Origin of the sequence: Streptomyces venezuelae (genome assembly GCF_008642375.1) — a bacterium.
In the GTDB taxonomy this organism is placed as follows: domain Bacteria; phylum Actinomycetota; class Actinomycetes; order Streptomycetales; family Streptomycetaceae; genus Streptomyces; species Streptomyces venezuelae_G.
Genome location: NZ_CP029194.1, coordinates 1 through 56,693, shown reverse-complemented (window position 1 = coordinate 56,693; position 56,693 = coordinate 1). Strand labels below are relative to the sequence as shown.

The 56,693-nt window shown below is 70.0% G+C and carries 51 protein-coding genes and 4 pseudogenes (1 of these 55 running past the window's edge); 22 read left to right on the top strand and 33 right to left on the bottom strand.

Going from position 1 to position 56,693, the window contains the following annotated elements:
- Nucleotides 1–142, top strand: a pseudogene (locus DEJ46_RS00285) (hypothetical protein) (its annotated part extends 50 nt beyond the left edge of the window); the annotation flags it as partial.
- 27 nt (nucleotides 143–169) lie between these two features.
- Here the strand turns inward: DEJ46_RS00285 and DEJ46_RS40415 are convergent.
- A complete protein-coding gene (locus DEJ46_RS40415) occupies nucleotides 170–298 on the bottom strand; it encodes a hypothetical protein (RefSeq protein ID WP_263411741.1) in 129 nt (42 codons plus the stop codon).
- Between the two features lie 154 nt (nucleotides 299–452).
- Here DEJ46_RS40415 and DEJ46_RS00280 point away from each other — a divergent pair, with 154 nt between their 5' ends.
- Complete coding sequence (locus DEJ46_RS00280) at nucleotides 453–1,022, top strand: DUF6434 domain-containing protein (protein WP_150263331.1); 570 nt, start codon at nucleotides 453–455, stop codon at nucleotides 1,020–1,022.
- 218 nt (nucleotides 1,023–1,240) lie between these two features.
- On the opposite strand, the gene DEJ46_RS00275 is transcribed toward DEJ46_RS00280, so the two are convergent.
- On the bottom strand, nucleotides 1,241–1,918 hold the full coding sequence (locus DEJ46_RS00275) for an N-acyl homoserine lactonase family protein (RefSeq protein ID WP_150263329.1): 678 nt from the start codon (nucleotides 1,916–1,918) through the stop codon (nucleotides 1,241–1,243).
- Between the two features lie 876 nt (nucleotides 1,919–2,794).
- Here DEJ46_RS00275 and DEJ46_RS00265 point away from each other — a divergent pair.
- Nucleotides 2,795–5,161 (top strand): isoamylase, encoded by a 2,367-nt coding sequence (locus DEJ46_RS00265; protein WP_223834424.1) that lies wholly within the window; start codon nucleotides 2,795–2,797, stop codon nucleotides 5,159–5,161.
- A 252-nt stretch (nucleotides 5,162–5,413) separates the two neighbouring features.
- Here DEJ46_RS00265 and DEJ46_RS00260 read toward each other — a convergent pair whose 3' ends face one another.
- From DEJ46_RS00260 to DEJ46_RS00230, 7 genes are all read right to left on the bottom strand, one after another.
- Nucleotides 5,414–8,086: a SpoIIE family protein phosphatase/ATP-binding protein gene (locus tag DEJ46_RS00260; protein WP_150263327.1), complete on the bottom strand. Its 2,673-nt coding sequence runs from the start codon at nucleotides 8,084–8,086 to the stop codon at nucleotides 5,414–5,416.
- A gap of 594 nt (nucleotides 8,087–8,680) precedes the next feature.
- A complete protein-coding gene (locus tag DEJ46_RS00255) occupies nucleotides 8,681–10,093 on the bottom strand; it encodes a sensor histidine kinase (RefSeq protein ID WP_150263325.1) in 1,413 nt (470 codons plus the stop codon).
- 203 nt (nucleotides 10,094–10,296) lie between these two features.
- Nucleotides 10,297–10,875 (bottom strand): protein-disulfide reductase DsbD family protein, encoded by a 579-nt coding sequence (locus tag DEJ46_RS00250; RefSeq protein ID WP_190622348.1) that lies wholly within the window; start codon nucleotides 10,873–10,875, stop codon nucleotides 10,297–10,299.
- A gap of 165 nt (nucleotides 10,876–11,040) precedes the next feature.
- A complete protein-coding gene (locus tag DEJ46_RS00245) occupies nucleotides 11,041–11,823 on the bottom strand; it encodes a cytochrome c biogenesis CcdA family protein (RefSeq protein WP_150263321.1) in 783 nt (260 codons plus the stop codon).
- A complete protein-coding gene (locus DEJ46_RS00240; protein WP_150273957.1) occupies nucleotides 11,820–12,419 on the bottom strand; it encodes a TlpA family protein disulfide reductase in 600 nt (199 codons plus the stop codon). Before DEJ46_RS00240 ends, DEJ46_RS00245 begins: the two co-directional genes overlap by 4 nt.
- A complete protein-coding gene (locus DEJ46_RS00235; RefSeq protein ID WP_150263319.1) occupies nucleotides 12,419–13,246 on the bottom strand; it encodes a thioredoxin family protein in 828 nt (275 codons plus the stop codon). The genes DEJ46_RS00240 and DEJ46_RS00235 overlap by 1 nt, the downstream gene beginning before the upstream one ends.
- Before the next feature lie 259 nt (nucleotides 13,247–13,505).
- Nucleotides 13,506–13,670: a hypothetical protein gene (locus DEJ46_RS00230; RefSeq protein ID WP_223834423.1), complete on the bottom strand. Its 165-nt coding sequence runs from the start codon at nucleotides 13,668–13,670 to the stop codon at nucleotides 13,506–13,508.
- A 49-nt stretch (nucleotides 13,671–13,719) separates the two neighbouring features.
- Between DEJ46_RS00230 and DEJ46_RS00225 the strand changes: the two genes are divergently transcribed.
- Entirely contained in the window at nucleotides 13,720–14,046 is a 327-nt protein-coding gene (locus DEJ46_RS00225; protein ID WP_223834422.1) for a hypothetical protein, read from the top strand.
- A 326-nt stretch (nucleotides 14,047–14,372) separates the two neighbouring features.
- Nucleotides 14,373–15,215 carry a CAP domain-containing protein gene (locus tag DEJ46_RS00220; RefSeq protein ID WP_150263318.1) on the top strand — a complete coding sequence of 281 codons (843 nt, stop codon included), beginning with the start codon at nucleotides 14,373–14,375 and terminating at the stop codon, nucleotides 15,213–15,215.
- 7 nt (nucleotides 15,216–15,222) lie between these two features.
- Here DEJ46_RS00220 and DEJ46_RS00215 read toward each other — a convergent pair whose 3' ends face one another.
- The 3 genes from DEJ46_RS00215 to DEJ46_RS00200 all read right to left on the bottom strand — a co-directional run bounded on the left by DEJ46_RS00215 (nucleotide 15,223) and on the right by DEJ46_RS00200 (nucleotide 19,148).
- Entirely contained in the window at nucleotides 15,223–15,930 is a 708-nt protein-coding gene (locus tag DEJ46_RS00215; protein ID WP_150263316.1) for a response regulator transcription factor, read from the bottom strand.
- 1,100 nt (nucleotides 15,931–17,030) lie between these two features.
- A complete protein-coding gene (locus tag DEJ46_RS00205; protein ID WP_150263314.1) occupies nucleotides 17,031–17,624 on the bottom strand; it encodes a hypothetical protein in 594 nt (197 codons plus the stop codon).
- A gap of 12 nt (nucleotides 17,625–17,636) precedes the next feature.
- Nucleotides 17,637–19,148: a papain-like cysteine protease family protein gene (locus tag DEJ46_RS00200; protein ID WP_190622346.1), complete on the bottom strand. Its 1,512-nt coding sequence runs from the start codon at nucleotides 19,146–19,148 to the stop codon at nucleotides 17,637–17,639.
- Between the two features lie 1,275 nt (nucleotides 19,149–20,423).
- Between DEJ46_RS00200 and DEJ46_RS00190 the strand changes: the two genes are divergently transcribed.
- On the top strand, nucleotides 20,424–20,702 hold the full coding sequence (locus DEJ46_RS00190) for a hypothetical protein (RefSeq protein WP_190622344.1): 279 nt from the start codon (nucleotides 20,424–20,426) through the stop codon (nucleotides 20,700–20,702).
- A 74-nt stretch (nucleotides 20,703–20,776) separates the two neighbouring features.
- A complete protein-coding gene (locus tag DEJ46_RS00185; protein WP_150263308.1) occupies nucleotides 20,777–20,986 on the top strand; it encodes a hypothetical protein in 210 nt (69 codons plus the stop codon).
- A gap of 149 nt (nucleotides 20,987–21,135) precedes the next feature.
- Here the strand turns inward: DEJ46_RS00185 and DEJ46_RS39480 are convergent, their stop codons facing one another.
- The 3 genes from DEJ46_RS39480 to DEJ46_RS00175 form a co-directional block, all read right to left on the bottom strand.
- Nucleotides 21,136–21,480 (bottom strand): transposase, encoded by a 345-nt coding sequence (locus DEJ46_RS39480; protein ID WP_223835417.1) that lies wholly within the window; start codon nucleotides 21,478–21,480, stop codon nucleotides 21,136–21,138.
- Nucleotides 21,441–22,478: a transposase family protein gene (locus DEJ46_RS00180; RefSeq protein ID WP_223834421.1), complete on the bottom strand. Its 1,038-nt coding sequence runs from the start codon at nucleotides 22,476–22,478 to the stop codon at nucleotides 21,441–21,443. The genes DEJ46_RS39480 and DEJ46_RS00180 overlap by 40 nt, the downstream gene beginning before the upstream one ends.
- Before the next feature lie 804 nt (nucleotides 22,479–23,282).
- Entirely contained in the window at nucleotides 23,283–23,714 is a 432-nt protein-coding gene (locus DEJ46_RS00175; RefSeq protein ID WP_150263306.1) for a hypothetical protein, read from the bottom strand.
- A gap of 1,325 nt (nucleotides 23,715–25,039) precedes the next feature.
- Between DEJ46_RS00175 and DEJ46_RS40410 the strand changes: the two genes are divergently transcribed.
- Complete coding sequence (locus tag DEJ46_RS40410; RefSeq protein WP_263411792.1) at nucleotides 25,040–25,174, top strand: hypothetical protein; 135 nt, start codon at nucleotides 25,040–25,042, stop codon at nucleotides 25,172–25,174.
- A gap of 416 nt (nucleotides 25,175–25,590) precedes the next feature.
- Nucleotides 25,591–28,599: a Tn3 family transposase gene (locus DEJ46_RS00160; RefSeq protein WP_223834420.1), complete on the top strand. Its 3,009-nt coding sequence runs from the start codon at nucleotides 25,591–25,593 to the stop codon at nucleotides 28,597–28,599.
- A 164-nt stretch (nucleotides 28,600–28,763) separates the two neighbouring features.
- On the opposite strand, the gene DEJ46_RS00155 is transcribed toward DEJ46_RS00160, so the two are convergent.
- Genes DEJ46_RS00155 through DEJ46_RS00145 form a run of 3 tightly spaced genes read right to left on the bottom strand, consistent with a single transcriptional unit; the run spans nucleotide 28,764 to nucleotide 31,068 of the window.
- Nucleotides 28,764–29,774, bottom strand: a complete 1,011-nt coding sequence (locus DEJ46_RS00155) for a transporter (RefSeq protein ID WP_150263300.1) — start codon at nucleotides 29,772–29,774, stop codon at nucleotides 28,764–28,766.
- Nucleotides 29,771–30,667 (bottom strand): ABC transporter ATP-binding protein, encoded by an 897-nt coding sequence (locus tag DEJ46_RS00150; RefSeq protein WP_150263298.1) that lies wholly within the window; start codon nucleotides 30,665–30,667, stop codon nucleotides 29,771–29,773. The genes DEJ46_RS00155 and DEJ46_RS00150 overlap by 4 nt, the downstream gene beginning before the upstream one ends.
- Nucleotides 30,664–31,068 (bottom strand): GntR family transcriptional regulator, encoded by a 405-nt coding sequence (locus DEJ46_RS00145; protein WP_103513092.1) that lies wholly within the window; start codon nucleotides 31,066–31,068, stop codon nucleotides 30,664–30,666. The genes DEJ46_RS00150 and DEJ46_RS00145 overlap by 4 nt, the downstream gene beginning before the upstream one ends.
- A gap of 251 nt (nucleotides 31,069–31,319) precedes the next feature.
- Between DEJ46_RS00145 and DEJ46_RS00140 the strand changes: the two genes are divergently transcribed.
- Nucleotides 31,320–31,922, top strand: a complete 603-nt coding sequence (locus DEJ46_RS00140) for a recombinase family protein (protein ID WP_150263296.1) — start codon at nucleotides 31,320–31,322, stop codon at nucleotides 31,920–31,922.
- Between the two features lie 229 nt (nucleotides 31,923–32,151).
- Here DEJ46_RS00140 and DEJ46_RS00135 read toward each other — a convergent pair whose 3' ends face one another.
- From DEJ46_RS00135 to DEJ46_RS00125, 3 genes are all read right to left on the bottom strand, one after another.
- Complete coding sequence (locus DEJ46_RS00135) at nucleotides 32,152–32,829, bottom strand: 2OG-Fe(II) oxygenase (protein WP_223834419.1); 678 nt, start codon at nucleotides 32,827–32,829, stop codon at nucleotides 32,152–32,154.
- Nucleotides 32,826–33,125: a tail fiber domain-containing protein gene (locus DEJ46_RS00130; protein WP_223834418.1), complete on the bottom strand. Its 300-nt coding sequence runs from the start codon at nucleotides 33,123–33,125 to the stop codon at nucleotides 32,826–32,828. Before DEJ46_RS00130 ends, DEJ46_RS00135 begins: the two co-directional genes overlap by 4 nt.
- Before the next feature lie 86 nt (nucleotides 33,126–33,211).
- A complete protein-coding gene (locus tag DEJ46_RS00125) occupies nucleotides 33,212–33,718 on the bottom strand; it encodes a hypothetical protein (RefSeq protein WP_223834417.1) in 507 nt (168 codons plus the stop codon).
- 955 nt (nucleotides 33,719–34,673) lie between these two features.
- On the opposite strand from DEJ46_RS00125, the gene DEJ46_RS00120 reads away from it, so the two are divergent.
- Nucleotides 34,674–35,018, top strand: coding sequence for a hypothetical protein (locus tag DEJ46_RS00120; RefSeq protein WP_150263292.1), 345 nt, complete (start codon nucleotides 34,674–34,676; stop codon nucleotides 35,016–35,018).
- Nucleotides 35,019–36,098: 1,080 nt separating this feature from the next.
- Here DEJ46_RS00120 and DEJ46_RS00115 read toward each other — a convergent pair.
- Nucleotides 36,099–36,479, bottom strand: coding sequence for a hypothetical protein (locus DEJ46_RS00115; RefSeq protein WP_150263291.1), 381 nt, complete (start codon nucleotides 36,477–36,479; stop codon nucleotides 36,099–36,101).
- Nucleotides 36,480–36,899: 420 nt separating this feature from the next.
- Entirely contained in the window at nucleotides 36,900–38,027 is a 1,128-nt protein-coding gene (locus DEJ46_RS00110; protein WP_150263289.1) for an NADH:flavin oxidoreductase, read from the bottom strand.
- Between the two features lie 120 nt (nucleotides 38,028–38,147).
- Here DEJ46_RS00110 and DEJ46_RS00105 point away from each other — a divergent pair, with 120 nt between their 5' ends.
- The 3 genes from DEJ46_RS00105 to zwf all read left to right on the top strand — a co-directional run bounded on the left by DEJ46_RS00105 (nucleotide 38,148) and on the right by zwf (nucleotide 40,424).
- Nucleotides 38,148–38,582, top strand: a complete 435-nt coding sequence (locus tag DEJ46_RS00105) for a MarR family winged helix-turn-helix transcriptional regulator (protein WP_150263288.1) — start codon at nucleotides 38,148–38,150, stop codon at nucleotides 38,580–38,582.
- A 266-nt stretch (nucleotides 38,583–38,848) separates the two neighbouring features.
- On the top strand, nucleotides 38,849–38,974 hold the full coding sequence (locus DEJ46_RS40405) for a hypothetical protein (RefSeq protein ID WP_263411740.1): 126 nt from the start codon (nucleotides 38,849–38,851) through the stop codon (nucleotides 38,972–38,974).
- A gap of 1 nt (nucleotide 38,975) precedes the next feature.
- Nucleotides 38,976–40,424, top strand: coding sequence for a glucose-6-phosphate dehydrogenase (gene zwf, locus DEJ46_RS00095; RefSeq protein WP_223834416.1), 1,449 nt, complete (start codon nucleotides 38,976–38,978; stop codon nucleotides 40,422–40,424).
- A 47-nt stretch (nucleotides 40,425–40,471) separates the two neighbouring features.
- Here the strand turns inward: zwf and DEJ46_RS00090 are convergent, their stop codons facing one another.
- A complete protein-coding gene (locus DEJ46_RS00090) occupies nucleotides 40,472–41,482 on the bottom strand; it encodes a tellurite resistance/C4-dicarboxylate transporter family protein (RefSeq protein ID WP_150263287.1) in 1,011 nt (336 codons plus the stop codon).
- A gap of 122 nt (nucleotides 41,483–41,604) precedes the next feature.
- Nucleotides 41,605–41,910: a histidine phosphatase family protein gene (locus DEJ46_RS00085; protein ID WP_411757701.1), complete on the bottom strand. Its 306-nt coding sequence runs from the start codon at nucleotides 41,908–41,910 to the stop codon at nucleotides 41,605–41,607.
- A 91-nt stretch (nucleotides 41,911–42,001) separates the two neighbouring features.
- On the opposite strand from DEJ46_RS00085, the pseudogene DEJ46_RS40660 reads away from it, so the two are divergent.
- Nucleotides 42,002–42,490 (top strand): annotated as a pseudogene (locus DEJ46_RS40660) (AbfB domain-containing protein); the annotation flags it as partial.
- A gap of 40 nt (nucleotides 42,491–42,530) precedes the next feature.
- Nucleotides 42,531–42,794: an AbfB domain-containing protein gene (locus tag DEJ46_RS00075; protein WP_150263286.1), complete on the top strand. Its 264-nt coding sequence runs from the start codon at nucleotides 42,531–42,533 to the stop codon at nucleotides 42,792–42,794.
- Between the two features lie 56 nt (nucleotides 42,795–42,850).
- Here the strand turns inward: DEJ46_RS00075 and DEJ46_RS00070 are convergent, their stop codons facing one another.
- From DEJ46_RS00070 to mgrA, 3 genes and pseudogenes are all read right to left on the bottom strand, one after another.
- Nucleotides 42,851–44,002: a S1 family peptidase gene (locus DEJ46_RS00070; protein ID WP_150263284.1), complete on the bottom strand. Its 1,152-nt coding sequence runs from the start codon at nucleotides 44,000–44,002 to the stop codon at nucleotides 42,851–42,853.
- 228 nt (nucleotides 44,003–44,230) lie between these two features.
- Nucleotides 44,231–44,656, bottom strand: a pseudogene (locus tag DEJ46_RS00065) (LamG domain-containing protein); the annotation flags it as partial.
- Nucleotides 44,657–44,975: 319 nt separating this feature from the next.
- Nucleotides 44,976–45,968: an L-glyceraldehyde 3-phosphate reductase gene (gene mgrA / locus DEJ46_RS00060; RefSeq protein ID WP_150263282.1), complete on the bottom strand. Its 993-nt coding sequence runs from the start codon at nucleotides 45,966–45,968 to the stop codon at nucleotides 44,976–44,978.
- Between the two features lie 138 nt (nucleotides 45,969–46,106).
- On the opposite strand from mgrA, the gene DEJ46_RS00055 reads away from it, so the two are divergent.
- Nucleotides 46,107–46,991, top strand: coding sequence for a LysR family transcriptional regulator (locus tag DEJ46_RS00055; protein WP_150263280.1), 885 nt, complete (start codon nucleotides 46,107–46,109; stop codon nucleotides 46,989–46,991).
- A gap of 138 nt (nucleotides 46,992–47,129) precedes the next feature.
- A complete protein-coding gene (locus DEJ46_RS00050; RefSeq protein ID WP_150263278.1) occupies nucleotides 47,130–47,972 on the top strand; it encodes a hypothetical protein in 843 nt (280 codons plus the stop codon).
- Nucleotides 47,973–48,255: 283 nt separating this feature from the next.
- On the opposite strand, the pseudogene DEJ46_RS00045 reads toward DEJ46_RS00050, so the two are convergent.
- Both DEJ46_RS00045 and DEJ46_RS00040 read right to left on the bottom strand, forming a co-directional pair.
- Nucleotides 48,256–48,708 (bottom strand): annotated as a pseudogene (locus tag DEJ46_RS00045) (IS5 family transposase); the annotation flags it as partial.
- Nucleotides 48,709–49,013: 305 nt separating this feature from the next.
- Nucleotides 49,014–49,619: a dihydrofolate reductase family protein gene (locus DEJ46_RS00040; RefSeq protein WP_150263276.1), complete on the bottom strand. Its 606-nt coding sequence runs from the start codon at nucleotides 49,617–49,619 to the stop codon at nucleotides 49,014–49,016.
- A gap of 690 nt (nucleotides 49,620–50,309) precedes the next feature.
- Between DEJ46_RS00040 and DEJ46_RS00035 the strand changes: the two genes are divergently transcribed.
- The 4 genes from DEJ46_RS00035 (at nucleotide 50,310) to DEJ46_RS00020 (ending at nucleotide 53,922) form a co-directional block, all read left to right on the top strand.
- Nucleotides 50,310–50,867, top strand: coding sequence for a hypothetical protein (locus tag DEJ46_RS00035; RefSeq protein WP_223834415.1), 558 nt, complete (start codon nucleotides 50,310–50,312; stop codon nucleotides 50,865–50,867).
- Between the two features lie 820 nt (nucleotides 50,868–51,687).
- Nucleotides 51,688–52,371: a hypothetical protein gene (locus tag DEJ46_RS00030; RefSeq protein ID WP_223834414.1), complete on the top strand. Its 684-nt coding sequence runs from the start codon at nucleotides 51,688–51,690 to the stop codon at nucleotides 52,369–52,371.
- Between the two features lie 556 nt (nucleotides 52,372–52,927).
- Entirely contained in the window at nucleotides 52,928–53,269 is a 342-nt protein-coding gene (locus tag DEJ46_RS00025; protein ID WP_150263272.1) for a hypothetical protein, read from the top strand.
- A 275-nt stretch (nucleotides 53,270–53,544) separates the two neighbouring features.
- Entirely contained in the window at nucleotides 53,545–53,922 is a 378-nt protein-coding gene (locus DEJ46_RS00020; RefSeq protein WP_150263270.1) for a Fic family protein, read from the top strand.
- A 471-nt stretch (nucleotides 53,923–54,393) separates the two neighbouring features.
- Here the strand turns inward: DEJ46_RS00020 and DEJ46_RS00015 are convergent, their stop codons facing one another.
- From DEJ46_RS00015 to DEJ46_RS00005, 3 genes are all read right to left on the bottom strand, one after another.
- Nucleotides 54,394–54,849 (bottom strand): MarR family transcriptional regulator, encoded by a 456-nt coding sequence (locus DEJ46_RS00015; RefSeq protein WP_150263268.1) that lies wholly within the window; start codon nucleotides 54,847–54,849, stop codon nucleotides 54,394–54,396.
- Complete coding sequence (locus DEJ46_RS00010) at nucleotides 54,846–55,340, bottom strand: MarR family winged helix-turn-helix transcriptional regulator (protein WP_150263266.1); 495 nt, start codon at nucleotides 55,338–55,340, stop codon at nucleotides 54,846–54,848. The genes DEJ46_RS00015 and DEJ46_RS00010 overlap by 4 nt, the downstream gene beginning before the upstream one ends.
- 123 nt (nucleotides 55,341–55,463) lie before the next feature.
- Nucleotides 55,464–56,516 (bottom strand): serine hydrolase domain-containing protein, encoded by a 1,053-nt coding sequence (locus tag DEJ46_RS00005; protein ID WP_223835416.1) that lies wholly within the window; start codon nucleotides 56,514–56,516, stop codon nucleotides 55,464–55,466.
- Between the last annotated feature and the right edge of the window lie 177 nt (nucleotides 56,517–56,693).

Sequence of the window (56,693 nt, the reverse complement as noted above, 5' to 3'; positions counted from 1 at the left end):
CGTCGGCAAGCTCCGCGAGCGCCCGCAGGGACGCCGCTGCAAGGACGGCGAACAGTGGCCCGCCCTTCAGTGGCCGACCTGGCGTCCCGACATCCGAGCCGCTGTCATCTCCAAGGACCGCGTGTCGGCGTACACGTCAATCTGTACAAGGCGGTACAAGTGAACGTGCTTAGCCCGTCGGGTCGTACTCGTCGACGCCCAGGAACGCTCCAGTGGCGGCGAGGAAGTCCAGCACCTCCTGATCGAGAGACCAGCCGAAGATGTTGGGCTTCTCCTCGGCGTGCAAGTGGCTGTGCACGCTGGGTTCGTCGGCTTCTCTGAAGCGATGCGGCTTCCGCGCACGTTCGTCTCGTCGGGCTGGATGTCCTGGGTCTCGGCACAACCTGTCAGCCCGCAGGTCAGCAGCCTTGTCTCTGCAGTACCTGATAAGACGGGCCACCTATCATGGGGACATGAGTTCGAACGCGGGTGCTGAGAAGCGACCGGAGCTGAGTACGGCGTTGAGCGGGGACGAGCTGGCTCGCTGGTACTGGACGCTGGCCGAGCTGACCGTACTCGCCCGGGAGATCGGGGTGTCGCGGAGCGGTGGGAAGGTGGCGCTGACGGAGCGGCTGCGGGCCGCCTTGGACGGCGTCGCCCCGGCGGCCGCGCCGTCCCGGACGCGCAGCGCCGGCCACCAGCTTGCCGCGCCGGTGAACGGCTCCACCGTGATTCCCGAGGGTCAGCGGTGCAGTCAGGTGCTGCGCGAGTACTTCCGCCGGGAGATCGGCCCGGGCTTCCACTTCGATGCGTACATGCGAGCGTTTGTTGCCGAAAGCGCAGGGCGCACCCTGGCCGACGCCATCGCCCACTGGCACGCCACCCGCCGGACCGCTGCCCAGCTTCAAGAGATCGGCGCGCAGTTCGAGCTCAACCGCTTCCTGCGTGACTGGCATGCCGAGCATCCAGCTGGCAGTCGTACCGAAGCGCTCGCCGCTTGGAGGGCTCACCGCGACCGACCTCGTAGCCCGGCCGCGAGGTGACCGGTCCGCAGCGATGACCGGGTGCCGTAACGACGTCCGGGGCATGTCGCGCCGGCCCCTCGCCGCTTGGCTGACAGCCGATCCCTTTGCCGCACCCAGCAGTCCTGGCTGCGCTGGGGCGCTGCTCTTCTCGTCCAGCGGGCACCATGAGGCCGCGGGTGGCCCCCTCCGATGTCATTCATGCGTTTCCCTCGCTTCGCCAGTGAGGGTGGCTGGCATCAACCGCTGTGCTGGGGTGGTTCCCAGACGGAGGAGTCGTGTGCGAAGAGGACTCGGCGGGGGTCGAATTCGGTGAGTCGTTCCAGCCATGGCTGGTAGGTGGGAAGCGGCGGTTGGAGGCCGTGGAGGATGGCCTGGCGGGCCAGGTGGTCCGAGGCGAAATGGGATGCGAAGTCGTGGGCCTGGCCGGCGAGGACCACGGTGCCGTCGTTCTGTCGGATCACGAGCGACTGGTGCCCGGCGGTATGCCCGGGGGTGGGGATGATCCAGATTCCCGGCCAGACCTCGGCTTCTCCGGTGATCTCCTTGTAGGTGGCGCCGGGGAAGTCGACGAGTTCGTCGATGGTGTAGCCGCCTCGGCGGGCGGTGGCCAGCTCCGCGGACTGCACGAGGACGGGCTTGCCGGCGAGCAGGGGATTCCCGCCGCAGTGGTCGAAATGGAGGTGGCAGTTCACGATGAGGGAGATGTCCGTGAGGGTGACTCCTGCGGCCGAGAGGGCTGCCTCGAGTGGCCTGCGGTGGGGGCGGTAGCGGGCTTCCGTCTCTGGGTCGGCAGTGCCGACACCGGTGTCGAAGAGGATCAGTCCCTCGTCGCGGCGCACGAGATAGGCGAGGACGGGTTCAACTCGCGGCTGCGAGCCACCGGCTTCCGATGCCGGCCGGACGAAGGAGCCCAGGTCGAGTCGGCGTACTGCAGTCTGCTTGCTCGTCGGGTCATGCTGGCAGGCCGCCGTTGGGTCCTCCTGGGGCTTTTGCCGACAGCGGACTCAGACCCATCCGCCGGCGAGTGATCACCTTCCGCCGCCCACGGGATCCGGATCACCCGTCCGGTGAACGGGGTCGGGTTCACTGATCTTGTGGGGGGACCAGTGTCCGGAAGTGGTTCTGGGTGATCGCGTCGGTGGAGTGGAAGCGGGTTCCTCGGGTGCCTCTGGTGGCGAGTACGCGGTAGGTGTTCAGGGCGTATCAGAGGTATCGGTGTGGTGGGAGGTCGCGTAGTTGGGAGTCGTGGCTCTCTTCGGGGTGTGCGATCCACCGGTCCTCTCGGGCGTACGAGGACTTCGCCGATGATGACGGCGTTGTAGGCGTATTCCATGTGCCTTGGGCTTGTGCAGATGCAGCCGACCTGCTCGTGGCCTCCTGGCTCCTGGTGACCGCGCAGAGTGTGCTCGGACGACGGGTTCACCCCATGACGGGCCGGGAGATCCACTACACCGCATGCCGACCTGTCGGCGGCGAGGCGGCCATCGCGAGTGTTGACGAGGTGGCGGCCTGGCCTGGGCCGCGCACGGCGAGATCCCGCAGTACGTGCCGTACGGCCTCTTCGAGCCGGTACCGGTTCACCGTGCCGCTGATCGAACCTCATCCGCAGAGAACGGATACCCGCTTCCAGCCGTTGGCCGACCTCCTGGGCCCAGTCGCCGGGGCTTGTGTTCAGAGTCTTTACGAGCGCAGGTGCCTGCACTACGTTGCCGCAAGATTCAGCAACGCTTTTCAGTCATCGGTGTCGGGACGGCGCCGGGGCTTGCCTTCGTCTGCCTCCAGGAGTCGCCGTGCCCTCGTTCCCCCCTGCCCGCACCCCGAGCGGGCGCCGTTTCGGACTGCGTGTCGCGGCCGTCGGTGTCGCGGCCCTCGCCGCTCTCGTCGCGTCCGTGGCGCCCGCTCCGCTCGCCACGCCTGCCGCGGCCGCGGCAGGCGACCCTCTCGGCGCTCGCTACGACGCGACGGCGACCAACGTCGATTTCCGGATCTACTCCTCCCGCGCGACACGCATCGAGCTGTACCTCTACGGCGCGGCGACCGGAGCCCAGGAGGCCGCCGCGCTCACCCTCACCAAGGACTCCGCGACCGGAGTCTGGTCCGCGACCGTGCCTGTCACCACGATCCGACAGCCGTACGGCATCACCGGCCCGGTCTACTACGGCTACCGGGCCTGGGGTCCCAACTGGCCCTACGATCCTGCGTGGACGAAGGGCTCGTCCGCGGGCTTCATGACAGACGTGGACACGGCCGGCAACCGCTTCAACCCGAACAAGCTGCTGACCGACCCCTACGCCCTGGAGCTCAGCCACGACCCGCTCACCCCGAACGGCCCGTCGAAGACCGTCTACGGCACCGGCTCGTCCTATCGCACGGTGGACAACGGGACCCGGGCACCCAAGGGCATCGTGCTGGCGGCCGACGCGACGAGCACCGGAAGCAAGCCGACCCGGGCCTTGAAGGACGACGTCGTCTACGAGGTGCACGTCCGTGGCCTGACAAAGAACGACCCCTCCGTGCCGGCTGCCTACCGGGGCACGTACAAGGGTGCCGGGCTGAAGGCCGCCGACCTCGCGGCGCTCGGGGTCACGGCGGTGGAGTTCCTCCCCTTGCAGGAGACGCAGAACGACACCAACGACACCGATGCCACCGGGACCGCGGGCGACAACTACTGGGGCTACGAGACGCTGAACTTCTTCGCCCCGGACCGCCGCTACGCCGCGGACAAGGGCGCCGGAGGCCCGACCCGCGAATTCAAGGAGATGGTGCGGGCCTACCACGACGCGGGGATCAAGGTCTTCGCGGACGTGGTCTACAACCACGCCGCCGAGGGCGGACCGTGGAACGCCGGCGACAAGAACACCTACAGCCTGTTCAACATGCGCGGCCTGGACAACCCCACCTACTACTCGCTGACCGGCGACATGCAGGCGTCCTGGGACAACACCGGCGTGAACGGCAACCTCAACACCTACAACCCCGTCACTCGGAACCTGATCACCGACTCGCTCGCCCACTGGAGGAACACGCTCGGCGTCGACGGCTTCCGCTTCGACCTCGCACCCGTGCTCGGCAACACCTGCCAGCACGGCTGCTTCCAGTACAGCCGCACCGACCCCAACACCGCACTCAACCGCATCACCGCCCTCATGCCGCCCCGTCCGGCCGCGGGCGGCGCCGGGACCGACTGGATAGCAGAACCCTGGGCCCTGGGCAACGGCACCTATCAGGTCGGCAACTTCCCCGTCGGCTGGTCCGAATGGAACGACAAGTTCCGTGACACCGTACGCCGCGACCAGAACGCCATGGGCAACGAGAATGTCACCCCCAGCGACCTCGCCACCCGCCTCGCCGGCTCCTCGGACCTCTACCAGCCGAACGGCCGCGCCCCCTGGAACTCCGTCAACTTCGTCGTCGCGCACGACGGTTTCACGCTCGCCGACCTCTACCGCTGCAATACGAAGAGCAACAACCAGTCCTGGCCGTACGGACCGTCCGACGGTGGATCCGACGGCAACCTGTCCTGGGACCAGGCAGGCAACGCGGCCGACCAGCGCAAGGCCGCCCGCAACGGCCTCGCCCTGCTGATGCTGTCGGCCGGCACACCGATGATGACCGGCGGCGACGAGTACCTGCGCACGGTCAACTGCAACAACAACCCCTACAACCTGGACTCCTCCGCCAACTGGCTCACCACCTCATGGACCACGGACCAGAGCGCCTTCCGCACCTACTCCCAGCGCCTGATCGCCTTCCGCAAGGCACATCCCGCGCTGCGCCCGGCGGGCTTCTACAGCGCCGCCGACGGCAACGGCAACGGCATGGGCCAGCTCGACTGGTTCACTCCGGCCGGCAGCGCACCCGATGGCACCTACTGGGGCAACGCGAACAACCACGCTCTCGCCTGGCGCTACGACGGGACTGAACTCGGCGACCCGAACAGCGCGATCTACGTCGGCTACAACGGCTGGTCCGAAGACGTCGACTTCACCCTCCCCTCGCCCGGCGCGGGGAAGAACTGGTACCGCGTCACCGACACCGCCACCTGGGCCGAAGGCGCGAACCAGATCGCCCAGCCGGGCAGCGAGGCGCTGATCGGCGGTGCGGGAACCGTATACCGCCTCCACGGCCGCGCCACCCTCGTTCTCATCGCCAGGTAACCGCCTGACAGGACTCGTCGCCCGGCCCGGGGTCAAGGGCCGGTGACCGGGACTGCGGATCGTTCATCGCGGAGGTGGCCGGAGTCGGGCGGTGTCGTCAACGCAGGCAAGGAGTGGACGGACGACGGCGTGACTGGTCCGGAAGCGCTGGCCAAGGATGGGGTGATGATCAAGATCGACGGCCGACGTGGGTGCCCGTACAGGCGGACGTGGGGAGCCGGGGCGGCCAACGGCCGTAGGCGCCTCCGATCATCACCGGTCCTTGTCCGACGTGCCGGCGAGAAGTGGCTGTTCGGTCCAGATGACCTTGCCGTCCGCGGTGTAGCGGGTGCCCCAGCGGTCGGCGAACTGGGCCACCAGGAACAGGCCCCGTCCACCCTCGTCGGTGGTCGCCGCGCGCCGCAGGTGCGGAGCGGTGCTGCTGCCGTCCGAGACCTCGCAGATCAGGGCGCGATCGCGGATCAGACGTACGCGGACGGGCTCGGCGGCGTAGCGGATGGCGTTGGTGACAAGCTCGCTGAGGATCAGCTCGGTGGTGAACGACTCCTCCTCCAGACCCCATTCGGCCATCGTGCGGGCGACGGCGGCTCGAACCTGGCCGACGGCCGACGGATCGGACGCGACGTCCCAGGCGGCAGTACGGGCGCTGCCGAGCGCACGCGTGCGGGCGACCACCAGCGCGATGTCGTCCGAGGGCTGCTCGGGCAGCAACGCGTCCAGAACCGCGCTGCAGGTCTGCTCGGGCGTGCGGCCGGGGTGAGCCAGGGTACGCCGCAGCAGCTCCAGCCCTTCGTCGATGTCGCGGGTGCGGTCCTCCACGAGACCGTCGGTGTAGAGAACGAGGCCGCTGCCCTCGGGGAGCTCAATCTCGGTGGTCTCGAACGGGAGTCCGGAGAGCCCGAGGGGCGGGCCGCCCGGTACGGCGGCGAACTCCGCGCTGCCGTCGGGGCGCACGATGACGGGCTCGAAGTGGCCGGCTCGGGCCATCGTGCACACCTGGGTGCCCGGGTCGTAGAGCGCGTACAGGCAGGTGGCGCCCGTGACCGGAGCGCCGTCGCCGCTCTCGTCCTGGTCGATCCGCGTGACCAGTTCGTCGAGGCGCCACAGGAGTTCGTCGGGCGCCAGGTCCAGGGAGGAGAAGTTGTGGACCGCGGTGCGCAGCCGGCCCATGGTGGCGGCGGCGTGCAGCCCGTGGCCGACCACGTCCCCCACGACGAGGGCGACGCGGGCGCCGGGGAGCGGGATGACGTCGAACCAGTCCCCGCCGACACCGCTGCTTCCCGCATGCGCGGGCAGGTAGCGGTGGGCCACGTCCAGCGCGTTCTGCTCCGGCAGGGCCCGGGGGAGCAGGCTGCGCTGCAGGGCGACCGCCAGGGTGTGCTCGCGGGTGAAGCGGCGGGCGTTGTCGATGGTGACGGCCGCACGGGCGCCCAGTTGCTCGGCGAGTGTCACGTCGTCGTGCTCGAACGGCTCGGGCTTGCGCGACCGCCAGAACGTGACGACACCCAGGATGACTCCGCGGGCGCGCAGCGGAGCCGCGATCATCGAATGGATGCCGGCCTCGACGAGTCCTCGGGCCCGTTCGGGGTCTTGAGCCTGCCAGCCGGAGAAGGCGGTCATGTCCGCCTCCAGGACCGTCTCTCCCGAGCCGTAGCCGAGGCTCTGCGGGGTGGACGGGACGAAATGGATCAGTTTGCCGGGCGGGTAGAGCGGTGTGTCGTCGCGGATACCCCGGAACGCGACACGGCGCATCGCCGAACCACCCCCCGACGGCTCCTCGCCCCGCAGGACGGGGTCGGCCAGGTCGACGGTGACGAAGTCCGCGAACCGGGGGACGACGAAGTCCGCCAGCTCCTGGGAGGTCCGCTCGACATCGAGGCTGGTGCCGATCTCCAATCCGGCGTCGAGCAACAGATTCAGGCGTTCCTGCGCCACATCGGCCCTGCCGGTGACGGTCTGCAGCTCGGTGGTGTCCCGCAGCGTCGCGACACAGCCGGACGGCCCGCCTCCGGGGTCGGTCGGCCGCTGGTTGACGGCCAGCAGCCGGTCCCCGGTCAGGTGCACCTCGTCGGTGGCCGAACGCCCGGAAGCCAACAGCCGGGCTATGTCCGGGGCGAGGCCCAGCTCACGGACGAGCAGGCCCTCCGCGTCCGGGCCCAGACCGAGCAGCCTGCGTGCCTCGTCGTTGGCCAGCACCAGCCGACCGTCGCCGTCGAGGATCAGAACGCCCTCGCGCACGGCGTGCAGCACCGCGTCGTGGTGCTCGTACATACGGGTCATCTCGGCGGGACCCAGGCCGTGGGTCTGGCGGCGCAGTCGCCTGCCGACCAGAGCGGTACCGAAGGTGGCGACCGCCAGCGCGGCCGCCGCGGCACCGAGCAGCAGGGGCAGCTGATGTTCGACGACTCCGCTCACGGCTTCGAGCGTGACCCCCGCGGACACCAGAGCGATGACGTCGCCCTCGGCGTCGGTCACGGGGACCACCGCGCGGGTGGACGGGCCGAGGGTGCCGGTCACGGTCTCCCTGACGATCCCGCCTGCCGCAGCAGGGCCGATCGTGCCGATGTACTGCCTTCCGATCTGTGCCGGATCGGGGTGGGTGATGCGGATCCCGTCCGTGGTCATCGCCACGAGAAAGTCGACGCCGGACGCCTTTCGCGCTTCTTCGGCGCGTGGCTGGAGCACTGCGGTCGGGTCGGGACCGGCCAGGGCCTCCTCGATTCCCGGCGCGTTGGCGAAGGTCTCGGCCACGGCGAGGGACCGGTTGCGCGCTTCCCGCTCGCTGTCCGCCCGGGACTGCAGTACGAGAGCAACCACGGCGGCCACGACGAGGAGCACCACGATCGCCGCCTGTAGGGAGAAGACCTGGCGGGCGACGGTGCGGACGCTCAACGCGGAGCGCAGGCGGCCGAGGAATCCGGCCATAGTCCATGTCTAGCACCGGCCCGAACGGCGGGCGAGCGGGCGGCCCGGGCACGGAACGTACCGACCCAGGGGCACGCACTGCTGATCGGCCCGCACCGTCCGCCAGGCCCACGCCTTGACGGAGCGGACGAGCAGCGAGCTGTCGGCTGCGTACGGTCCGGCCTGATGCAGGAGCCGACGGCCGTCGGACCGGCCGCCGGCCCGGGATCGAGTGGCATCGGTGGGCGTGGCTCGGCGGGGCGAGTATCCGCCCCCGACTACCAGGGGTGACCAGCGGCGAACCGGTGAAGACCGGCAGCGGCCCGGACGCCACCCACTCCGGCTGCATCCACGCCATCACTGACATCTCCACGTGGACGGATCCCAGGCTGAGGGGGGTCCATGGTCCACCCGCCCGGCACCCGGTCAGGCCGGGCCCGCCCGGTGCACGGCCGATACCCTCGGCGGCCGCCGAACCGACCAGGCTGCGTCTGTCCCTGCCCGGGGGACAGCCGGTGAGGCCTCCTGACGGGGTTGGTCCGGGACTGGTCCGGATCCTGGATTGCGCCGGCCAGGGCGACAGGGATCGGGCAGGAGTCGGAGGTCGTGGAAGTGTCAGTCGCCCGCCGCACCCGGCGCCGTCCGAGCCGCGGCCGCCCTTCGACCCCTGCGGCGCGAGCGCGGACGCCCCGGCGCCGTGCCCGTCGACAATTGGAACGTGACCACCACGCGGGCACCGCCCAGGGGGCCGCGCGTGATGCGGACGGCGCCCCGGGCGGCGAGGGCCGCGCGACGGGCGATGTCGAGCCCGAGGCCGGTGGAGCCCGTACTCCCGCCGCGGGCGAGGGCACCGTCCGGGTCGGCGATGCCGGGGCCGGCGTCGTGAACGGTCAGTTCCACGGTGTGGGCGGTGCGGCACACGGTGACCTCCAGGGCGGTGCCCCGGGAAGTGTACCGGAAGACGTTGCCCACGAGCGCGTCCACGACGGCCGTGATGTCCGCTTCGGGGAGGCAGACGGGGGTCGTCTCGTCTGTGATCTGCAGAGTGCAGGGACGGTCCTGCTGACCCGCGAGCACGGCCCAGAAGGCCGCGCGCCGACGGACGACGTCGGCGACCTCGCAATGGTCCCCGCCCTCCCGCGGCCCGTCGGGCGATTCCTCGCCCCGCAGCGCCCGGCCCATCGGGCGGACGGCGAGCGGCGTGCGAGCCTCGGCGATGATCGCGTTGAGCTCCCGCTCCAGTTCGGCGACGGCCGTCTGGATGCGTCCGGTGTCGGCGCTCGGCGCGATCCGTTCGACCGCCAGGTGCAGGGCGGTCAGGGGGGTGCGGAGCCGGTGGGACAGGTCCGCGACCAGTTCCCGTTCGACGGCGAGCAGGTCCGTCATGCGATCGGCCATGGTGTTGAAGGCTGTGCCCGCTTCCTTCAGTTCCGGCGGTCCCTTCGGCTGCACGCGGGTGTCGAGGCTGCCCGTGCCGAGCCGGCGTGATGCCTCGGCAAGCCGCTTCGCCGCCGTGACGACGGCGGAGCCGAGGCGGTCGGCGACCAGGACGGAGCCGCCGAGCAGGACGACCGCCAGACCCGCCATGACGCTCCACGACAGGACGACCCCACGGGTCAGGTCGTCGTCGGGCACGAAGTTCTCCACCACCGCGACCCGGTCCTGAGGCAGGATCACCGGCTGCAGGTAGATCCAGCCGCCGGGCACGTCCCGGGAGATGGACTCGCGTTCCTCCTCGGCCCGGCCCAGCAGATCCGGCGGAGCGTGCCCCGCGCCGCCGACCGTGCTGTGGTCCGGCAGATGGATGACCATGTGCTCGGCCGCGCGCAGCCCCGCCCCCGCCTCGCGCAGCTCGGCCGCGTCCGTGGTGAGGGCCAGGATCGGCGCCATCGCCGCCGCGCTCTGCTCGGCCGCCGTGATGCTCTGCTCGCGGGCGAGCGACATCACGAGCAGACCCAGCGGGATCAGGAACGACAGCGCCACCATGGAGGTGACGGCCAGGGCCACCCCCGCCAGGGAGCGCCTCACCGCGGGGCCCCGGGCTCGGCGCGGCGTCTTCGGGGCCCTCGGTTCACGGGTACAGCTCCAACGGGTAGCCGTGTGCCCAGCGCCACGGTCGGGGGATTCGGTTCCGGGGTCCGGGCGACGGGCCGCCGGAGGGTCTCCCGGTACGACGTCCTCCGGGAGTGGCGTATGCCGTCACCGGCCCCGTGATCCGGGACGACGGGCCGTCAGGAGGTGCCGAACGCCAGGCCGTGTTCGCCGGTGCGCAGGGACACCGCCCGGTCGGCCACGGGGATCGTACACCCCTCGGTCGAACTGCAGCTCGCATAGCCGATCAGCACCTTCGCCTCGCCCGGAGCGGTCGCCCGGATCGGCAGCGTCACCGTGACGGAGCCGTCGGGGTAGACCGGTACGGCGGCGCGCACGCCCGGCAGCGTGATGCTCTTGACCGGCTTGTCCACGGTCATGTCACCGGCGGTGGCGAGCGATCCGACGAGACGGACCTCGGTCGGTCGCCCCACCCCTTCGACGCCCTCGGCGGGGAGCGCGGTGCTGTAGAGGTGGAAGCCGGCTTCGTCGGGCGTGAACGTGGCGACCAGGGTTCCCGCGTCGGACTTCCAGTCGGCCACGCTCAGCCGGACGGTGACGCCGTTCTCGTTGAACTCCGTCACGGCGGCGGCGTGCGACGGCGCGGACTCCTGGCCGCAGCCGGTCAGCGAGGCGGTGGCCAGCAGTGCGGCCGCGGCCCAGGCGAGGCGCGTGCGCGCGGCGCGGAGGAGGCGGGGGGCCGGTTGGGGGGAGGCCATGGGGTGTCTCATGTCGTCTTTCCGTGTCTTTCACATGATTCGGGGGGTGGGCCGCACACCGAGGGCGCGACCGGCCCTCATGGGTACGGGGGAGTGGAGCCGTCCGGTTCGCAGGGGGAGTCGGATCCTCCCTGGCGCATGGCGGTGGCACTCGGGTACCGGCGCTCACAGGGCCGCGGTCGTGCCCTGCAGCCTCACCTGCAACGCGTACACCAGGTCGGTCCACAGGCCGGTGACCAGCAGGAGGCCGACGAGGACCAGAAGTGCGCCGCCGGCCCGCATGACGGTCCTGTGGTGGTTCCTGACCCATCGGAAGGCGCGCAGGGCCCGCTGGAAGGCGAGTGCGGTGAGGAGGAAGGGCGCGCCCAGCCCCACGCAGTAGCAGACCATGAGGAGGGCGCCGCGTCCGGCGCTGGCCTCGTTCCAGGCCAGGGCCTGCACGGCGGCCAGGGTCGGCCCGATGCAAGGGGTCCAGCCCACGCCGAAGACGACGCCCAGCAGGGGCGCGCCGGCCAGGCCGAAGGAGGGCCGACGGCTGCTGCGCAGCTCGCGCTGGGTGAAGCCGGGCAGCCAGCCCGCGAACGCGAGGCCCATGACGACGGTCAACAGGCCCAGGACCAGCGTGATGGCGTCCTGGTAGGCGAGCAGGTTGCGCCCGACGAAGCCGAACAGGGCGCCCCCGGACACCAGGACGCCGCTGAAACCCAGGACGAACAGCGCCGCTCCGGCGACCATCCGCCCGCGCCGCCCGCCGTCCGCCTCGGCGAGGTCGGACACCGACAGGCTGGTGACGTAGCTCAGGTAGCCCGGCACGAGCGGCAGGACGCACGGGGAAAGGAAGGACACCAGGCCCGCGGCCGCGGCCACCGGCACGGCGAGGAGCAGGGTGCCCGACACCGCGCCTGCGGCCGGCCCGGCGGCGAGCGCCGCCCACGTGGGGCCCGTCACTCGGTCTCCCCGGCGACCCGGTCCACGAGGGGCTCCAGCCGCGCGCGGGTGACCGGACCGGCGACGGCGACGGCGATCCGGCCCTGCCGGTCGATGACCAGGGTGGAAGGGATGGCCTGCGGGTTGAGCAGCGCGGGCGGGAAGGCCAGCAGCAGCCTTCCGTCGGGATCGTGGATGCTCGGGTACCGCAGACCGTAGGTCCTCTCGAACTCCCGGGCCGGCCCGGTGGAACGGTCGCGGACGTTGACGCCCAGGAGCTCCACGCCGCGCGGCGCCGCCGCACCGCGCAGCGCCTCCAGGCCGGCGGCCTCGGCGCGACAGGGGGCGCACCAGGAGCCCCACACGTTCAGGACGACGACCTTGCCGCGGTACGAGCGCAGCGCCAGGTCCCGGCCCGTGAGGTCCCGGCCGGAGGTGTCGGGCGCGGAAGGGCGTTCGGCGACCGGCAGCACCGCCGCGGTCCCGACGGTGCGCGCTCCCGGCGCGCCGCCGTCCGCTCCCGCCGCGGCGCCTCCGCCGCAGCCGGTGGCCACGAGGGCGAGGAGGAACAGGACGACCGTCGCCGACGAGCCACGTCTGTGGCCACGGGCCGTCATCACGCCCACTTCCGCAGGAACGCGCCGAGGCCCGTCTCGGTCAGCTCGGGGTTGCCGGTCGAGTGTGTCTCGGTCACCACCTCGCCGTTGCCGTCAAGCACGACCAGGACAGGCATCTTGTACGCGCCCTCGCCGGAGCAGTAGTCGCGCAGGAGGCCGAAGGCCGAGGAGTCCTGGCTGCCGATGTCGACTTTCACCACGTGGTACGAGGCGTCCAGGAGCGCCCCCACGCCGCTCGTGGCGAACACCCGGTCGGCGGCCTTGCAGTTGCCGCACCAGTTGGCGCCGAAGTCGATCAGCACCTTCTTGCCGTCGGCCTTGGCGGCGGCGACCGCGCCCTTGACGGCTCCACGGGCGTCCGCACCTGTCGGGTAGCCGCTGGTGAAGCCCGAGGAGCCCGAGACGGGAGCGCTCTTCTTCACGGCGGGCCTGGTCGGGGCGGGAGCGGCAGTCGTCCTGGCGGGGCGAGGGGCGGCTTCGGTCGTCGCCGCGGGGCGAGGGGTTGCCTTGGTGGTCGCCGCGAGTCGCTCGGCCACGGGCGAGGAGTCGGACGGGCTCGGCCGGGTCGTCGGGGGGACCGACGTCGCGGCGGCGGTGGGGGAGACGGGTGCCGTCGCCGCCTCCATGGGCGCCGGGGCGCCGGTTCCCTGGTCGGCAGGAGCGTCCGGGGCCGCCGCCACGGACACGCTCTGCGCCGCGTCGTTCTTCGAGCCGCCCACTCCGCAGGCCGTGGCGACGGCGGCGGAGGCGACCGTGAGGGAGACGGCCGAGAAGCGGACGAGGCCCTGAATGCCGACGGTGCGTTGTTTGCGCCGGTGTGCGGCCATGACGGATCAACCCCTTGTGTCGGTGAGCTCTCCGGGGCCTTGAGGCGGCCGATGCCGGAGCGGGCGCAGGACGCGGCCCGGCGTCCTGCCCGCCGGGGCCGGAGCGATCGTCCTGACCGACCGTGAGCCTAGGTGCCGAGAACGCGTCCTGGACCGTCCTGATGCCACCCATCAGGCACGCTTAAGGAACTGCTCAGGTTCGCGACCGCAAGCCCTTCACCAGGGGTTCTCCGGCCGTCCGCGGCGCCTGCCCGAGGACTCACAACCGGGTCTCGCGCACGCTGGCCCGCGCCGTCGGCACGACCGTCGCCGTGATCTGCGAACGGTGTTCGTCGCTGGTGAAGACGACCACCAGCGTGCCGGGATCGCTCTGACCGGTGCTCGTGCGGAAACCCGGATCGGGAACGGCCGAGACGAAGCACACGCTGTCGCGGCCGTACTGGACGGTGACCTTGCCCCCCTCGGAGGGAACCGTGTGCAGCCCGGGGCCGCCGCTGCACTTCGAGGCCGACGGCCGGGGCCTGGACGTGACGGGCGCCCGCGTGGCCGAGGGCGACGGCGAGGGCGTACGGGTGGTCGGCGGCGGTGACGAGGGGGACGCGGTCGTGGGGGCGGGCGCCTTCGGCGTGGTCGCGACGGACGAGGCCGGCACCCCGACGAGGACGGACGGGGAGGGGTACACCGCCTGGACCGACCGCGCGGCGGGCGGGGTCGGTCGGGTCAGGCCGATGACGAAGTACACCGTGAGCATCACCGCGGTGACGCTCGCCGCGGTGCACGACAGCCATATGAGGAGATAGCGCAGGAGGCGTGGCACCGCATCAGTGTGGCCGACGCCCACCGCACCACCCATCCCACCCTCGCTCACGGAGAGGCGCACGTGTCCCGTACGGGCAGACGCGACCGGCGGCCCGACCCGGCGACCGCCCCGAGCCGGTCCCGAACCTGAGCTCTGGCTTAGGTCCTCCTGAGCGCATCCCTCAGACGGCGTTTTCGCAGCTTCGGCACGCATACGCTCCCCTCTCGGCGCCGGCGGACCCTCTCCGCCGCACGAAACCCGCCCGACCCGACGCGGAACTGGGCCGGCCCCGCCACCGCACCCGTACACCCCCTGGAGGAAGCCGAGATGAGTCCCCGAGCCGCCCACGGACGTCGCACACACCGCGCCCCACGTCGCCCGCGCGTCACAGCGGCCGCGGCGGGCCTCAGTGTCCTGGCCGTCGCCGCCGCCTGCCTTGCAGGCACCGAACTCGCCGGCTCCACGCACGAAAAGGCCGAATCCGTCGCCATGGGCGGCGACTCGCCTGACCCGACGCCGACCACCAGGCCGCCGACCACCGCATCGTCGACCACCAGGCCGCCGACCACCGCATCGCCGACCGCACCGACGTCCCCGTCGGCCGCCCCGCACACCCCGACGACCCTCTCCACCACGCCGATGCCCCCCTCGGCCACCCCACCGCCCTCGGCCACCGTCAGGGCGGCTGGACCTTCCGCGTCCCAGGGCGCGCGGAAGCCCAGGCCCGCGACCCCGGCCCCCGCGAAGCAGCCGGCCGCCGAGCCCGACAGCGGTACGCGCCCGGCAGGCGGCGGCGAGGCCGAGGAGGTCGTACGCCTCGTGAACGTCGAACGCGCCGCGGCGGGCTGCAAGGCCCTGACGGTCGACGCCGACCTCACCGAGGCGGCCCAGGAGTACACCGACGACATGGCGGCCATCGGCAACTTCTCCCACACGGGAACCGACGGCTCCCAGCCGCAGGACCGCATCGAGGCGGCCGGATACACCTGGTCACGGTCCGGCGAGAACATAGCCAAGGGACAGGCCGACGCGGCCGCCGTCATGGACGCCTGGATGCACAGCCCCGGCCACCGGGCCAACATCCTCAACTGCGGATTCACCGAGATCGGCGTCGGCGTCAGCACCGACGGAGGCCCCTGGTGGACCCAGGACTTCGGCACTCCCTCCTGAGTCCTTCTCAGTGCGGCGCCACCAGCTTGATGCCCACCCCGCGCACGGTGCGCAGATAGCGCGGTGCCGAGGCCCGCTCGCCGAGCTTGCGGCGCAGCGCCGACACGTGCACGTCGATGGTCTGGTCCTCGATGTAGGCCTCCTGCCAGACCTCGGCGAGCAGCCGGTGCCGGGACACCACCGTGCCGGCGTGCCGGGCGAGAAAGGCCAGCAGGTCGAACTCCCGGCGCGTGAGCACCAGTTCACGCCCCGCCAGATAGGCCGAACGCGCCGGCGGATCCACGGTCAGCTCACCGACCGTCACCAGACTCGAGGGATCGGGGGGTGGGGCCTGTCCGGCGGCCGGGGCGGGGACCGCGGTGCGCCGCAGTACCGCCGAGAGCCGGGCCAGGAGCTGCGCCCCGGAGAACGGCTTGACGAGGTAGTCGTCGGCGCCCGCGTTCAGGAGCTTGACGATCTCGCTCTCGTCGTCGCGGGCGGTCGCGACCACCACGGGCACGTTCGATATCCCGCGGATCATGCGGAGCGCGTCGCCGCCGTCGAGATCGGGCAGGCCGAGGTCCAGCACCACCGCGTCCAGCGAGCCCTGCGCGACCTCGCGCAGCGCGCCGAACCCATCGCCCGTGCTGCGCACCGCATGGCCGTGCTCCGCCAGGATCTCCATCAGCGAGGCACGGATGCTGGGGTCGTCTTCGACCACGAGTACGCAGGGCATGGCCGACACCCTACAACCGGCCGTCCGCCATCCGGACAGCCCTCACCAGGGACGGATTCCGGGCGGGGCCTTCCCGATCACGGGTGATCCCGTCGACCGCTGCCCCGCGCGCCCCTGCCGGAGAAGGCGCCCCCGGGCCACCTGCTGCCGTTCATCTGCGTCCTTCTGGTCCTGGGCTTGCGCGAGCTGCACGTTGGCGAGCACGACCGCCTTGACGGACGCCCAGGCGGAAACGGCCAGGCCGATGACTGCGATGAGCGCTGCAGGAACTGCGGTGTGTCTTGCCCCGTCCGATCGCTGATCCCGCCGACCTACGGCGGCGATGAACCGCCGAGTGCGTCCATGGGCTGGGGCAGTGACGTCAGGTGCTGGCTCCAGCCGAGCCGATGGCTCCTGAGAGCGACCTGTTCGCCGGCACCCTGGTGCTTGCCGTCGACCTGCTCGATTCCTTCCTCCAGGGCCTGACCGAGCCCAGCTGGTTCACTGCGACGATCCACCAGCCGAGGGACCGGCTGATCTGGGCACCCGATGTGATCGGCGCACAGGACCGTTCACAACCCGCCTCACCTGGCAGCCGCCCGGCGGCGGCCTTGGAGGTGGCGCAGGCTTTCGCCTTCGGCCGCCCAGGTCGTGGTGCAGACGGGCACGGTTCCGCGGCCTGCCGTGGCGCGGCCTCCGCCCACGGAGCTGCCGCGCAGGTCGCCCCCGTGGCCCCAGTAGGCTCCGCCGCAGCTGAGTGGGATCGAGGCGGTGCCGTAGCCGTAGCGGCTGCCCGCCGGGCGTGGGCCAGTAGGTGTCGTCCAGGTGCAGCGGGCGCAGGATCGTGTGCCACACCTTTTGTGCGTGCTGACGGACCGCGTCGTACGTCGTCGCCTCTGTGTACGCGGGCAGTCGCTCCGCGAGGGTGCGCGCCGGCTCGACGACGTCGCGCCCCTTTGGGGTGTCGTTTTCGAACCGCATCGGCAGCTCGACCAGTCGCCCGAGGTTGCGGGATGGATGGGCGGCATGGCCTGGGCGTCGTGCTCCTGACTCGGCTCCTCTGAGAAACCGAAGGCCCGCACCGTCATGGTGCGGGCCTTCGGCTGAGTGACACACCCCGGTCAGGCGCCGGTCTCGCCGGCCGGGGTGATGGCGGTCAGGGCCTGGGCGGGTTCCCGGAGGGTGGCCAGCACTGTGGCTGCCGGGTAGGGCTGGCCCGAAGTGAGGTCCTTGGGGACGGGGGCCATCGGGATCAGGAGGTCGGCCTCCTCGCCGTGCAGCCAGATGGTGGTGAGATTGAGCGCGGGGACGGTCAGGAGCCGGACCCGCATGTCCTGGGCGGCGACTTCGGGGAGGTCGGCGGCGGTGCGCAGCGCGGTGACTGTGCCGGTGACGTACGGGCCGCGGTTGAAGAGGGCGAAGCGGTGTTCACCGGTGTCGGTGAGGACCGTCGTGGCCGAGGAGATGACCTGTTGCTGGTCGCTCAGCAGGTAGCGCCAGCCGGTGAGGCGGGCGGCGGCCAGCGGGTCGTCCCCGAGGACGTCCGGCAGGTCCAGGACGTAGACCTCGTGCGGGTCGGTCGGGGTCAGGTCGGTGGGGTCCGCGGCCCCGCCCAGGGCGGACAGGTTCGCCCCCGCATGGGGACCGACCGCGCGCAGCTTGCCGCTGATGGCTTCGGTCGCCTCAGCGGGCGGCTCGGGGTGCTGGAGAGGCATGTCGACCCCCAATTACTTGGTGAAGTAGGTGTGCGTCCACGAGCCGGAGCCGAGGTACGCGGTGGTGAACACGTCGTAGTCGACGTCCGAGACGCCGGAGACCGGATCGTCCACCTCGATGAGGTCGCCCGGGGCGAAGCCGGTGATGGCGACGAAGTGGGCGCCGCCCGCCTGCCAGGCGGTGCGGGCGCACACCGGCTGGCCCGCCCGGATCTCACCCTGCAGCCGTTCGCGGGTCACGGTTCCGCCGGTCATGCTGTCGAAGTGCCCCACCCGGCTCAACGGCGAGTCGAGCACGTTGGGCACGTTGCACGGGCCGGACGCGCCCGAGCCGCAGCAGTCGTCGCGCGTGAGCTCGCCGTTGACCACGGCGCACTGCGTCCAGGTGCTGCGGGCGTCGTAGTACCGGGCAATGCTCACGGACGTGGCCGCCCAGCACCAGTTGGTCTCGGTCTGCCTCTCCATCACGAAGTTGAGGCGGACCGTGGGCTCGGGCAGCGCCTCGTTCCAGAACGTGGTCCACACGTGGTTGTCGAATCCGATCACGAACACGTCCAGCTGCCCGGCGAACCGGGACACCGCGTCGGCCCGTTGCCGCTCGCGATCGAATACCGCACCGCCAGGCAGGGGGAAGAAGTCGGCGTTCCACCCGGTGTGCTCGTTCCAGAAGGTCGTCCAGACGCGGTTGTCGAATCCGATCACGAACACGTCCAGCTGACCGGCGAACCGGGACACCGCGGCAAGCTCCTGCTTCTCGTGGTCGAACACCGCGCCGCCGGGCAGGGGGAAGAAGTCGGCGTTCCAGCCGGTGTGCTCGTTCCAGAAGGTCGTCCAGACGCGGTTGTCGAATCCGATCACGAACACGTCCAGCTGCCCCGGGAACCGGGACACCGCGGCAAGCTTCTGCTTCTCGTGGGAGAACACGGCGCCGCCGGGCAGGGGGAAGAAGTCGGCGTTCCAGCCGGTGTGCTCGTTCCAGAAGGTCGTCCAGACGCGGTTGTCGAATCCGATCACGAACACATCCAGCTGACCGGCGAACCGGGAGACAGCGATCGCCTGCTGCTTCTGATGGTCGAACACAGCGCCACCCGGCAGGGGGAAGAAATCCGTGTTCCAGCCGGTGTGCTCGTTCCAGAAGGTCGTCCAGACGCGGTTGTCGAATCCGATCACGAACACGTCCAGCTGCCCCGGGAACCGCGACTCCACGGCAAGCCTCTGCTTCTCGTGGTCGAACACCGCGCCGCCGGGCAGGGGGAAGAAGTCGCCGTTCCAGCCGGTGTGCTCGTTCCAGAAGGTCGTCCAGACGCGGTTGTCGAATCCGATCACGAACACGTCCAGCTGACCCGGGAACCGGGACACCGCGGCAAGCCTCTGCTTCTCGTGGTCGAACACCGCGCCACCCGGCAGGGGGAAGAAATCCGTGTTCCAGCCGGTGTGCTCGTTCCAGAAGGTCGTCCAGACGCGGTTGTCGAATCCGATCACGAACACGTCCAGCTGACCCGGGAACCGGGACACAACGGTCACGTCCTGTTTGTCGCGATCGAACACGGCTCCGCCAGGAAGCGGGAAGAAATCAGCGTTCCAAGCCATGGCATCCTCCGGGTATCCGTCGGTGCTCCTAGAAGCGGTTTGGTCCTTGGTGAGCGCTCCACACATCACCGATCGCGCCCGAGACGTGCGGAGGCATGGTCCCTCCATCCAGCAATGGTTGAGAGTTGGATGATCAATCGTCTCTCGGCTCAGCAGGTTTGAGCAGAGACTGGGGGGATAAATCCAGCCTGCCCCCGACCAAGGTTTTCCGCATCCTTGCACTGGCGAGGTACTGCGGGGGTGCTCGGCGTCCCGGGCCGGAGACCTAGGGAGACCGGTGGAGTGGCCGGTCAGTCCACTGTCCCCAACCCCGGGCCGGCCCAGCGTGGCGGCAATGGTGCAAGCCGGATGCCTCCCGCTCAACGAGCCTCATTTGAAGGGACGTTGCTAGGGCAGAGCCGTTTCAGTCCAGGATGTCGAGCGGGGAAACGCCGCGGGCGGCCCTGCGTACACGCGGACAGGCCGATAGCCAGCGCATGGCGTGCCTCCTCACCCCCTGCTGGGCCTGGTGTGACGGCTGCTCATCCGGCAGCCCCTACCGACACTGTCGGGACCGCCACCGGAGCGCAGAACGTCAGCTGCAACCAGAGCACCTCGCCACCGCGTCCCGCTCCGCCGCGACGCGAACGCCGCGGCCGCCATCGCCCGCACAAACGACGATGTCGCCGCCGAACTGTGCCGAACTCCGCTGATCTCCTCCGAAAGTTGCCGACACCTGGTGACCCACTCGTTCCATTCCGACGCTACCGAGCAGATCCTTGCCGAGCGCACCACCCGCGACCAGGCGGCCGCCGTCGACGCGGTCCGCCGCTTCCTCGAGGAAGACCCCGGCCGGGCCAGGACGCCCGGACCGGCTGGGCCATCCGGTGAAGCAGATCCGGGCCCACATCTGAACCTCGGCAGCTCAGGTTGCCTGTTGCAGCCCCCTCGGCGTCACGACGGATCGCCGCGTACAGACCGACCTTGAGCTTCGGCAACACCCGGGCGCCCTCGTCATGCAGAGCGCAACCATGGTTCCGAAGCAAGCCCCGAGGTTCTCGAATCTCCGCGACATCACTCTCTCCGGGAACCGGGCGTTCCTGCCGCTGAGCAACAGACGTCCCTGAAACTCAGGCTCTGGTCCACTTTCCGTGGAGGCTCACGGAAAGTGATGTCGGTGGTGTGTGGTGGGATGGCCGGACTCTGCCGTCGATCTGCTGGGAGACCGTCGTGACGTCTTCGTACTCGTCCCTGACTCGTGCCTTGGCCGAGGCTTTGGTCGATGTCCTGTGGCTCATCGACGGCAGTGAAGACAAGCAGATGGATCAGGACGACGCGGTCAAGGTCATGGAGGGCGTCGCCCACGTGGTCAGCACGCTGTCGAGTGATCAGCAGCAGGAGCTGATCGCCCTGCTCGGGGAGATGGCAGCTGCCGAGACCAACCCCGCTCGCCGTGAGTTCCTGGAGGAGTTTCCGGAGGGCTTCGGGCTCACCGACCATCTGTCCTGAGGGGGCTTAGCTTGCTGCGCAAGCCCGGCACCAAACCGTGCCGCGGCGGGTGATCCTCCCCCACCCTCATCACCATGAACTCGACGATGTTGGATAGCGGCATGGTGAGACGGAAGAACGAGAAGAAGAAGCCGCCCGCCTGGGGCATTCCGAAGGGGATCTTCCTGTTTGCGACGCCGGAGGGTTGGCGCACCAGCGTCTTCACCGAAAGCGGGAATCTCTGCGGGCGGCTGGACGTGCCGATCAACACCGACCCGCAGGCGCGCGGGCTGCGGCGGCGGTGATGGTGACGGGACTCGCGCGCGACTTCCACGACACCGACGTGGAGGTGAGCTGGGAACCGCCCCAAGAGCCCTGGTCATGGACTGCGCAGGTCACCCTCGCCGCCGAAAACGAACCACTTTCGCCGGACGCTGAAGGCTGAACGACAAGCTCAGTAGTAGAGCAGGACGCGCTTGCGGAGGAGTTCGAAGCCGGCGCGGCCAAACATCTGGCGCTTGAGCATCTTGATCCGGTTGACATGGCCTTCGACGACTCCGGAGTTCCACGGCTGCGAGAGTCCGGCAGTGACGGCGCCGAGGTCGCGCTCCAGGTGCCGGGCGAAGCGCTGGAGGCTGGGCAGGTCGGCGGCGGTTGCCGCTTCGGTCCATGCTGGCAGTTGGTGGCCTTGCAGCTGGGTCAGCATGTGGGCGAAGGAGCGTGCATGCTCGGCGAGTGCGTCCAGTTCGGGACAGTTGGTCAGCACGGCCTTGAGCTGGAGCCGGTCGCTCTCGGCCAGGGCATCGGGGTGGGTGAGGACCCAGCGGGTGACGGCGCGGGCGGACGGCGGCCGGGGGCCGACCGGCTGGGGCTTGCCGCGCAGGTTCCGGCTGACGTAGGCGCGGACGTCGCCGTAGCCGTCTGGGTAGCCTGTGCCTTGATCTCCTCCCAGAGTTTCCAGGCGTTGGTGGAGCCTTCCTGCCATCGCTGGTCGAGGTAGGGCTTGTAGGCGTCGAGCTTGGTGGGGCGGCTTTGCCACTGGCCGGTAAACAGTTGCTCCGGCTCGGTGGCGCGGGAGAAGCGGAGGACGGTGTTGAGGCCCATGCCGAGCTGCCGGGCGATGGACCGCTTGCTGTGACCGGCGGCCAGTAGGGCATGGACGGTGGCGTGCTTGGCGCGCGTGCGTTCGGCGAACCGGTGGCCCGTTGGCCACGGCGAGGACGCGGGCGACTCCGGCGCCTGGGTTGACTCCTCCGGTGACTCAGGTGCAGGCCGCAGGCAGGCACGGTGCCGGTAGACGCACTTCTCGGCGGCTTCGCCGAGGTTGTGCCACAGGTGCCAGCGGTCCGCGACCTGGATCAGCCTCAGCAGGGTGTTCCGGCTGACTCGGACCCCGAAGGCGTCCGACATTCGGGCGCCGGCCCGTCCCGCGAGTGCGAGACCGACCGAGACGAGCGTCGATCGCAGCCGTTCCGTCCGGCGAGCGGATCGACAGGTGAGGCCGGGCACCTGCTCGGCAAACGTCTTGCGCGGGCAGGAGCCCTCCGCGCAGAGGAACCGGCGCACTCGCAGCGATACGACGACGGGCTTGCCCGACGTGGGTAGATCGCTGGGAAAGTGCAGGTAAGAGCCGTGTATTCGACTCGACCAGCACCCGCAGCCCGGACAGGCCGCCCGCTTGGCCGTGGACCGGGCCTTCACTCTTACGACAGCGTCAGCCGCCTCGACCGACTCCACCGACATGTTCTCCACCGACCCGAACAGCAGCTCTTCCAGCTGCGGCCGCACGTTGTTCACGGCGCAGAACTGTCGATGCCAGCGCCCTCGGGCAGGTCGATTTTCGGGCGATGTCACCCGCCCTCGAACGACGCCCAACCGTCACTCTGCGTACGCGACCACAAGAAGTGGACCAGAGCCGAAACTCACTCACAAAGCCACGGGGTCTACTGCGGCGTGGTGGTCTCGTTGATGGTGTCGTCGCAGGTGACTTCGGGCAGGTGCGCGTTGGCGCCGGCATCAGCCAGCAGCACCGTGGACGGATCCGGATCCGTCCACGCGAGGGACGCCCGGACAGTGCGGCGCCACGGCCGCGACCCACTCGGGCCCGGCGCGGCCATTAGCCCAACGAGGCAGGAGGCCGCCGCGTTTACGGCATGCTCACCTCGAACCGCGTCCTCGATCGAGACGCGTCTACGTGGAAACCAATCCCTGATCAGTGACGGAGCCCTCGTGGCTCCCATCACCGAGTACAGCACCAGCGCCCGGCCGGACCGTGTGGGGCACTGTCTCCACGCTGCTCCTATCTGTCGATCGTCCCATTGCTCCTCGGCACCGTGCTGGGTGCGCACGTGTTGTAGTAGGCAGCCGTGGCTTCGCGCCCGCTCCATGCCGCGTGCCCGTGGGTGAACTGGGCGGTCGCGCGCAGCACCTTGACCACCAGCAGCCCCGGCCACCCTGTCGCTGTCCCTGTCCAGGGTGCCTTGTTCCCCGAGTGACCGCCTTCGCCGGCAGCACTCTCGATCCCTCATCCTGTCGGATCAGGATGTGCTCTTGGGGGGTGAGCTTTCAGGGCGTCCGGCTCGCCTCACTCACCTGCGGCGGTCACGGGCAGCCCGGACCGTTCGGGTTGACGTTGCAGCTCACCTGCCAACTGCTCCAGGAGCCGTTGGTGTGGCGCACCCGGAACCAGTAGTTGTCGTCGCTGCCGATGGCCGCGATGGTGAAGTTGTAGGGGTTGTCCTGCAGATAGGAGATGTCGATCCCGCTCTTCACCCACCCGCCCATGGATACCCAGCCGTTCCAGGAGCCGTCGGTGTAGGTCCAGTTCGTCCACACCGCGTGATCGGCGCCGACGACGAACTCTTCCTTCGTCCCGTCGGGGAACTTGGTGGTCGAGATGCCGTACTCGCAGAAGAACTTCTGGCTCTTGTTCGTGCAGTAGGTCGCCGCCTGCGCCGGCGCCGCCGCGACACCAACCCCGGCGAAGGCGGCCAGGGCCGCGACTGCCGCGAGGGCACTCTTGAATCTGCGCATGTCCATGTTCCTTTGCATAGTGGCGTGGTCGTGCCGTGGAAGAGGGTGAGCCAACGCGTCGACATCCCCGGCATGTCAATATCCTCGACCTCTCCTCTAACGCCACGCTGGCGATTCGCTTACGTCCGCGCGGGACGAGATCTCGGAGCCCTGGTGGTGGGCATGCGCCGGGAGGTGGAGGTCGCGCGCCAGATGGGCCGCGAGCAGTACGTCCCCCCGGCCCCCTTCACTTACCGGCGTCTGGACGCGGTTGTGGTCGGCATGCCGACAGCGCACACAAGCTGCCTCAGCACGGCCAGGCCCGGTCAGGGCGCGGCTTGTCGTGCTGGTCGGGGAGCGGCGGGTACGGATGGCCGAGGAGATGGGCGGCACCAACCCGCCGGTGACGCCCATGATTGCCAGAGACTGGTGGAGCAGGCGGGGCCTGGCGTCGAGAAGCAGGCCGACCAGGTGGCGGAGGGGGCGTGCGAGCTCGCGGACGCCACGGCCGGTACAGGCTGGCGGCATGTCACGAAGAGTGCGGCCCACGCGCGCAAGGAACGACCCTTCCATTTGGATCGCCCCCGACCGCGACCCGGGTGCGGCCCAGGCACACAGGGAACGACCCGAGAACCTCGGAGTGGCACCGTGGGTCAGCCCGGTGCGGCCCCGCGCGCCGGGAGCGGTCCACGGTGATCGGCTGCGGAGCCAGCGGGTGTGGTGGCACGCTGAGTTGGGAGGAATGGTGGGGTTGGAGCGGGGTGACAGGCGACAGATTCAGGCGGCGGCTCTGGGCAGCGCGGACTCGGAAGAGCCGCTGATGCTCCCGCTGGCCCCCGGTGCGGACGGGCAGTCGCATCACTGTGGCCGCAGTGCCCGGGGTGTGGCCAGTGCCGGTCATCCGTATGTGAAGTCTGCCGCCCGGTCCTGGCTGCGCGCCCGCGGGCAGGAGGCCGACTTCGACTTCGCCCGGATGGTGCGGCGATCGGATCGGTGGTCGACAGCCGGTTCAAGGAGCATGGGCTGCGCGTGCACCTGGACCAGACGGTGGCACCCCTGTGGGAGGACGACGGCTTGGAGCCGGTACTCGGGGTGTCCGTCCGGTGGACCGGGGCACATCGATCCGGCGTTGGTACGTCCACCGGGTTCGTCTGGACAACGAAGGCACCGCCCGCCCCGCTGACCACCACGTCGGAGAGGAATCCCCATGCGTGTCGTTGAAGTCACCGCCTACGGCGGCCCGGGGTCCTGCGGCTTTCCGAGCGTCCCGAGCCGGGTCCGCTGGCCGGTCTCGTGCGGGTGCGGGTGGCAGCGACCACCATCAACCAAGCCGACCTGAAGATCCGTTGCGGGGCCCGGCCGCCAGACTCGGCGCGCCGGCCCCGCCCTTCGTGCTCGGCTTCGACTTCGCCTGCACCCTGATCGACGACGCGCCCGACCTGGCCGCGGGCACCCTCGTCATGCCTCAGCCGGGACCATGATCGGCCGGACAAGTCCTCATCGGGCAGGTGGCCGGCGTGCTGCGCACGTTCGGCGTCGGCCCGGTCGACCTTGCGCTCAGGGTCCGCATCCAGGTCATCGCGTGCAGGGGCTGGAGACGGTGGCGGGAATCGACCCTTCCTGGGCGGTCGCGGCCATGGCCTCCGTCCGCACTGAGGCTAAGGGGTTGTTGTCGGTGTCACCGGCGGAGGTCGGCTCGTTCCTCGGGCCGCTGATGGTCGACGAGCTCTGCGGCATCCATCGTGCTTCAGGCGGTTCAGCTCAGACGGCGCGAGTCGGCCCCGTAGTCCTAGCTCGGACACCAGGGAGCAAGTAACCCACCGGTAGCTTTCACTGGGTCAGGTCTCCCGTTTCTCGTCGTCGTGCGCCTCGTTGGGCGGAACGAGCGAATCCCAGGGTGGGGCGACGAAATGGGGCGGGTGTGCGGCAGGAGTGGTCGCCGGAAGATGTTGTGGCGTGCTGGACGCTGGTGGACGGCGACTGGGACCTGGTGGCGAACAAGACGGGTCCAACCCGGCTCGGCTTTTGCCTGATGCTCAAGTTCTTCGAGATGGAGGGCCGGTTCCCGGAGTTCATCGAGGAGTTCCCGCAGTTCGCTGTCGAGTACGTCGCCGGTCTGGTGAAGGTCCCTGCGGCTGAGCTTGCCACGTACGACCTGGCGGGGGCGAAGCGGCACCGTAAGCAGATCCGGAAAGCCCTGCAGTTCCGTCCTGCAACGCTGGACGACGAGGAGCGGCTGACCGAGTGGCTGGCGGGGGAGGTGTGCCCGGTAGAGCTGGTGGAGGACCGGCAGCGGGAGGCCCTGCTGGTCGAGTGCCGGGCGAGGAAGATCGAGCCGCCGGGCCGGACCCGGATCGAGAAGGTACTGGTCGCCGCCCGTAACCGGTGGGAGAAGGTGTTCTGCGCCCGGACCATCGAGCGCCTGGGCGACGTCGGCGTGGGCCGGCTGCTTGCATTGGTCGCGGAGGACAACGAGGACGGTGCCGGTCTGCTGGCCTTACTCAAGCGTGATCCCGGCGCGGTCGGCCTGGACTCGCTGCTGACGGAGATCACCAAGCTGAACGACGTACGCAAACTCGGGCTTACCGAGGGACTCTTCGCGGACTGCTCGGAGAAGCTGCTGGCCGCGTGGCGGTCGAGGGCGATCAAGATGTACCCCTCGGACTTCCGGGACACCGCCGAGGACGCCCGGATCACACTGCTCGCGGCCCTGTGCTCTTCTCGTCAGGCGGAGATCACTGACGCTCTGGTGGAGCTGCTGGTTGCCCTGGTCCACAAGATCAACGCGCGTGCCGAGCGGCGGGTGGAGAGGCAGCTCACTGCGGAGCTGAAGAAGGTCCGCGGCAAGGAAGGCATCCTCTTCAAACTCGCTGACGCGGCGATCGGCAAGCCCGACGAGGTGGTACGCGAGGCCCTGTACCCGGTGGTCGGGGAGAAGATGCTGCGCGACCTGGTCGCGGAGGCGAAGGCGAACGAGAAGGTCTTCAAGGCCAAGGTCCGCACCACCCTGCGGTCCTCCTACAGCTCGTACTACCGGCAGATGCTGCCGCCGCTGCTGAGGACGCTGGGCTTCAAGTGCAACAACACCGCCTACCGGCCGGTGATGGACGCGATGGCGCTGCTGGAGAAGTACGCGGAGGTCGACGGCAAGACCCGCTTCTACGACGCCGGCGACACGGTGCCGATGGACGGCGTCGTCCGCAAGGACTGGCGCGAGGCCGTCGTGGACGACAAGGGCCGCATCGAGCGCATCCCGTACGAGCTGTGCGTCCTGGTGGCGCTGCGGGACGCGATCCGGCGCCGGGAGATCTATGTCGCGGGGGCCTTGCGCTGGCGAAACCCGGAGGACGACCTGCCGGGCGACTTCGAGGCCGCCCGCACCGTGCACTACGCGGCTGTCCGCCAGCCCCAGGACCCGCAGGCGTTCATCACGAGCCTGAAGCAGCGGATGACCGCGGGCCTGGACAGGTTGTCGGCGGCGCTTGCGGACGGTTCGGCAGGCGGGGTGAAGGTGACCACGCGGCACGGCGACCCGTGGATCACCGTGCCGAAGCTGGAGAAGCTGGACGAGCCGACCGGTCTGCAGGCGCTCAAGGACGAGGTCGTACGCCGATGGGGCGTCCTCGACCTCCTGGACGTGCTGAAGAACGCCGACTTCCTTACCGGCTTCACCGACGAGTTCACCTCCGTCGCCGCGTACGAGCGCATCGACCGGGCCACCCTCCAGCGTCGCCTGCTGCTTGCGCTGTTCGCCCTGGGCACCAACATGGGCATCCGCTCGATCGTTGCGACCGGCGAGCATGGCGAGAGCGAAGCCGCTCTGCGCCATGTCCGGCGGCACTTCATCACCGTCGACAACCTTCGTGCCGCCGTCACCCGGCTGGTCAACGCCACTTTCGCCGCCCGCGACACCGCGTGGTGGGGGCAGGGAAACGCGTGCGCCTCGGACTCGAAAAAGTTCGGCTCCTGGTCCAGCAACTTCATGACCGAGTACCACGCACGCTATGGCGGCAACGGCGTGATGATCTACTGGCACGTGGAGGGGAAGAACGTCTGCATCTACTCGCAGTTGAAGTCCTGTTCCTCGTCCGAGGTCGCGGCGATGATCGAGGGACTGCTGCGGCACTGCACGGACGCCGAGATCGAGTCGAACTACGTCGACACCCATGGCGCGAGCGTGGTCGGGTTCGCCTTCACCGAGTTGCTCAACTTCCGGCTGCTGCCCCGGCTGAAGAACATCGGCAGTATCCGCCTGTACCGCCCGGACGACGACCCGCCCGGCTGGCCGGCCCTCGGCGCCTCCCTGACCCGGGCGATCAAGTGGGACCTGATCGAGCAGCAGTACGACCAGATGGTCAAGTACGCCACTGCACTCCGACTGGGGACGGCGGAGGCGGAGCAGGTGCTGCGGCGCTTCACCCGCGGCGGGCCCAAGCACCCCACGTACGCCGCGCTCGAAGAACTCGGCCGCGCGGTTCGTACGGTCTTCGCCTGCGACTACCTCGCCGCTCCCGGCCTGCGCCGGGAGATCCACGGCGGGCTCCAGGTCGTGGAAAACTGGAACTCGGCGAACACCGTGCTCCACTACGGCAAGGACGGCGCGCTCACCGGCCCGGACAAGGAGCACGCCGAGACCTCGATGCTCGCCCTGCACCTGCTCCAGTCCGCGCTCGTGCACGTCAACACGCTGCTGCTTCAGCAGGTCCTCGCCGAACCGGCCTGGGCGAAGAAGCTCTCGGACGAGGACCGGCGCGGGCTCACCGCGCTGTTCTGGTCCAACATCAACCCGTACGGCACCTTCCGCCTGGAGATGGACAAGCGGCTCGACCTCGCGCCACTTCTCTCAGTGCCCCGTCCCCGCACCCCGGCGGACGCCTCCGACCGGGCTCTGGCGGAGCCGAGGTGAACCCCGTGCCGACAGGCTGGTGCCTGTACCGGCCTTGCGGGCCAACAGGACAGTCGATCTCGGCGAGATTGATTTGAATGGCGAGAGGACCATGCCGACGCCGTGAGGGGCAGCCGGGTCCCGGCTGGCCCTCACGGTTACTCCCGTAGTGGGACTGGTGTCCGTCAGGTCACCCGGCGGCGGATCCACCAGGCACAGAAACCGGTCAGGGCCAGGGCGAGGCCGAGGTAGAGCCCGGTCTCGGCCCATTGAAGGGCCCAGAAGTTGCCAGCGGGCTGGTAAGTCACCTGCTGCTGATAGCCCAGGGCACCGAGGTCGGCGACGCAGCCGTCGACCTGCTGCAGGGCGGGCGGGCCCGACTCGGTGCGCAGGCAGTCGGCGAAGGACGACGGCACGGAGGCCGGCTGACCGGCGGCGTTCAGCGTCTGCTGGGAGGTGACCCAGGCCCCGGGCACTGCTTCGAGGTGCGCGACGATCTGCCTGGCACCGTCCTGGATGCTGATGGGGGCACCGTCGGGCTCGATCGGCACGGTCGTCCGATCCGCGGCGGCCAGGTGGGACCGGATCCACATCGGCACCACGATCTGGACGGCGGCGTAGAGGGCGAACGTGGTGGCCATCGCAGGCAGGATGCGGCGGATGACCAGGCCGAGGGCGACGCCCAGGACGAAGGCGAAGGCGGCATGGGCCATGGGGACGACACCCCGTGCGGCGAAGGCCACGGGGTCGAGCCGCGGAAAGTACGTGTCCGTCGCGCCACCGCCGTTGATGGACCGGTCGATGGGGCTGCTCCACCAGCTCACCGCGAGGCTGGTCAGTCCGGCCGCGGCCATGGACGCCGCCGCGCCGAGCCCCAGCTTGGTCGCCAGCCAGCGCGTGCGGGTGACGCCCTGGTTCCACGCCAGGTAGTGGGTGCCGGTCTCCAGTTCGCGGGAGATCAGCGGCGCGCCCCAGAACATACCGATGACCGCCGGCACGGCGAGCACGACCAGCAGTCCGGTGTAGTAGAGGGTCTGGTCCGCGCTGGAGACCTGGTCCACCAGGCTGCTGCCGGCCGTGCGGTAGAGGTCGGCCAACTGCGGGCCGGTGACCGCGAGGGTGGCGGCGAGGACAGCGACCGCGGCGAACAGCACGGCGGCCTGGGTACGGAACTGGCGCCAGGTCAGCCAGATCATCGGAGTACCTCCAGTGCGGGCCGGGTGTCGCGTACCGCATCGGCGGGCCGGGTCATGTAGGCCAGGACGATGTCTTCCAGACCGAGCGGGCTGACAGTCCAGGACGGATCGTGGACCGCGGTGTCGGTGCGCACCAGCAGAGTGGTCTGCCGGTCGGTGTGGCTGGCGGTGATGACGTGCTGGCCGGCTGGGAGCGTGTCCGGGTCCCGGCGTGGTCCGGTGAGCCGGTGGTGGCAGGCGACCAGGTCGTCGATGTCGCCGGCCACCTGCACCTGGGAGTCGACCAGGACGATGACGTAGTCGCAGGTCCGCTCCACGTCGGAGACCAGGTGGGAGGAGAGCACAACGCTCAGCTCGTGCTCGGCGACGGCCTCCATCAGGTCCTGCATGAACTCCCTTCGGGCGAGCGGGTCCAGGGCCGCGACCGGCTCGTCCAGGATCAGCAGCTCCGGGCGCTTGGCGATGCCCAGGGTGAGAGCAAGCTGCGCGCGCTGGCCGCCGGACAGCTTGCCGGCCTTCTGCTTGGGGTCCAGACCGAGGCGACGGATCCGGTCGCGCGCCACGGCGTCGTCCCAGTTCGGGTTAAGGCGCTTGCCGAGGTCGAGGTGGTCGGCGACGCTCAGCGCCGCATAGACCGGGGTGTCCTGGGCAACGAAGCCGACCTTGGCCAGCTGTTCCACACCCGCGGCAGGACGACCACCGCACACCTCGATGGTCCCGGCCGTCGGGGTCAGCATGCCGGAGGCCAGGTTCAATAAGGTCGACTTGCCGGCGCCGTTGGGGCCGACCAGGCCCACCACCCGGCCAGCCGGGACGTCCAGGTTGCAGTTCTGCAGCGCCCAGCGCTGCTTGTACCTCTTGCCCAGGCCCTGGGCTCGAAAGACGGCGCTCACGCTACGTCCTCTCCGGCGGCGTTGCGAAACGTGTTCATGAACAGCGCCTCGATGCTCTCGTCGTCGAGCCCGGCAAGCCGGGCCTTGGTCAGCCAGCGCTGTAGGTCCTTCTGCAGAGGCCCATGTGCGGCGAGCGAGGCGTCGGCCAGCGTGCGGGTCACGAACGTGCCCACGCCGGGGCGGGCGGCCACCAAGCCGTTGTGCTCCAGCTCCCGGTACGCCTTGAGCACCGTGTTCGGGTTGACCGCCATCTGCTTCGCCACGTCCTTGACTGTCGGCAGCCGGTCCCCCTCGTTCAGCAGACCCAGGCGCAGTGCATGCCGAACTTGCTGGACCAGCTGCTGGTAAGGGGGCAAACCGGACCGGCTGTTCAGGTGGAACTCAATCACCGGTTCCTCCATTTATCTAGTTACCTAGCACTATAGCCCTCTGAATCGACCATTCGGCAAGGGGTGCGCTGCGGGCGCCAGCCGCCCGGCGCTGAAGGGAGCCAGCCGCGCGATCCTGGCGCTTGCCAGATTTCGCTCGGGTGTCGAGAAACGACCGTCTGTCGACACTCACGCCCGTGATCACGAACCCGCAGGTGGGCACTGTCGACAACTCGCGTCGGGAATCAACGTCGGTGAACGGTCCGGCCGATAGATTCCGACACATGCTCATCGGCTACGCGCGTGTCTCCAGCGCCGACCAGAACCCTGATCATCAGATCGACGCCCTTCTGCGGGCCGGCGTCGACCGCGACCACATCCACGTCGACACCGCGAGCGGTGCGAAGGCATCCCGCCCGAAGCTCGACCTCGTCCTGCAGGTGCTGCGCGAGGGCGACACGCTGAAGGTCACCCGGCTCGACCGACTCTCCCGTTCCGTACTGCACTTGGTGACACTTGGAGCCGACCTGCGCGCGCGTGGCATCGGGCTGCACATCATCGAGCAGGGCATCGACACCTCCACGATGGAGGGTCGGGCAATGTTCGGGATGCTGTCCGTGCTCGCGGAGCTCCAGCGTGAACTGATCGTGGCGAACACCAACGACGGGCTCGCCTCCGCGCGGGCCCGCGGCCGGGTCGGCGGGCGCCGCCCCAAGCTGACTCCGGACCAGGCCGAACTGGCCCAGCAGCTCTACGACGCTCGCGAGAAGACCGTCCAGCAGATTGCCGACATGTTCAACGTCCCCCGCTCCACGGTCTACGGACACCTTGACCGCGAGAAGACCGTGCCCCGCCAGCCGAAGAAGACCGCCGTCGCAAAGCCCTGAAGCTACCGGCGGGTTACTTGCTCCCCGGTGTCCGAGCTAGGACTACGGGGCCGAGTCGACACGATCGGCAGCTCTCCGCCCTTCCCGCTTCGACTGTGAGGCGGTTCCTCGGACGGACAGGACCGGCCGTGGAGGAGCCCGCCCACGGATCGACCGCCGCATCGTCGTCCCCGCCCGAGCCGTGGAGTCGACTGGGCCCTGTCCGGCGGATCAGGCTCTGGCCCGCTTCTCACCGGCACTCCTCGCCGCCGCGGTGCGCGGGGTCGGGTGCGCACAGCCAGCCGTTGATGGCGAAGCGGCTGTCCCCGTGCTGCCTTCCGGGGCACACGACCGGTCGCACCTCGTGCCAGGCTGTGGGCAGGAAGAACACGATGCTGTCGTGCTCGGGCTCCCAGTCCCGCCAGGTACGTTCTTCCCACGCTCCGGTCGTCTCGGTGTGCAGCGGCAGGGCGGCGTCGAAGACCCGCAGCTCGCCGCCCCCGAAGGGCCGGGGCGTGCGGTGCAGGTAGTACACGAACGTGAGCAGACGGCGGGGGGCGTACGCGGCGCTGGTGTCCTGGTGCGGCCCGTAGAAGTCACCGTCGTTGTGCACGTTGAGGCCGTAACTGGGCTCGGTGTAGCGGCAGTCGACCCCCAGCGTGTGTTCGAGGGCCTCCCGGACGTCGTCGATGGCCGCCAGCAGCTCAGGTGCCTGGAAGTCGGGGCACGACCGGGACTTGCGCAGGTCAGGGGCCAGCTCTCGGTCCCGGACCAGAGAAGGCTTCAGCCGGTCGCCCGTGGAGGCGATGGCACGCTCGAGCAGGAGGCTGGCTGTCCGCTCGCCCAGGAACCCGGTGATGCGGCAGACCGTTGCCGGAATCCGCCAGACCGCCTCCGTGGAATCCGGCGACAGACCGTGCACCGTCATCGCCCCGCCTCGGACGGGGCCGTGGCCGCGCCCTCGCGCAACCGGGCCACTTCGGCCCCGAGCTCCTCCACCTGGCGTTGGAGCGCCTGGATACAGACCAGGGCCACGCCGAGGCCGTCGACGACGGGGATCCTGGTGTCGTCCCGGTTGAAGCCGAAAGCCGCGTGCCAGTCCTGGGCCATCGGCCCGAGGTGACGGACGTCCTCGGGCTCCCACACGTAGCGCCAGGTGCTGACCGGCAGCGCGGCCACGGTCGCCAGGACGGCGAAGCCGTTGACCGCGCTGACCGGGGCCACGGCGATGCCGTCCCGCGGAACTGCCGCGCCAGGGTCCGGAGAAGTGTCGCGGACTGCCCGAGCCCTCCGGTGGAGGATCCCCATCGTCACCGGCTCCAGTCGACCGGGACCACGTCCTGCTTGAGCCCACGGTCACTGCAGAGCGAGCACGGAGCGCCCGGTACCCCGGGCCCCTGGTCGGTACCGACGGTGATGGCCCCGTGGGCCCCGACGGGAGCGTGTACGCCGTCGCCGACGAGCGCGGCTTCGTAACCGCCGAGCAGCTCCTGAAGGGTTCCGGGACCCAGGTTCTCCGGGGCGGTGATCGAGGCCACACCGTCGTAGTCGGTGAAGGCGGCCCCCAGCGTCCGGCCGCCGACGGTGGCGAACACGATCTTCGCTCCACGGATGGGCTCCCCGGTGATGGCGTCGGAGGCCATCGCGTGAATGTTCTCCAGTTGCATCTGGGTGACGTTCAAGGTGGCCTGGCTGGTCGTGAGCCTGACCGGCTTCAGGCTGGGGCATTCCGCGCCGCTGCACGGCGCGGGTGACGAGGGGGTCGCGGTCGCGGCGACACCGCTCGCCGCCCCCAGCGACGCCAGAGCGGCTGCCATCACCGCGACGCTCCTACGACCAACAGAACCCATGTCCACTCCCTGGGAGCCGCCCGGGCGCGCTCCGCACCGGCGCGGAAGGCCGGGACGGTCCTGGCGCATGCGGCACTCGACCGGTGCCGCCCCCCGTGGGACGACACGAACGACCGTAGCCATACCCGTCCGGCATACGCGTCCGATGAACACGAGTACGCACCATCTGATGAATCACGGACGGCACTGTGACGAACGCGGACGATTCATACCGGCCAGCGGAGTGGCCACCCTGAGTACCCGGGCTCTGATCCGCCGGACACTGCACAGGGTCGCGTCGGCGGCCTGTTCCAGGGGCCAGGGCGCTTGCGACGCCACCGCCAGGCCGAAACCGGCAGACTGCCCCGCCGACTGGTCCTGAGGCTCTGGCCTCCGCGGCACGCTGACCTCGTCCGTCACCGTCCCCCTCTGTCGCCCCAGTACCCCCAGCGGATCGAAGCTCCCAGGAGCGACCCTCCCGCCCCCGGAGCCCAGCCAGCGGCACGCTACAGCGGCGGGGGTGAATCGTCCCAGGACGTACATCAGATCCGGCACCCCCTCCGGACGTCTCGCTGGCCCGGGCGAGCATCGTTGCCGCCATGCGTTGCGGGAGGACCTCGGCCTCAAGCCCCTTCAAGCGATGCTCTACGGATGACCTGTGAGGTCGCGTTCCCGTTCTCCGACGCGCTGGCGTTCCCGCGGGCCGGTATCGGGGCCGTCGGTCACCGCCGGGGACCTCGTCGCGGCCGAGGGCGCTCGGGCGGATGGATCTCGCCTGACGAGGTCCGCGAGCGGCGTATGCGGTGCACCCGGCCGGTCAGGTCATCTCTCTTGTGACGAGATGGAGTAGGGGACATGCGGGTGGATGTCCCCTTGTGCCGCAACTGTCCTCAGCCCCCGTGCCGTCGTCCTCTGCAGTTGCACGACGACTGCGGAGGCACTCATGACTGGGTTTCAGGCGCTCGAAAACACTCCGGCCGCACTGTTGGATCTCGACCCGTACCGCTTCCCTGCCGCGCACATCGACGACTGGCACGAGGAGACGTCCACGGCCCGCGGCACCATGGCGTTCGGCGACTACCCGCTGCGGGCGGCTGAGCCCACGAGCCGCCTGTCCATTCGTCTGGAGCCGGCCGACCGCCGCCGGCTGGAGCTGCACGCCGCTCTCACCACGGCGGGTATCGCGCCCCTGCCGGGCGACCTCGACGCCATCGAGGCCCTCTGCACGCTGGACGACACCACCCACATCGCGCTGCGGCGGTGGCTCAGTGGGATTGGCAACGTCTGACAGATCACAAGAATCGGCCGGTCGAATCCGCCACGCTCCGCCTCCCTGCCCATGCCGCTGTTGATCCGGGATAGTCGGCCACTTCGTCGGCTGATCCCGGGAACGAGGTAGCAGATGAATCCCTCTTTGTGGTCGGCTCGGTGGCTGGCTTCCGCTGATGACGACCCCACCGCGTGTCTGCGTGAATGGAGACTGAGCGAACGGGGTGTGGTGCTCCTGCCGGCAGGGCGGCTCTGGGACGCCCTGGCGGTCCCGGAGGCGCTGGGACACAGCTTTCTGAACTCTGTCGCACGCTCGGGGCACCCAACAACCGGCCCAGTGCTCCGCGATACCAGGCGTCAGGAACTTGTGCTCCTGATGACTCCAGGCAGCCCCGCCACGAGGTTGGAGCGCGCCGCTCGGCATCTGACGACCGGGACCTGGCTGGCCGTGCCCGACCCCGGCCGGAGAGTGTCCGGGCTTTCCTGGCTCGTCCCACCCGACGGAAGTGGGACGCTCTTCTCCCCACGGGACGTATATCCCGCACTCGCACCACGACGGTCAGCGAAATGAAGGAAGCAGCGAAGAAGAGCGGCCGCACACTTCCGAGGCCACGGAGGCGTACGCCCCCGCGGACTTCTGGGACTCGGCTGAGGGCTGCTCGTCTCGGATACTTCTCCGCGCTCCTGCAGCGCCTGGTCTGGGGCGCCCGCCACGACGTCTACCGACTAAGGGGCAGGTTGCCTGAGGCTTCAGAACCAGAGGACCGCGAGAAGTGACCGATGAGGCGGGGAGGGAGACGGGTGCGCGGAGGCCGCGCCCACGCATGGAACGAGGCCTGAACGTCCCCTCAGGCTCGTTCTGCGGACCGGGATCAAGCTGGGACAGTTCCTAGGCTATCTCTCATCCCCTACCTGTTGTTGACCTGGTGTCATGGCGGCGATACAACGCAGGCCGGCACCCGTGCTCGGTGGGTGGCGGCCTACAGCTGCTCCGGAACGTTCCGCCCTCTGCTAAAGCTGGGCAGTGTCCGATGGCTCTTCGACTAGGAACTGTCAGGGCGATCATGCGTGTAAGCGGAGTAGCCGGGCATGCCTCGATTTACACAAGCGCCGGCGGCCGGACGATTCCCTGCCGTCGTCGCGCGACGGGATGGACGGTGCTGGGATCGCTGACGACGATGCCCTGACTCCGCTGGTTGAACGCGTTCCCGAGACCAGGCGTCTGGTCGAGGAGAAGTACGGGCTTCGGCAGGATGAAGCGCTGCCGACAGCCGACACGGGGCTCCATCTCCACGAGAACCCGCTCGACCTCCTGACGAGGCCGGTTCTCCAGCCGGCTCTGGAACGTGCGGAACTGGACGGCGACCTGCTGCGGCGATGTCTCGGCTGAGCGGAAGACGTCTGCGCCGACACCGGCGAGCATCGGCGCGGCGCCGTCTATTTTCAGGTTCTGGAGTGCCTGCTTGAGGCCCGGACGCATTTGGAGAACGCCATTCCCTGCCTGCGAGGGCCGGTTCGGGAGGAGGTCTCGCTCATGTTCAAGGGCTACAAGGTTGAGGGCTACGAGCACAGCTTGCCCTGCTCTGAACGAACAAGAGGCGAGCAACCATTCGGCACCGACCGATCACGTGCGGAGCCGGATGGCGAGGGCCGTGACGGTTGCGGTGCCGAGGAAGACGTGGCCGCGTTTGTCGTAGCGAGTGGCGACCCCGCGGGACTGTTGGGGCGGTTGATCGCCCGATCGACGGTGCTGCGCTTCTTGTGCCGCTCCTCGTCGAAGGCTGGTGGCCGTCCGCCGTGTGTCGGCGGGGCGGACACTTCGACACGGGTGCGGCCCGGCTTTTCAGCCGGGCCGCACCCGTCAGTCGGCCGCGTCGCCGCGCAGTCGTGACGCGCGACGCTAGCTGAGCGTCCTCACGGCGGACGCGTCGTACGGCTTCAGTTCGTCGGTGCGCCCGGCGAGGACCTTCGCAGCCCATTCCGGGTCCTGGAGCAGCGCGCGGCCGACGGCGACCATGTCGAACTCGTCCCGCTCCAGACGGTCGAGGAGCTCGTCGATGCCCTGGACCGGTGCGCCCTGGCCGGCGAAGGCGTGGATGAAGTCGCCGTCGAGGCCGACCGAGCCGACAGTGATGGTGGGCCTGCCGGTGAGCTTCTTGGTCCAGCCGGCCAGATTGAGGTCCGAGTCGTCGAACTCGGCGATCCAGTGGCGGCGGGTGGAAGCGTGGAAGACGTCGACGCCGGCCGCGGCGAGCGGGGCGAGGATCGCCTCGAGCTCCTGCGGGGTCTCGGCGAGCCGCGCGTCGTAGGCGTCCTGCTTCCACTGCGAGTAGCGGAAGATCACCGGGAACTCGGGCGAGACGGACCGGCGGACCGCGGCCACGATCTCGGCCGCGAACTTCGTACGGGCCACAGGGTCGCCGCCGTAGGCGTCGGTACGGCGGTTCGTCCCCGCCCACAGGAACTGGTCCAGGAGGTAGCCGTGGGCGCCGTGCAGCTCGACGCCGTCGAAGCCGATGCGCTCGGCGGCCGCGGCGGCCTCGGCGAAGGCGCCGATGACGTCGTCCAGGTCGCTCTGGGTCATGGCCTTGCCCGCGCCCTCGGTGCCGTCCGTGCGGATGCCGGAGGGGCCCATCGCCGGTGCGTCGGGGTACGGCGCCTGGCCCTGCTCGCGCACCATGCCGATGTGCCACAGCTGCGGCACGATCGTGCCGCCGGCCGCGTGGACGTCCTCGGCGACCTTCGCCCAGCCCGCGAGCTGCTCCTCGCCGTGGAACCGCGGCACGCGGTCGCTCTGCCCGGCCGACTCGTGGCCGACGTAGGTCCCCTCGGTGACGATCAGGCCGACGCCGGCCGCGGCGCGTCGGGCGTAGTACGACCGCACGTCCTCGCCGGGGACTCCGCCGGGGGAGAACATGCGGGTCATCGGGGCCATCGCGATGCGGTTCGGGACGGTCAGGCCGTTCAGCGTGACAGGCCGGGACAGGATCTCGGCAGCGCGTGAGCTGGGGGACGCGGTGACGGTCACAGGGACGCTCCTCGTGGCAATTACTTGACAACCTTGATGCTTGAGAACTTCATGCAACGAAGGCGACGGTAGACGTCGATGTTTGAGATGGTCAAGTATCTCTGGGCTAGAGTGGCCGCCATGACAGAAGCTCCCCGCGTTGACACGGCCCAGCTCCTGGAGCTGCTCTCCGTGTCGCTCGGCGTCTACTACGGCGACTTCACCGTCGCGGCTGCGAGTGAGAACCTCACGGCGAGCCAGGGGCGGGCCCTGACCGTGCTGCGCCGGGGACCGGCCGCGATGCGTGCCCTTGCCGAGACCATGACCTGCGACGCCTCCAACATGACCGGGATCATCGACCGGCTGGAGAAGCGCGGCCTGGTGCGCCGCGAAGCCGCCCCTGCCGACCGGCGCGTCAAGAACGTGATCCTCACGGCCGAGGGCGAGCGCGTCACCGACGCGATCCGCGCGAAGATGCACATCACCCAGGAGGGTCTGGCCGGGCTCGGCGCCGACGACCAGGGCGCCCTGTACGCCCTGCTGGAACGGGTCTTCCTCACCCCGCCCACCGCCTGACCCTCGCCTGGCGCACACCTGCGCGCCGACGCCCTCACGGCCAAGCCACGCAGGCAGGGCCGCCGCGGTGATCACATACGCCGGCTCGGCCGCTGGTCGGTACCTTCCCCGGTCGCCCGGTCGCCCGGTCGCCCGGTCGCCCGGTCGCCCGGTCGCCCGGTCGCCCGGTCGCCCGGTCGCCCGGTCGCCCGGTCGCCCGGTCGCCCGGTCGCCCGGTCGGCCCGCCGGAGAGTGCCGGACTCCCGCAGGGCCTCCACAGTGGCCCCGTGGAGCAGATTCCGGACGTGCTCTCCCGAGGCGACCGGTTCACCGCCCCGGCGAACCGGCCCGCCCGCCAGGTCCACTCCACGACGCACGACGAGTCCGGCGACCGTGGCGAGAGGACGAACTGACGTGGCCGCATCCCCCAGACCCGGCGGAGCCACCCCCGACGACCACGTCATCATCATCTCCGGCGCCACCGGCGACCTCGCCCGCCGCAAGCTCCTGCCCGGCCTGTACCACCTGGCCAGAGCCGGACTGCTCCCCGGCCGCTACCGGATCGTCGGCTCGGCCCCCGCCGCGGTCGCCCTCAGCAGCGAAGCGTTCCGCGAACACGCGCGCGAGGCGGTCGCCGAGTTCGGCCTCGCCAAGCCCGAGGGCCCGCAGTGGCTGGAATTCGAGAGCCGACTCACCTTCGGCGCCGCCGACCCCGAGGACCCAGGCCCGCTCGTCGCCGCCGTCCAGGAGGCCGAACGGCAGATCGGCGGCACTCCCCGGCTCCTCCACCACCTCGCCGTACCCCCGCAGGCCTGCGCCTCGGTCGTGCACCTGCTCGGTGCCTCCGGACTGGCCCGGAACGCCGGCGTGATCGTGGAGAAGCCGTTCGGCACGGACCTCGCCTCCGCCCGTGCCCTCAACGACGCCATCCACTCCGTCTTCGACGAGTCCCACGTCTTCCGCATCGACCATTTCCTGGGCAAGGAGTCCGTCGACAACATCCTCGCCCTGCGGTTCGCCAACGGACTCCTCGAACCGATCTGGAACCGCGACCACATCAGCCACGTGCAGATCGACGTCCCCGAGCACATCGACATCCAGGGCCGCGCCCACTTCTTCGAGGGCACCGGCACCTTCCGCGACATGATCGTCACGCACCTGTTCCAGCTCCTCGGGTTCATCGCCATGGAACCGCCGGCCACCCTGGACGCGAACTCGCTGCGCGCGGAGAAGGACAAGGTCTTCCGGAGCCTGCGCCCCGTCGACCCGGCCCGGGTGGTCCGAGGACAGTACGACGGCTACCGCGACGAGCCGGGAGTCGATCCGGCCTCGGACACCGAGACGCTCGCGGCCCTGCGCCTGGAGATCGACAACTGGCGCTGGGCAGGCGTTCCCTTCTACCTCCGCTCGGGCAAAGCCCTCGCCGCGAGCCGCCACGTCATCACCCTGGGCTTCCGCGAACCGCCCCTGCGGATGTTCCCGCTGGCCGCGCAGGAGTCCGCCGAAGGCCGTCACAACGAGCTCGTCATCGACTTCAACGACCCCGGAACCATCACCACCCGCTTCCTCGCCAAGAAGCCCGGCCCCGACATGCGCCTGACCCCGGCGGCCATGGTCTTCGACTACGCCGACTCCTTCAGCCGGGACCACGCCCTGGAGGGCTACGAGCGCCTCATCCTGGACGCCATGCTGGGTGACCAGTCCCTCTTCACCGACGCGACGGGCATCGAACGACTCTGGGAGGTGGCCGCGCCCCTCCTGGACTCCCCACCGCCGGTCGAACCGTACGCCAAGGGATCCTGGGGCCCCGACAGCCTGGCGGCGCTCATCCGGCCCTACCACTGGCACCTCCCTCCCCCGTAGCAGCTGACCCGGAATCCGCAGCCCGACTGCTTCGGCCGCTGCGGTCGTCACCGCCTCCGGTGCACGCGGAGCGGTCGACCGTCGCCGGCAGCGGGGGAGGAGCGGTCATGCGTGCGGCCCACGAGCGAGCGCGCGAAGCCGTAGGCGACCGGAAGCCACGCGGCGACGGCGATCCACAGCAGTACGCACCCCACCCCCTCCAGCCACCCGACCCCGGTGGCGGCCGACACCGAGAGGGACGCCACCGCCGTCATGCCCAGGGGGAAGACCGTAGCCCAGCGGCGGACGTCGTAGCCGAGGCGCGGGCGTGCGACCTCGCCGCACAGCAGGACCGCGTACCAGGCCAGATCGAGAGCCACCAGGACGAGCGTGGCGACCCTCAGCGCCGTGGCCGCCCCGCCCGACCAGACGCCCGAGGCGAGGAGCTTCGATCCGGTCAGTGCGGAGATCGCCAAGGCCCCACCCGCGATCCACTGGTCGCCCGCGCCCGTCGTCACCTGGCGGACGTCGAAGCGGGCCAGTGCGTCGACGTACAACACGAGACCCACCAGGAACAGGCCGAGGGCCACCCGGGCAAGCCAGTCGCCGGCCTCCGGCGCGAGGACGGCACACAGGACGGCGAGCCCCTGGGTGGCCACACAGATCAGGAACACGGCGCCCGGTGCCCGACGGGTCAGGTGCCGGAGGACGGCGATCAGCATCACGGGCCACGCCACCGCGGCGATCACCAGGAGCGACACGGCCACCGGAGTGAGGCCGAGGAGTTCGAACCGGACACCGAGCACCGTCGTGGCGGCGACCGCTGTGAGTGCCGGCGGGGTGTCGGCGATCGACTCCCAGCGGCGGTGGTCCTCCAGGACCAGGGCGGAGAAACCGAACGCGAGCAGCACCCAGAGTGCCGTGGCCAGGCACAGCGCCACCACGGAGACCACCTCGAAGCCGGTCAGACTCAGACCGACCGACAGGATTCCGGTGGCCATGACCGCAGCACCGGTCACCGGCGGCCACGCGGCCCAGTGCCCGGCGTACCGGTGCCTCACCTGCTGGCGTTCGTGCATGGCCCCATCGCATCGCTGCTTCCGGCGGCCCGCCACTCGTCGGAGAGGGCGGGCGAGGGGGCGGAACCGGCACCCGTTCGGCTCTGCCCAGTGCCTCGGTGGCGCGTATCGGCCGTGCCGTGTCACCCGTGGAAAGGAGGGAGCGGACGCTGGTTCCAGCCCGACACCACCGGCAGTCCGTACTCCGTGGACAGCCTGCCGACCCGCGCCGTCGCGAGGAGGAACAGCCGGCCTTCGGAGGGCGGCAAGCCGAGGTAGCGGGCGGTCAGGGCGCGCAGCAGATGCGCGTGCGTGACCAGCACGCCGTCCTCCTCGGAGGCGGCGAGAAGGGGCGCGACGCGCGCCAGGGCCCGGTCAGCGCGCCGCCCCAGGTCCTCCGTCGTCTGGCCCGTCCGGCCGTCGGCGTACGGGCCACTCCGTCCTCCCACAGGGACCAGTCGGGCCGGGGCGCGTGGATGTGGGCGGTGGTCAGCCCCTCGTACCCGCCGTAGTCCCACTCGCGCAGCCTCGTCGAGCACCGTGTCCCGCAGCCCGGCCAGGTCCGCCGTGTGCCGGTGGCCTGTTCAGCTACGACCGCAGGGTCCAGAAGGTCGACACCGCCCGGCTCCGGGCGGCCCACGGCGACCTCATCGCCGCCTCCCGCAGTCTCAATGCCGCACCTGGCCTCAGCCTGGGGCACGTCCGCTCCTTCCGGGTCACCACCCCCGCCACACCGACCGCTACCTCCGCCACTCCCACTCCCCGGCCCGGACCGACGTGCTGACCGCGGCCTCCGCCGACGGCGCCCGCCAGGACGCCTCGTTCCGCACCGACACCGGGCTCGCCGACCCCCGCTGCCACTCCTTCGAGCCGGTGAACCTCCCCGGTCGCTACCTGCGCCACTCCGGTGGCCGCGTACGCCTCGACGGCGACACCAGCGGCACGTTCGCGGCCGACGCCACCTGGTGCGCCCGCACCGGACTCGCGGCCGGCGGCACCTCGTACGAGTCCCTGAACTTCCCCGGCCCCTACCTGCGCCACTACGCCGACGGCGTGTACCTCGCCCGAAGTGGCGGCCTCAACGCCACACGCCGACAGCCGGGTGCGCACGGCGGCCGACGACGGCTCGGTGCTCTTCCACCAGGACGCCACCTTCTGCGCCCGCCCGGGCATCGGCGGGACCGGCGTCACCTTCGAGTCGCTGAACATCCCCGGCTCCTGTCTGCGTCACTTCGAGTCCGCGGTGTACATCGCCTCGGGCGCGGGGGATTCGACCGCCCCCAGACGCTCGGCGCCGACAGCAGCTGGTCGGTCGAGCCGCCCTGGGCCCTGACGGGAACCCCGTCCGGCCCGTGCGGGCCGGACAGGGACCCGTCCGGCGTCACGGACTCAGGCGGTGTGCAGCCGCAGGCCGTACCGGCCGAGGATCTCGTTGATCGGCTGGAACCACGTCTCGCCGCCGGAGGAGCAGTTGCCCCAGCCGCCGGAGGTGACGCCCTGGGCCTGGTCACCGCTGAGGAACGAGCCGCCGGAGTCGCCGCCCTCGGCGCAGACGCTGGTCTTGGTCATCTGGTACACAGCGCCCTGGCTGTAGTTCACCGTCTCGTTCTTGGCCAGGACCGTGCCGCAGCGCCAGTGCGTGGTCGAGCCGGAACGGCAGATCGAGGAGCCCACCGGCGCCTCGGCCGACCCGCGGACGAGCTGGTCGGGGATGGTGCCCCAGCCGAGGACGACGGGCACGGTCCACCAGCCGCTGTGGATCGAGACGTACGCGTAGTCGTCGCCCGGGAACGAGGAGCCCTGGAAGGTGCCCATCGCGGAACCGTCCCAGCCGCGCACCGCCGCGCCGGCCCGGCCGCAGTGTCCGGCCGTCACGAAGCCCCCGTACACGGAGAAGCCGATCGAGCAGCGGACGTTGCCGGTGTAGTACGGGTCGCCGCCGACCGTGCCCGCCGCGTAGGTACGGGGCGCCTGCGCCGTCTCGGCGACGGTGACGGGGCCGCCGGCCCGCGCACGCTCCACGAAGGACCGCACGGATGGGGTCTGCCGCTCGGAGCGCACGACGTCGACCACGACGCTGTTGCTCCTCGGGTCGACGTGCCAGCCGGCCACTCCGGCGGGTGCGTTCAGCGTGTCCAGGCGGGCCTTGGCGCGGTCCAGTGCCGCCGCGCTGTGCCGGACCAGCCGGGTGTCGGCGCCCAGTGCCCGGACCTCCGCCTCCTCGGCGCGGTCGGTCACGGCGACGACGAGCCGCCCGGTCGCCGCGTCGAACCAGGAACCGCCGTAGGCGTCGCCCGCGCTCCTGCGGGCGTCCTTCTCCACCTCGACGGCGGCCTTCTCGGCGCTGAGCCGCTCCTCGGCCTCGGCCGCCGTGAGCCCGAGGTCCCGGCTCATGGCGTCGAGGAGGCCGGCCGAGGCGGACGGCGCCGCGGCGGGCTCCGGAAGGGGGGCCGCGCCCGCCGCGCCGGCCTGGGCGGCGCCCAGACCGACCGTCAGAAGCAGGGCGGCGATGGCGGCGCGCAGAGGGGTGGTGCGTTTCACGGGACCTCCTGGTGTGGGGGGTTGGCCATCGTGAGAGCGCTCTCAATGGGCGCCCTCGCCACGTTAACCGGCCGAGCTTGTCAGGTCCATACCAGGTTTCGGCCGTCGCGACGGCAGTCCCGGAGCGCCGCCCCCGGGCATGGCGAAGTCCCGGACCGCGGGCCCGTGCCCGCGGTCCGGGGATTCCAGGGCCGCGCGGTGCTCCCGCGCGGCCCCGCGGACGTCGCCCTACGGCTTCTCGGCTGCGGGCAGCGCGGCCACCTCATCGGAGGAAAGCGCCTTGTCGAAGGCGTGCACCCGTCGACCGAGCCCTTCCAGAAGTCCACGTTCCCGCCGCCCCACTTGGCGCGGCCGACCGCGAACGGACCCGTGCTCACATCGGCCGGACCCGCGACCGCCGTGGAGGCGAGGACGCCGTCGACGTACAGCCGGTTCTCGTTCCTCTCGGCGTCCCGGACGCCCACCAGGTGGTACCAGCGCCCCGGTTCGGGAGTCGTGACGTAGCGGGCGCGGTTGCTTCAGCGCACTTCCGCCGGCCCCGGCGCTCCAGCCCGTTCCCTCCTTGAGCGTGAGCGTCCGTCCACTCGGTCCCGAGTCAAGGGCGGTTGTGCCCGCGCCCTCGTCCAGGGACCAGGAGGCGCCGCCCTGCGTGGGGCGGCATACTCGGTCCTTCCGCGAGCTGGCCTCATGAACGGGCGCTGACCGTGGTGAACCACGAACTGATCCGCTGCGAACGCGGAGTGTCTAGGGCCTACCAGTCTTCCGCCCATGGGGCAGGAGCGCTCGGCCGGGCACCGTCGCGGCAGAATTCCTGCGGCACCAACCGCCTCAACGAGTTTCCGCAGCTGGTCGGCGCCCCGGCCCGTCTCGCACGGCACCGCAGGTTTCCGGTTCGCCGGTCCCGGTCCTCCACTCCGGCCTGCGTCGTACAGGGGACCGAGGCCGGTCGCGGTTGCGGGGTGGCCCTCGTGGCTCAGGGGCGGGCCAGCGTGTCGACGAGGGTGAGTTCCTCGGTGTCGAAGTCGAGGTTGCGCAGGGCGGCCACACTGTCCTCGAGCTGTCGTGCGCTGCTTGCTCCCACCAGGGCGGAGGTCACGCGGCCGCCGCGCAGCACCCAGGCGAGGGCGAGCTGGGCCAGGGTCTGGCCACGGGACGCGGCGATGTCGTTCAAGGCGCGCAACCGGGTCACCAGGTCCTCGGTGAGGGCGTGGCGGTTCAGGAAGGGGCTGTCGCTCGCGGCCCGGGAGTCATCGGGGACGCCGTCCAGGTAGCGTCCGGTGAGCAGGCCCTGTTCCAGCGGGGAGTAGGCGATGGAACCGACCCGCAGGTCGTCGAGGGCGTCGAGCAGGCCTTCGTCCTCCGGGCGCCGGTCGAGCATGGAGTAGCGGGGCTGGTGGATGGTGAGGGGTGTGCCGAGCTTGCCGAGGATGTGGGCTGCCTCACGGGTCTGCTCGGCCGAGTAGTTGGATACGCCGACGTAGAGCGCCTTGCCCTGCTGGACCGCGGAGTGCAGGGCGCCCATGGTCTCCTCCAGGGGCGTGTCCGGGTCGAAGCGGTGCGAGTAGAAGACATCGACGTAGTCGAGGCCGAGCCGGCCCAGGCTCTGATCGAGCGACGACAGCAGGGACTTTCGGGAGCCCCACTCGCCGTACGGCCCGGGCCACATCATGTATCCGGCCTTGGTGGAGACCACCAGCTCGTCGCGGTAGCTCGCGAAATCCGTCCGCAGGAACTCGCCGAGGGCGGACTCGGCCGCGCCGGGCGGCGGGCCGTAGTTGTTCGCCAGGTCGAAGTGGGTGATCCCGAGGTCGAAAGCACGGCGCAGGATGGCGCGCTGGGTCTGGGCGGGACGGTCCGGGCCGAAGTTGTGCCAGAGCCCCAGGGAGAGGGCGGGGAGCTTCAGGCCGCTGCGCCCGGAGCGCCGGTAGGGCATGTCGTCATAGCGGGCGGGATGTGCGGTGTACAACGCGACTCCATGGCGTGGGACCGGCGCACGGCGATCGGTGCGCGGCGGGTTTGTCGTGGCGTGACCAATCTCCCCCGACCTCTGAACATGAATCCAACAGGAGAATCCGATGGGATTCAGTGCATAGGCTTCTGAGTCATGGAACTGCGCCATCTTCAGCACTTCGTCGCCGTCGCCGAGGACCGGCACTTCACACGGGCCGCGGAGCGGCTGATGGTCTCCCAGTCCGGACTCTCGGCATCGATCCGCGCGCTGGAGCGGGACCTGAGGGCGCCGCTGTTCGTACGGAGCACCCGCCGGGTGACGCTGACGGAGGCCGGGAGGGCGCTGCTGGTCGAGGCGGAGCGCATCCTGGCACAGGTACGGGCCGCGCACGAGGCGGTGGCGGCCGTGCAGGGCGTGGTGCGCGGCACGCTCTCCCTCGGGGCCGAGCAGTGCGTCGCCGGAGTGCACGTGGCGGGGCTGCTGGCCGCGTTCAGGCAGCGGCACCCGGGGGTGGAGATACGGCTCCGGCAGGAAGGTGGGCTCGCACTGGCCGAGGACGTCGCCGCGGGGCGCCTCGACCTGGCCTTCGCCTATCGCACCCGGGCGGATTCCGACCGACTGCGGTCGGTGCCGCTGGCCACCGAGCCGATGACCCTGCTGTGCCACCCTGAGCACTCTCTCGCCGCGGCCGGCCCGGACCTCACCCTCGGAGACCTCACCGAGGAGGTCTTCGTCGACTTCCACCCCGGCTGGGGACCGCGCCGGGCCACGGACGAGGCCTTCGCCTCCGCGTGCGTACTGCGGACCGTGAGCCTGGAGGTGAACGACGTGCACAGCCTCCTGGACCTGGTGGAGGAGGGCCTCGGTGTCGCTGCCGTACCTCGGCATTTCCGGCACAAACGGGACTCCCTGCACGCCGCCCCTCTCGCCGACACCGGCAAGGCGGTCTACGAGACGGTGGCCCTGCTGCCGCCGCCGCATGCCACCAGCCCGGCAGCCCGCGCGCTGATGAGACTAGTGGAGAGAGGCAGACGGTGACGGCCCCATGACCCGACACCGACGAGGTCGCGCCCGCCCTCGTCGGTGTCGGCGGCCCGCCGCACTCGCGAGGCGCTGTCCGCCTCACCGGCGGTGTTGCGCTCGGCCGACGACGGGCACGACGTCTAGCCTCGGCCTGTGGGACAGCCCGATCAACGCGCCGAAGGCACAGGACCGTTCACGACCCGCCTCACCTGGCAGCCGCCCGGCGGCGGCACGGCCGTCTGGGAATCCCGGCCCGCCCGGCGCCGAGGCCTCATCGCGGTCCGTCCGCCCGGCGCGGCCGGCGCCCGTGATGCCAGAGCCGACGACACCGCCCTCGGCCGGCTCCGCAGGCTCAACGCCGTGGCCGCCACCGCCTTCGTGATCGGCGGAGCGCTCTTCGCGGCCGGCGCCGCCGTGGCCCAGTTCGGCTCCGGCGACGCCACCACCTGTGCCTCGATCTACTTCGCCGGCGGTCTGTTCTTCAACACGGGCGGCTACGTCTCCCTGCTCCAGGTCATCAACGCCCCGCGGCACGTGCCCGGAGGGGACGGCACCCTCGTTGCCCGAGGGTGGCGGTGGTGGAGCTATGAGCCGATGCGTGTCGACTGGCTGAGCGCCTTCGTCCTGTTCGCGGGCACCCTGGTGTTCGCCGTCGACCTGCTCGATTCCTTCCTCCAGGGCCTGACCACCCAGCAGGTCAACCGGCTGATCTGGGCACCCGATGTGATCGGCTGCGTGCTCTTCCTGATCTCCGGCCACCTCGCGTTCGCCGAGATCTGCCACGGCCGGCCGTGCATCCGACAGCGCGACCTCGGCTGGTGGATCGTCGCCGTGAACCAGCTGGGCTCCGTCCTCTTCATGGTCTCGGCACTCGCCGCGTACACCCGCCCCGCCACCGGCAGCCTGATCAACGCCGACATCGCCGACTGGGGCACCCTCACCGGTGCCCTCTGTTTCTCCGCGGGCGGCATCCTCCAGTACTACGAACGTCCCTGATGAGTCGCTATGCATGAGTGCGCGCGTGACCAGTCACTCCGAAGGCGACGGGGTCGACGCCGTTCAAGCTCGTAGGGCTTGAGGTACGGCGGCCGGCGGGACGGCGCGGTTCGCGGCGACAGCGGATCAGGACCTGCGTGGTGTCCGGCCTGCCCGTTTGCTTGTGAGGGTCGTCCACAGGACGGGTGCGCATTTCCAGAGCCGGCCTCACGTTCCGCACGTGCGCGGGATCGGCCACCCGCCGGCCCGGCAAGGTGCTTTGGGCGAGCTCTGGCTCACGCATGCGCGCTGGGCCTGGTGTCAAACCCCGGATCGACGGGACGGCGTCGAGAAGCGGCAGGAGCTGGGTCACGTCGTGCCGGTTGTCGCCGGTGAGAGTGACGGCGAGCGGGGTTCCGTTGCGGTCGGCGATCAGGTGGTGCTTGGAGCCGGGGCGGGCCCGGTCGACGGGGGAGGGTCCGACATGATCTCCTCTTTGAGGGCCGGGATGTGCGAGCCGTCTACGGAGCAGTCGTCAAGGTCCAGCAGCCCGGCGCGGCGAAGTTCGGTCTGCAAGGCGGCGTGCAGGGCGCGGCCAGACGCCGGCCTCGGCCCAGTCCCGCAGCCGACGCCAGGCCGTCACCCCGGAGCAGCCCACCGTCGCCGCGGGGACATCACGCCATGCGACGCCGGTCCGCAGCACGTACATGACGCCGGCGAGTGCCACTCGGTCGGGAGCACGCAGCCGCCCGGGGAAGAGCGCTTGGCACTGGAAAGGCATCTGCGCCTTCGCGTTCCAGACGTTCCTCAACTGCTCCTCGCTCCCGCCGTGGTGGCGAGCTTTGGACCTGGCTCACCCTCCCGCAGACAGCCGGCTCGGTCTCGCTCGCCCGCGGCCTGGGAGACCTGGGAGGCCTGGGACGACGTACATGGGCTGACATGCGACGGCTCGGGAGCCAGGTGGACCGGGCGTCCCGACGTTGGCCGGCCGCCTGCGAGATCTTGCTCCGCACCCGCCGGCGCCGGCCTGGCGGCCGTCCAGACCGGCGGACGGGGCGGCGGTCACGCAGGGATGCCGAGCGGCGGGTGCTCAAGCACGCGGGGCTTGTACTCGACCAGCTGGATCCGGCCGTCGAAGGTGCGGTGCTCGATCATTTCGAGGGCAACGTCCGGATAGCCGTCGTAGATGCGCTCCTCGCCCGTGGCCCCGGTGATCACCGGGAACATCACGACCCGGAAGCGGTCGACGAGTCCGGCTCGCAGCAGGGACCGGCACAGGCTGAGGCTGCCGATCGTGCTGAGGAGCCCCGAGCCACTCGACTTCATGGCGCGGACAGCCTCGACGGCGTCGTCGCGGACGAGCGTGGAGTTGGCCCACGTCAGTGGCTCGTCGAGTGAGGAGGAGAACACCACCTTGGACGCTCGCGTGAGTTCGTCGACGGACGCCTCTTCCTCGGGCCTGAACTCGTCCTGGCCATCCGGGACCTCGCCTGCAGCGAAGCCCGACATCAGGCGGTAGGTGTTCGCTCCCATCAGGTAGGTGGCCTCGGGCTGCTGGCCGAGCCATGCGAGGTACTCCGGGCCCTCGAGGCCCCAGAACCCGGGCCAGCCCTCTCCCGAGGCGTGGCCGTCGAGCGAAGTGATGAAGTCGACGAGAAGCTCCGACATGGCGGTGTCCTTTCCTGGGGTGTCACGAGCTTGGACTGTCAGGGAGCCGCAACCTCATCGGCCACGCTGTGGAGCAACGAGAAAACCCATGGCGCTGCAGCCGATCAGATCAGCGGAGCGCCACCCACGAACGGTCCGAGCCAACCCCCACGCTCAGCCGGGCAAGTGCAACGCTCAGGGGCCAACTGAAACGCTCAGTCACACGTGTGCCGAAGCGCGGTAGCTGTCACCAGACCGCCCGCGGGCCCTGGGGGAAGGGGCCGTCTGAAGCAGGACGGTTGTCACTGCCTTTGCAAGGCAGTTGTCACCTGGAGGGAGTCCTCAGTCTCCTGTCACCTGCGCTATGTAGGTCACGTGGCTGGCGGCTGCCGTCGCCTTCACGTCTTGCGTCGGTCGTCTGGCGGGCGCTCTCGGGGTCTGCGACCGCTCTCGGGATCTGCGACCGCTCTCCTGTCACGTTCCACTATCGTGCGATCACCTGGTCGAAGGGGAGATCGTGCGCCCGTTTGACGTTCATCGTGGGAACAGGACGCAGTGGGTCGACCGCCCTGTCCCGCGTGATCAACCTCCACCCCGACGTACTCAGCCTCAACGAGCTGCTCGCCTCTCCGGTGGCCCCCGCGCTACGCGGCCGACCACTACCGCGGTCTGTTCGGGGTGCTGTGCGAACGGTTCGGTCGCACAGCCGTCGTGGAACGGTCGGGCTACTCCACTGAATGGATCCCCCGTCTGCGTCGGCTCTTCCCCGAGGCACAGTTCGTTCACCTGGCCGATTTCGGCCCTGACTGCGCCCTGTCCATGAGTCGGCATCCCGGCTACCGAACGATCCTGCTCCAGCGTGAGATCCTCGAACCCTGCGGCGTCGGTCGGCTCTGCGAACTCACCGAAGAACACGTGCGGACCCTTCCGCCTGACCTGGCCCCGCTGCTCGCCGACCGGTTTGATCCTGCACTGGTGTGGGACCGCGACATCCCGCTCACTGCGTTCGGCGAGCTGTGGTCCCGCCTGGTCACGGAAGGTATCGCCCACCTGGAGGGGATTCCCGCATCGATGTGGATCGCTCTGGTCTGTGAGGGGCTGCTGGTCCACGCGAGCAGGGAAGTGTCGCGCCTGGCGGATTTCCTCGGAGTGGAGCCGGTCATCGGCTGGCTGACCGTGGCGCAGACCATGCTGGACGGTACTTGCCGAGGCGTATCCTGTTGCCTGTTGCCTGTCAACCGGCACGTACTCGAGCGTGGCTGCGCGTGAGGGGAGCGGGCTCTGGGGCTGCTCGGGCGGTGGGCTCGTCGTCCTGCTGCGACGGCGGTCATGGGTCGGCTGTAGTGGTGACAGGCAGCACGGTCAGGTGACACTTGGCGCGCTCCGGCACTGTTCTGTGTCATTGATGATTGGGCGTGTGTCATCGACGTTCGAGTGGTCGGGGTTGTTTGTGGGCTGGGGGTTGCTCGCTGGAATCTGGCCGTGACGGTTGGCCCCGGATCAGTTCGTGTGGCGGTTGAGGTCTCGGGTCTCAGGTCTCGGGTCTCGGGGCTTGCGGGCAGCGCGGCGTCGTGAGTGGCGAGTTCCTTTTGGGTGGCAGCAGGTCCGTAGTTGGGGGGCAGACGGTCGATCACGATGGTGACAGCCTGTGTCGGCGTCGCGGCCGGAGTCTTGTGCCAACCTGTTTCGACGAGGGCGTGATTCGGAGGTGTTGTGTTCATGGCGACATGTGATGCCCTTGTCGGTGGGACGCTGCCCCGCGCAAGATCGAATAGTGCGAGATGGTGCCCGATGGCGGATGGGTGGACCGGGTGTCGGTGTACTCCTCGAAGTGCTCACCCGCGTGCAAGTGCAGGGGCCCTGTCGCTGATCTTGTGACTTGTCTCTGGGTGAGCGGGAGCGTTGCGGGAGCCGAGAGGTGGTCATTGTGATGACAGGGGGAACCCTGCCCCGGTAGGTTGGTGATCTTCGGCCGGCGGAAGCTGCCGGAGTTCCCAGAGGGTGAACGCCTGTGACAAACCTCGGTCCACCTCGTGCGCGCCTTCGGCTCGATGCCGCGTTGGACGGCTTGGCCGTCACCTTCCGCGGGATGACCGCTCACCCCGAGGAGTTCAACTGCGAGTGCCATTGGGGTAGCGCCGAGGAGCTCGCGCGGCTCAAGGTGGCGGACGTGGAACTGGACCCTGATCTCCTGCGGCGCACGTGGCAGGCCACCGACTGGACCGACCGGGCCTCGGTGCTGCGCCGGATCCTGCCTCAGTTCGCCTCAGCTCTCGTCAGCGGCCTCATCGAACCTCACTTCGGTATGGAACGGGTCGGGCTTGCGTTCGCGCTTGGCAACTGGCAGGAGTGGCCCGCCGAGCAGACCGCCGCAGTGGAGGAGTTCCTTCGGGCCTGGTGGGCGGACACCCTCACCGATCCGGATCCCACCGTGCCGGCGTACGACCTCCTTGTCCTGAGTGCCGAGGCCTCGGGCACCCTCAGCCCGTGGCTCGAGGCCTGGGAAGCGCTGAGTGACCCTGTCGCAGACGGGCACCTGGCCGAGGCGGCGGACCACTGGGAGTACGACCTGCTCGGTGACCGGCTTCCCTGGAGTGCTTGGGAGGGCGAGGAAGAGATGCGCGCCGAACTGACTGCGTGGCTTGTCCGCCACGCGCCTGCCCGTCTTCGTGCCCATGGTGCACCGGAGGACCTCCTCCACCGGATACGGCTCCTCGGCGTCACCGGACCCGACCGCTGGGAGGACCCGCACTGGCCCAACCACCGCTACTGACCCACCGATCCGCACGACGCTCCCTTGCCACCGGCCAGACAGTCACAAGACCAGCGACAGAGCCGGCGAGCGTGAACGTGCCCGGTCGACTGCCGTATCGGGCGGAGCAGATGGCCAGGCAGTGTCGCGCTGGGTGCCCTGATGGGAAATGGGTGCGCCCGAATTTACGTGCCGAGGCTACGAGCCTTTGGCATGATCGCCCGGTTGTCCTAGCGTGCCTGGTTCTGGAGGAACACCACGGCTAACAACTTCGAGGCTCGCTCCGGCCCGGCTGCCGTGGTCTGCCGTCGATCCCGACCGCATCGCCTTCGCCTGGGGCGAAGCGGAGGCATCCGAGATCGCTACGGTGATCGCCTCGATGGTGCCTACTGACGATGCCGGGTGGGAAGAGAGGCATCGCTCCACCACCGAGGTCACGGCGCTCCTGGCCGCCCGATACGGCCGGTGGGCCTGTGGATGGCACTGAGCGGTCGACGAGGGCGGCGGCGGTGGCGTCGTCACCCACTGGTGCTGCACCGCCCACTCCATAGGCGGGCCCGTAGCAACGGCCGCCAAGGTGGTCGCGTCGCTGCTGGAGTGGCGCGACTGGCTGGAGGAGTTGGCGGAGCGGTTCGAGGGGTTGGCTCCACCCACCGGAGCGAATGCCGAGGATCGCAGCTGGCACCTGGAGCGGGCGGCCACCCGTCTCGTGAGGGTGGTCATGGACCGCACGGGTGCCGAGTGTGGCTGGTACGGACTCTGTCACACGGTTCTGGCGTGGTTCCTCTCCTCCAAGGGCGTGGAGGCGCATGACGCGAAAGACGCGGTCGACACCGCAATCGGCGGACGGTTCAAGAGCTGGACCGCGCCGTCGCGGACCTCATCGACACGGTGGGAGAGGACCTCGCCGCAGATGTGACCGGAGCGCAGCCTTGCCGTGAACGCTGACGCCTCGGCCGCCTGGGTCCAGATCAGGAACCAGATCGACTGGACTTCCGCGGCCGGTGAGGTGCCGGCCACGGTCGAGCCCATCGTGGACGGCCTCACCACCTGGTGCGGGGCAGGGGGCCGTTCCGCGGACCTCGTCGAGGCCGGCGATTGCTCGGGGTGCTGGCTCAGTCGCGCACAGACGCTTCTCATAGGTTCTCTCTCACCTGCCCGCTTCTGACCGGATGGCAGCAGCTCGTCCTCGGCATGTCTGGAGTGCAGTTCCGACAAGGCGACGCCTTCGCCAAGGGCGGCCGGGAACGCTACGCCCTGACGTCACGCACCAAGCGCGACTTCGAGCACTGTCTGCGCGACAGCGCCGACGCGCGAGTCCCCCTGGCCTCCCGGGCGGCCAGGGCCTACCTGGACGTGGCGTTCTTCCACCTCTTCCCGGATGGCAACGCCCGCCTGGCCATGCTCACCCTGGCCTACATCCTGGAGCTGGAGGGAGTCCGATTGGACCGGGTCGGCCCCTTGCAGACCACGCGCTACGCGGACGATGACGCCGGGGCGGCAGACCTGGCTGCTCTGGTCTTCGTCCTCATCCGCTCGACCCACCAACGGGCCACCAGATTCCCTCGCTGACGCAACAGCCCTCCTCCAGTTCTCCTGATCAGGCCTACCGGAAGGTGAGCTCGTACGTCCGTACCGGCTGTGCAGGTTCATGTGTATACCGACAGGGGGGCCGTGCTTGGCGCTGCGTACTCCGTGATCCGGCCCTTCATGGAAGCCCGGGTCCGTGTGGTCCGCCCCGACTGCAGCGCTGCCGTACTTGAGTCCTTCGGTGTGAGTCCTTCGGTGAGACACCCGAGCCGCATGGTCCGGGCACAGCGGCTTTCGGGTGGCGTACGGTCCACAGCATCGGCCCAGACGCCAAGGGCCAGCAGTTCAGGGACGCGGCTGGTCTACGGCATGCTCGCCTTGACCGCGTTCTCGGTCAGGGCCAGGGACTGCGGATCCGGCCGGCGGTGACGGCTCTGTGGCCCCGGCGGTCTCGCACGAGCGTGTCGCGCGCGTTCGGGGACCGACGGTTGAGCATTGCCCTCATGGGCTCGGTCAGGCGGTCAGGGCCGCGAGTTCCGCGTTGGCGCGCGTGGTGACCAGGGCGAGGACACGGCCAGCGGCGGCCAGGTCGTCGGCGGGTATCCCGTCCCAGACGCGGTTGGATATGGGGGCGGTCTCCGCGCTGGCGGCGGCGAGCGCCTTGCGCCCCGCATCCGTGGGGTGAACGTGCGCGCCGTCTGCGACGAGCAGCTGCTTGGCCAGCAGCTCGTCGAGAGTGGTGCGGATGTCGGCCGGATCGGACTTGAGGGAGCCCTGGATCTGGGTGACGAGATCGTCCGCAGTCTGCGGGGCGTCGGCGTTGATGGCGGCGCGCAGGGTGACCTGCTGCTGGAAGGTGAAGCCATGCCGGGCCAGGACGTGCTCCAGGACGCCGCGGGCGGCGTAGTGGGCCAGGCCGAGGGCGCGGGCGTCGGCGACGGGTGCGGTGGTGGTTGCAGTGACGGTCATGGTGTTCTTCCTTGAGTGTTCTCGTCGTTCGGTGCGGATGGAGTGAGAGGTGCGTCGAGCAGGGTCGTCAGCTCGTCGGTGAACGCGCGCGTTCGGGGGGCGTCGAGGCCGCCCAGGGGCTCCAGCAACTGCTGAAGCAGTTCCTGGACCACCGTGATGGCCTGTCGTGTGACGGCCTGGCCCTGCTCGGTGAGGGCAAGTTGCACGGCGCGCGGGTCGCGGGGATCGCGGGTGCGCTCGATCAGGCCGGTCGATTCCAGGGCGCGCGCCAGCTTCGAGACGTACAGCGCCTCCAGGCCGGTGTGGTCGGCGAGTCGGCGCTGGCTGGGCCGCTCTCCGGCGCGCTGCATGCCGTGCAGCGATGCGACCAGTACGTACTGCGCGTGGGTGAGGCCCAGTGGGGCCAATGCGCGATCGACCGCGACGCGCCACTTGTTGGCGAGCCGCCATACCAGGAAGCCGGGCGTGGGGCCCGGTGAAGCCTTGCTCATGCCGAATAGAGTACATAGCTATCATGTTCATGGCTACTATTTTCTGGTGGATGCGGCGGCGCACCCTGTGAGGAGAACGCTCGAGGTCCGGCGATCAGCCACAGGGCCGTACAAGGCGGCTGCTCACGCGAATTCGGCCTGGGGGCTGCCGAACACCACGTCGACGAGCTTCTGTGTCGCCTGCTGGAACGCCGCCGCCATGGACAGTGCGGCATCGTCCACGTAGTTCACCGCGGCGGTCAGGGTCCTGCTGCCGTCGGGCGTGCTGTACATCAGCGCCGCGTGGCCCGCCATGCCGCCGTTGTGGGTGATGACGGTGCCGCCGCCCTCGCCGACGTCCTGCACCATCACCCCCAGGCCGTAACCGGCCTTGGGATGCGTCGTGCACATCTCGGCGAGCAGCGGCGCGGGCAGGAGCTTGCCGCTGACCAGGGCGGAGATGAAGGTGTGGAGGTCCCGGGTGGTCGAGATCATGTCACCGCCGGTGGCGATCCAGGAGGGGTTCTGGCGGGTGACGTCCACGGTCTCCTGCCGGCCGCCGTCCTCGTACCGGTAGTAGGCGTGGGCGTGCGGTTCGGGGATCTCCGGGCTGGTGTCCGGCAGCACGGTGCCCGACAGTCCGAGCGGCCCCAGGATCAGCCGCTGCATCTCCGCGGCGAGCGAGTGACCGGTGACCTTCTCGATCACCAGCCGGGCCAGTACGTAGTTGGTGTTGGAGTAACTCCAGTCGCTCCCCGGCTCGAACCGGGCCGGCTTGGACAGCGCCAGGCGGACCAGCTCCTGCGGGGCGTAGGTCCTGAACCGGTTGTCCACCCACTCCCGGCCCGCGGTGGTGGCGGGGATGCCGGGCGCGAACGTTGCGTCGTCGTAGTACTCGCCGGTGAAGTTGAACACCCCGCTGGTGTGCTGGAGCAGCATCCGCACCGTGATCCGTCGGTCCGGTGCGAACTCGGGCAGGTAGTCGGCCACCGGGATGTCGAGGCCGACCGTGCCCTCGGCCACCAGTCGCAGCATCACGGTCGCGGTGAAGGTCTTGGTGACGCTGCCTATCCGGACGTACCCGTCCGTCGCCGGCTTCGCGCTCTCGCCCAGCCTGCGCGTTCCGGAGCTGCCGACCCACTCGCCCCGCTCGTCGTGCACGCGCAACGTCACGCCGGTGAACCCGGCCTCGACCATCTCCTCGATGGCCTTCCACAGCTCCGGGCGCTCCCGCCCCGCAGCAGCCTCCGGCACGGTCGCACCGGCAGGGGTGACCACCCCGGCATCGTCACGGCTTTCGGTGATCCTGCTGGTCATGTCCGTCATGGGTGCGCTCCTTCGGGATTACGGTGTTTCAGAGGCTGCGGGCGGTGA

Excerpts from the sequence above, each read along its gene's own strand:
- DEJ46_RS00280 (WP_150263331.1), top strand. The coding sequence starts at position 453 with ATGAGTTCGAACGCGGGTGCTGAGAAGCGACCGGAGCTGAGTACGGCG.
- DEJ46_RS00260 (WP_150263327.1), bottom strand. The coding sequence starts at position 8,086 with ATGGCCGGATTCCTCGGCCGCCTGCGCTCCGCGTTGAGCGTCCGCACC.
- DEJ46_RS00250 (WP_190622348.1), bottom strand. The coding sequence starts at position 10,875 with ATGGCCTCCCCCCAACCGGCCCCCCGCCTCCTCCGCGCCGCGCGCACG.
- DEJ46_RS00240 (WP_150273957.1), bottom strand. The coding sequence starts at position 12,419 with ATGACGGCCCGTGGCCACAGACGTGGCTCGTCGGCGACGGTCGTCCTG.
- DEJ46_RS00235 (WP_150263319.1), bottom strand. The coding sequence starts at position 13,246 with ATGGCCGCACACCGGCGCAAACAACGCACCGTCGGCATTCAGGGCCTC.
- DEJ46_RS00220 (WP_150263318.1), top strand. The coding sequence starts at position 14,373 with ATGAGTCCCCGAGCCGCCCACGGACGTCGCACACACCGCGCCCCACGT.
- DEJ46_RS00215 (WP_150263316.1), bottom strand. The coding sequence starts at position 15,930 with ATGCCCTGCGTACTCGTGGTCGAAGACGACCCCAGCATCCGTGCCTCG.
- DEJ46_RS00205 (WP_150263314.1), bottom strand. The coding sequence starts at position 17,624 with ATGCCTCTCCAGCACCCCGAGCCGCCCGCTGAGGCGACCGAAGCCATC.
- DEJ46_RS00185 (WP_150263308.1), top strand. The coding sequence starts at position 20,777 with ATGAACTCGACGATGTTGGATAGCGGCATGGTGAGACGGAAGAACGAG.
- DEJ46_RS00175 (WP_150263306.1), bottom strand. The coding sequence starts at position 23,714 with ATGCGCAGATTCAAGAGTGCCCTCGCGGCAGTCGCGGCCCTGGCCGCC.
- DEJ46_RS00155 (WP_150263300.1), bottom strand. The coding sequence starts at position 29,774 with ATGATCTGGCTGACCTGGCGCCAGTTCCGTACCCAGGCCGCCGTGCTG.
- DEJ46_RS00145 (WP_103513092.1), bottom strand. The coding sequence starts at position 31,068 with ATGGAGGAACCGGTGATTGAGTTCCACCTGAACAGCCGGTCCGGTTTG.
- DEJ46_RS00140 (WP_150263296.1), top strand. The coding sequence starts at position 31,320 with ATGCTCATCGGCTACGCGCGTGTCTCCAGCGCCGACCAGAACCCTGAT.
- DEJ46_RS00135 (WP_223834419.1), bottom strand. The coding sequence starts at position 32,829 with ATGACGGTGCACGGTCTGTCGCCGGATTCCACGGAGGCGGTCTGGCGG.
- DEJ46_RS00125 (WP_223834417.1), bottom strand. The coding sequence starts at position 33,718 with ATGGCAGCCGCTCTGGCGTCGCTGGGGGCGGCGAGCGGTGTCGCCGCG.
- DEJ46_RS00120 (WP_150263292.1), top strand. The coding sequence starts at position 34,674 with ATGACTGGGTTTCAGGCGCTCGAAAACACTCCGGCCGCACTGTTGGAT.
- DEJ46_RS00115 (WP_150263291.1), bottom strand. The coding sequence starts at position 36,479 with ATGCGTCCGGGCCTCAAGCAGGCACTCCAGAACCTGAAAATAGACGGC.
- DEJ46_RS00105 (WP_150263288.1), top strand. The coding sequence starts at position 38,148 with ATGACAGAAGCTCCCCGCGTTGACACGGCCCAGCTCCTGGAGCTGCTC.
- DEJ46_RS00090 (WP_150263287.1), bottom strand. The coding sequence starts at position 41,482 with ATGCACGAACGCCAGCAGGTGAGGCACCGGTACGCCGGGCACTGGGCC.
- DEJ46_RS00055 (WP_150263280.1), top strand. The coding sequence starts at position 46,107 with ATGGAACTGCGCCATCTTCAGCACTTCGTCGCCGTCGCCGAGGACCGG.
- DEJ46_RS00040 (WP_150263276.1), bottom strand. The coding sequence starts at position 49,619 with ATGTCGGAGCTTCTCGTCGACTTCATCACTTCGCTCGACGGCCACGCC.
- DEJ46_RS00030 (WP_223834414.1), top strand. The coding sequence starts at position 51,688 with ATGACCGCTCACCCCGAGGAGTTCAACTGCGAGTGCCATTGGGGTAGC.
- DEJ46_RS00020 (WP_150263270.1), top strand. The coding sequence starts at position 53,545 with ATGTCTGGAGTGCAGTTCCGACAAGGCGACGCCTTCGCCAAGGGCGGC.
- DEJ46_RS00015 (WP_150263268.1), bottom strand. The coding sequence starts at position 54,849 with ATGACCGTCACTGCAACCACCACCGCACCCGTCGCCGACGCCCGCGCC.
- DEJ46_RS00010 (WP_150263266.1), bottom strand. The coding sequence starts at position 55,340 with ATGAGCAAGGCTTCACCGGGCCCCACGCCCGGCTTCCTGGTATGGCGG.
- DEJ46_RS00005 (WP_223835416.1), bottom strand. The coding sequence starts at position 56,516 with ATGGTCGAGGCCGGGTTCACCGGCGTGACGTTGCGCGTGCACGACGAG.